The 54,880-nt window shown below is 50.2% G+C and carries 50 protein-coding genes; 23 read left to right on the plus strand and 27 right to left on the minus strand.

What is annotated here, in order from left to right; all coding sequences use genetic code 11:
- Positions 1-35: 35 nt before the first annotated feature.
- From HMPREF3052_RS05215 to HMPREF3052_RS05230, 4 genes are all read right to left on the minus strand, one after another.
- Positions 36-1,631 carry a peptide chain release factor 3 gene (locus tag HMPREF3052_RS05215; RefSeq protein ID WP_070748963.1) on the minus strand — a complete coding sequence of 532 codons (1,596 nt, stop codon included), beginning with the start codon at positions 1,629-1,631 and terminating at the stop codon, positions 36-38.
- A 213-nt stretch (positions 1,632-1,844) separates the two neighbouring features.
- Positions 1,845-2,987, minus strand: coding sequence for an NADH-dependent flavin oxidoreductase (locus HMPREF3052_RS05220; RefSeq protein WP_070748965.1), 1,143 nt, complete (start codon positions 2,985-2,987; stop codon positions 1,845-1,847).
- 118 nt (positions 2,988-3,105) lie between these two features.
- The gene (locus tag HMPREF3052_RS05225; RefSeq protein ID WP_070748967.1) at positions 3,106-4,170 is read right to left on the minus strand and encodes a 2,3-butanediol dehydrogenase; all 1,065 of its coding nucleotides are present in this window, start codon (positions 4,168-4,170) and stop codon (positions 3,106-3,108) included.
- A gap of 236 nt (positions 4,171-4,406) precedes the next feature.
- Positions 4,407-5,465, minus strand: a complete 1,059-nt coding sequence (locus HMPREF3052_RS05230) for a histone deacetylase family protein (protein ID WP_070748969.1) — start codon at positions 5,463-5,465, stop codon at positions 4,407-4,409.
- Positions 5,466-5,642: 177 nt separating this feature from the next.
- Between HMPREF3052_RS05230 and yajC the strand changes: the two genes are divergently transcribed.
- The 4 genes from yajC to HMPREF3052_RS05250 all read left to right on the plus strand — a co-directional run bounded on the left by yajC (position 5,643) and on the right by HMPREF3052_RS05250 (position 9,984).
- Positions 5,643-5,909: a preprotein translocase subunit YajC gene (gene yajC / locus HMPREF3052_RS05235; protein WP_003678762.1), complete on the plus strand. Its 267-nt coding sequence runs from the start codon at positions 5,643-5,645 to the stop codon at positions 5,907-5,909.
- A 75-nt stretch (positions 5,910-5,984) separates the two neighbouring features.
- The gene (secD, locus tag HMPREF3052_RS05240; RefSeq protein WP_070748971.1) at positions 5,985-7,838 is read left to right on the plus strand and encodes a protein translocase subunit SecD; all 1,854 of its coding nucleotides are present in this window, start codon (positions 5,985-5,987) and stop codon (positions 7,836-7,838) included.
- A 3-nt stretch (positions 7,839-7,841) separates the two neighbouring features.
- Positions 7,842-8,777 carry a protein translocase subunit SecF gene (gene secF, locus HMPREF3052_RS05245; protein ID WP_003686183.1) on the plus strand — a complete coding sequence of 312 codons (936 nt, stop codon included), beginning with the start codon at positions 7,842-7,844 and terminating at the stop codon, positions 8,775-8,777.
- 325 nt (positions 8,778-9,102) lie between these two features.
- Positions 9,103-9,984, plus strand: coding sequence for a carbohydrate kinase family protein (locus HMPREF3052_RS05250; RefSeq protein WP_070748973.1), 882 nt, complete (start codon positions 9,103-9,105; stop codon positions 9,982-9,984).
- 79 nt (positions 9,985-10,063) lie between these two features.
- On the opposite strand, the gene HMPREF3052_RS05255 is transcribed toward HMPREF3052_RS05250, so the two are convergent.
- The 5 genes from HMPREF3052_RS05255 to rimP all read right to left on the minus strand — a co-directional run bounded on the left by HMPREF3052_RS05255 (position 10,064) and on the right by rimP (position 16,291).
- Positions 10,064-10,621, minus strand: a complete 558-nt coding sequence (locus HMPREF3052_RS05255) for a nitroreductase family protein (protein ID WP_070748975.1) — start codon at positions 10,619-10,621, stop codon at positions 10,064-10,066.
- Between the two features lie 110 nt (positions 10,622-10,731).
- Positions 10,732-10,911, minus strand: a complete 180-nt coding sequence (locus tag HMPREF3052_RS05260) for a calcium-binding protein (RefSeq protein ID WP_070748977.1) — start codon at positions 10,909-10,911, stop codon at positions 10,732-10,734.
- Between the two features lie 521 nt (positions 10,912-11,432).
- On the minus strand, positions 11,433-14,315 hold the full coding sequence (gene infB / locus HMPREF3052_RS05265; protein ID WP_070748979.1) for a translation initiation factor IF-2: 2,883 nt from the start codon (positions 14,313-14,315) through the stop codon (positions 11,433-11,435).
- Between the two features lie 11 nt (positions 14,316-14,326).
- Positions 14,327-15,832: a transcription termination factor NusA gene (gene nusA, locus HMPREF3052_RS05270; protein WP_070748981.1), complete on the minus strand. Its 1,506-nt coding sequence runs from the start codon at positions 15,830-15,832 to the stop codon at positions 14,327-14,329.
- Between the two features lie 27 nt (positions 15,833-15,859).
- Positions 15,860-16,291: a ribosome maturation factor RimP gene (gene rimP / locus HMPREF3052_RS05275; RefSeq protein ID WP_003685973.1), complete on the minus strand. Its 432-nt coding sequence runs from the start codon at positions 16,289-16,291 to the stop codon at positions 15,860-15,862.
- Positions 16,292-16,634: 343 nt separating this feature from the next.
- On the opposite strand from rimP, the gene serC reads away from it, so the two are divergent.
- On the plus strand, positions 16,635-17,741 hold the full coding sequence (gene serC, locus HMPREF3052_RS05280; protein ID WP_070748983.1) for a phosphoserine transaminase: 1,107 nt from the start codon (positions 16,635-16,637) through the stop codon (positions 17,739-17,741).
- Positions 17,742-17,803: 62 nt separating this feature from the next.
- Here serC and HMPREF3052_RS05285 read toward each other — a convergent pair whose 3' ends face one another.
- From HMPREF3052_RS05285 to rnhA, 3 genes are all read right to left on the minus strand, one after another.
- A complete protein-coding gene (locus HMPREF3052_RS05285; protein ID WP_070748985.1) occupies positions 17,804-18,997 on the minus strand; it encodes an LD-carboxypeptidase in 1,194 nt (397 codons plus the stop codon).
- Between the two features lie 73 nt (positions 18,998-19,070).
- Positions 19,071-19,469 carry an HIT family protein gene (locus tag HMPREF3052_RS05290; RefSeq protein WP_070748987.1) on the minus strand — a complete coding sequence of 133 codons (399 nt, stop codon included), beginning with the start codon at positions 19,467-19,469 and terminating at the stop codon, positions 19,071-19,073.
- A gap of 321 nt (positions 19,470-19,790) precedes the next feature.
- Positions 19,791-20,228, minus strand: a complete 438-nt coding sequence (rnhA, locus tag HMPREF3052_RS05300; protein WP_036473212.1) for a ribonuclease HI — start codon at positions 20,226-20,228, stop codon at positions 19,791-19,793.
- A 119-nt stretch (positions 20,229-20,347) separates the two neighbouring features.
- Between rnhA and HMPREF3052_RS05305 the strand changes: the two genes are divergently transcribed.
- Positions 20,348-20,737, plus strand: a complete 390-nt coding sequence (locus tag HMPREF3052_RS05305) for a PH domain-containing protein (RefSeq protein WP_049329817.1) — start codon at positions 20,348-20,350, stop codon at positions 20,735-20,737.
- A gap of 12 nt (positions 20,738-20,749) precedes the next feature.
- Positions 20,750-21,619, plus strand: a complete 870-nt coding sequence (gene tehB / locus HMPREF3052_RS05310) for an SAM-dependent methyltransferase TehB (RefSeq protein ID WP_070608010.1) — start codon at positions 20,750-20,752, stop codon at positions 21,617-21,619.
- A gap of 56 nt (positions 21,620-21,675) precedes the next feature.
- Here the strand turns inward: tehB and HMPREF3052_RS05315 are convergent, their stop codons facing one another.
- Both HMPREF3052_RS05315 and HMPREF3052_RS05320 read right to left on the minus strand, forming a co-directional pair.
- Positions 21,676-22,176 (minus strand): GNAT family N-acetyltransferase, encoded by a 501-nt coding sequence (locus HMPREF3052_RS05315; RefSeq protein ID WP_070748991.1) that lies wholly within the window; start codon positions 22,174-22,176, stop codon positions 21,676-21,678.
- Between the two features lie 13 nt (positions 22,177-22,189).
- Complete coding sequence (locus HMPREF3052_RS05320) at positions 22,190-22,726, minus strand: isochorismatase family protein (RefSeq protein ID WP_070749084.1); 537 nt, start codon at positions 22,724-22,726, stop codon at positions 22,190-22,192.
- A gap of 153 nt (positions 22,727-22,879) precedes the next feature.
- Between HMPREF3052_RS05320 and argS the strand changes: the two genes are divergently transcribed.
- Complete coding sequence (gene argS, locus HMPREF3052_RS05325) at positions 22,880-24,598, plus strand: arginine--tRNA ligase (RefSeq protein WP_070748993.1); 1,719 nt, start codon at positions 22,880-22,882, stop codon at positions 24,596-24,598.
- 157 nt (positions 24,599-24,755) lie between these two features.
- Here argS and HMPREF3052_RS05330 read toward each other — a convergent pair whose 3' ends face one another.
- Both HMPREF3052_RS05330 and HMPREF3052_RS05335 read right to left on the minus strand, forming a co-directional pair.
- Positions 24,756-25,112, minus strand: a complete 357-nt coding sequence (locus HMPREF3052_RS05330; protein WP_070748995.1) for a SpoIIAA family protein — start codon at positions 25,110-25,112, stop codon at positions 24,756-24,758.
- A gap of 18 nt (positions 25,113-25,130) precedes the next feature.
- Positions 25,131-26,021 carry a DMT family transporter gene (locus HMPREF3052_RS05335; protein WP_070748996.1) on the minus strand — a complete coding sequence of 297 codons (891 nt, stop codon included), beginning with the start codon at positions 26,019-26,021 and terminating at the stop codon, positions 25,131-25,133.
- 174 nt (positions 26,022-26,195) lie between these two features.
- On the opposite strand from HMPREF3052_RS05335, the gene HMPREF3052_RS05340 reads away from it, so the two are divergent.
- Complete coding sequence (locus HMPREF3052_RS05340) at positions 26,196-26,543, plus strand: cupin domain-containing protein (RefSeq protein WP_003686176.1); 348 nt, start codon at positions 26,196-26,198, stop codon at positions 26,541-26,543.
- Between the two features lie 73 nt (positions 26,544-26,616).
- Here the strand turns inward: HMPREF3052_RS05340 and HMPREF3052_RS05345 are convergent, their stop codons facing one another.
- The gene (locus tag HMPREF3052_RS05345; protein ID WP_049329823.1) at positions 26,617-27,369 is read right to left on the minus strand and encodes a CPBP family glutamic-type intramembrane protease; all 753 of its coding nucleotides are present in this window, start codon (positions 27,367-27,369) and stop codon (positions 26,617-26,619) included.
- A 205-nt stretch (positions 27,370-27,574) separates the two neighbouring features.
- On the opposite strand from HMPREF3052_RS05345, the gene HMPREF3052_RS05350 reads away from it, so the two are divergent.
- From HMPREF3052_RS05350 to HMPREF3052_RS05375, 8 genes are all read left to right on the plus strand, one after another.
- Positions 27,575-27,973 carry a DUF350 domain-containing protein gene (locus tag HMPREF3052_RS05350; RefSeq protein ID WP_193699298.1) on the plus strand — a complete coding sequence of 133 codons (399 nt, stop codon included), beginning with the start codon at positions 27,575-27,577 and terminating at the stop codon, positions 27,971-27,973.
- Between the two features lie 50 nt (positions 27,974-28,023).
- On the plus strand, positions 28,024-29,037 hold the full coding sequence (locus tag HMPREF3052_RS05355) for an SPFH domain-containing protein (protein ID WP_070748998.1): 1,014 nt from the start codon (positions 28,024-28,026) through the stop codon (positions 29,035-29,037).
- Between the two features lie 203 nt (positions 29,038-29,240).
- Positions 29,241-30,761, plus strand: a complete 1,521-nt coding sequence (locus HMPREF3052_RS05360; protein ID WP_283126959.1) for a DUF4178 domain-containing protein — start codon at positions 29,241-29,243, stop codon at positions 30,759-30,761.
- Position 30,762: 1 nt separating this feature from the next.
- Positions 30,763-30,909, plus strand: coding sequence for a hypothetical protein (locus tag HMPREF3052_RS11775; RefSeq protein WP_162837292.1), 147 nt, complete (start codon positions 30,763-30,765; stop codon positions 30,907-30,909).
- Positions 30,906-31,289: an adenosylmethionine decarboxylase gene (speD, locus tag HMPREF3052_RS05365; protein ID WP_049329825.1), complete on the plus strand. Its 384-nt coding sequence runs from the start codon at positions 30,906-30,908 to the stop codon at positions 31,287-31,289. Before HMPREF3052_RS11775 ends, speD begins: the two co-directional genes overlap by 4 nt.
- A gap of 137 nt (positions 31,290-31,426) precedes the next feature.
- On the plus strand, positions 31,427-31,666 hold the full coding sequence (locus HMPREF3052_RS12055) for a hypothetical protein (RefSeq protein WP_283126960.1): 240 nt from the start codon (positions 31,427-31,429) through the stop codon (positions 31,664-31,666).
- Positions 31,667-31,672: 6 nt separating this feature from the next.
- The gene (locus HMPREF3052_RS05370) at positions 31,673-32,893 is read left to right on the plus strand and encodes a DUF4178 domain-containing protein (protein ID WP_283126961.1); all 1,221 of its coding nucleotides are present in this window, start codon (positions 31,673-31,675) and stop codon (positions 32,891-32,893) included.
- 241 nt (positions 32,894-33,134) lie between these two features.
- The gene (locus HMPREF3052_RS05375) at positions 33,135-34,739 is read left to right on the plus strand and encodes an NAD(P)-binding protein (RefSeq protein WP_070749000.1); all 1,605 of its coding nucleotides are present in this window, start codon (positions 33,135-33,137) and stop codon (positions 34,737-34,739) included.
- A gap of 69 nt (positions 34,740-34,808) precedes the next feature.
- Here HMPREF3052_RS05375 and HMPREF3052_RS05380 read toward each other — a convergent pair whose 3' ends face one another.
- Both HMPREF3052_RS05380 and edd read right to left on the minus strand, forming a co-directional pair.
- Positions 34,809-35,447: a bifunctional 4-hydroxy-2-oxoglutarate aldolase/2-dehydro-3-deoxy-phosphogluconate aldolase gene (locus HMPREF3052_RS05380; protein WP_070749002.1), complete on the minus strand. Its 639-nt coding sequence runs from the start codon at positions 35,445-35,447 to the stop codon at positions 34,809-34,811.
- A 220-nt stretch (positions 35,448-35,667) separates the two neighbouring features.
- Positions 35,668-37,503, minus strand: coding sequence for a phosphogluconate dehydratase (edd, locus tag HMPREF3052_RS05385; RefSeq protein ID WP_070749004.1), 1,836 nt, complete (start codon positions 37,501-37,503; stop codon positions 35,668-35,670).
- 483 nt (positions 37,504-37,986) lie between these two features.
- Between edd and zwf the strand changes: the two genes are divergently transcribed.
- From zwf to pgi, 5 genes are all read left to right on the plus strand, one after another.
- Complete coding sequence (gene zwf / locus HMPREF3052_RS05390) at positions 37,987-39,432, plus strand: glucose-6-phosphate dehydrogenase (protein ID WP_070749088.1); 1,446 nt, start codon at positions 37,987-37,989, stop codon at positions 39,430-39,432.
- 63 nt (positions 39,433-39,495) lie between these two features.
- Complete coding sequence (pgl, locus tag HMPREF3052_RS05395; RefSeq protein ID WP_070749006.1) at positions 39,496-40,191, plus strand: 6-phosphogluconolactonase; 696 nt, start codon at positions 39,496-39,498, stop codon at positions 40,189-40,191.
- Entirely contained in the window at positions 40,172-41,152 is a 981-nt protein-coding gene (locus tag HMPREF3052_RS05400) for a glucokinase (protein ID WP_070749007.1), read from the plus strand. The genes pgl and HMPREF3052_RS05400 overlap by 20 nt, the downstream gene beginning before the upstream one ends.
- 77 nt (positions 41,153-41,229) lie before the next feature.
- Complete coding sequence (gene hexR, locus HMPREF3052_RS05405) at positions 41,230-42,078, plus strand: DNA-binding transcriptional regulator HexR (RefSeq protein WP_070749009.1); 849 nt, start codon at positions 41,230-41,232, stop codon at positions 42,076-42,078.
- 143 nt (positions 42,079-42,221) lie between these two features.
- A complete protein-coding gene (pgi, locus tag HMPREF3052_RS05410) occupies positions 42,222-43,865 on the plus strand; it encodes a glucose-6-phosphate isomerase (protein ID WP_070749011.1) in 1,644 nt (547 codons plus the stop codon).
- A gap of 51 nt (positions 43,866-43,916) precedes the next feature.
- Here pgi and HMPREF3052_RS05415 read toward each other — a convergent pair whose 3' ends face one another.
- The 7 genes from HMPREF3052_RS05415 to HMPREF3052_RS05445 form a co-directional block, all read right to left on the minus strand.
- A complete protein-coding gene (locus HMPREF3052_RS05415) occupies positions 43,917-45,014 on the minus strand; it encodes an NnrS family protein (RefSeq protein WP_070749014.1) in 1,098 nt (365 codons plus the stop codon).
- 294 nt (positions 45,015-45,308) lie between these two features.
- On the minus strand, positions 45,309-45,923 hold the full coding sequence (locus tag HMPREF3052_RS05420) for a CadD family cadmium resistance transporter (protein WP_070749090.1): 615 nt from the start codon (positions 45,921-45,923) through the stop codon (positions 45,309-45,311).
- 311 nt (positions 45,924-46,234) lie between these two features.
- Positions 46,235-46,927 (minus strand): ATP-binding cassette domain-containing protein, encoded by a 693-nt coding sequence (locus HMPREF3052_RS05425; protein WP_210399507.1) that lies wholly within the window; start codon positions 46,925-46,927, stop codon positions 46,235-46,237.
- Positions 46,927-47,724 (minus strand): ABC transporter permease, encoded by a 798-nt coding sequence (locus HMPREF3052_RS05430; protein WP_070749017.1) that lies wholly within the window; start codon positions 47,722-47,724, stop codon positions 46,927-46,929. Before HMPREF3052_RS05430 ends, HMPREF3052_RS05425 begins: the two co-directional genes overlap by 1 nt.
- A gap of 187 nt (positions 47,725-47,911) precedes the next feature.
- Positions 47,912-49,072 (minus strand): ComEC/Rec2 family competence protein, encoded by a 1,161-nt coding sequence (locus tag HMPREF3052_RS05435; protein WP_070749019.1) that lies wholly within the window; start codon positions 49,070-49,072, stop codon positions 47,912-47,914.
- Between the two features lie 424 nt (positions 49,073-49,496).
- The gene (locus HMPREF3052_RS05440) at positions 49,497-50,474 is read right to left on the minus strand and encodes an ABC transporter substrate-binding protein (RefSeq protein ID WP_070749021.1); all 978 of its coding nucleotides are present in this window, start codon (positions 50,472-50,474) and stop codon (positions 49,497-49,499) included.
- Positions 50,475-50,532: 58 nt separating this feature from the next.
- A complete protein-coding gene (locus HMPREF3052_RS05445; RefSeq protein ID WP_070749023.1) occupies positions 50,533-52,449 on the minus strand; it encodes a TonB-dependent receptor in 1,917 nt (638 codons plus the stop codon).
- Between the two features lie 323 nt (positions 52,450-52,772).
- On the opposite strand from HMPREF3052_RS05445, the gene fumC reads away from it, so the two are divergent.
- The gene (fumC, locus tag HMPREF3052_RS05450; protein ID WP_070749025.1) at positions 52,773-54,161 is read left to right on the plus strand and encodes a class II fumarate hydratase; all 1,389 of its coding nucleotides are present in this window, start codon (positions 52,773-52,775) and stop codon (positions 54,159-54,161) included.
- A gap of 50 nt (positions 54,162-54,211) precedes the next feature.
- Here the strand turns inward: fumC and HMPREF3052_RS05455 are convergent, their stop codons facing one another.
- Positions 54,212-54,736, minus strand: coding sequence for a hypothetical protein (locus HMPREF3052_RS05455; RefSeq protein WP_049329837.1), 525 nt, complete (start codon positions 54,734-54,736; stop codon positions 54,212-54,214).
- Between the last annotated feature and the right edge of the window lie 144 nt (positions 54,737-54,880).

The following is a 54,880-nucleotide window of genomic DNA, read 5'->3' on the forward strand; positions in this document are numbered from 1 at the left end:
AAGGCCGTCTGAAAGTTTCAGACGGCCTTTGCGTTTTACAGTTTAACCGAATGTTCGCGCGTTTCGTGGAACACAATATCCGGCCAGCGTTCTTGTGTCAGATTCAGGTTGACGCGGTTAGGCGCGAGGTAGGCGAGGTTGCCGCCTGCGTCGATGGCGAGATTGCCTGCATTGGCTTTTTCAAATTCCGCCAGTTTTTTCTTGTCTTCGCACGATACCCAGCGTGCCGACCAGATGGATGCGCTGTCGAACACGGCTTCTACGCCGTATTCGTTGGCCAGCCGCGAGGTAACGACTTCAAACTGCAACACGCCGACCGCACCCAAAATCAAATCCGCGCCGCTCATGGGTTTGAACACCTGCACCGCGCCTTCCTCGCCGAGCTGTTGCAAACCTTTTTGCAGTTGCTTGATTTTCAGCGGGTTTTTGATGCGGACGCTGCGGAACAGTTCGGGCGCGAAGAAGGGGATGCCGGTGAACGCCAGTTGTTCGCCTTCAGAAAAGCTGTCGCCGATTTGGATGTTGCCGTGGTTCGGGATGCCGATGATGTCGCCCGCGTAGGCTTCTTCCACCAGCTCGCGGTCGTGCGACATGAACGTGACCACGCTGGAGGCGGCGATTTCGCGGTTGATGCGCAGGTGTTTCATCTTCATGCCGCGCTCGAATTTGCCGGAACAGACGCGCAAGAAGGCGATACGGTCGCGGTGTTTCGGGTCCATATTGGCTTGGATTTTAAAGATAAATCCGGAAAATTTCGGCTCATCCGGCTCGACCATGCGTACGGTCGCGTCGCGCGGTTTCGGCGCGGGAGCCCAGTCGATCAATGAATTGAGGATTTCCTGAATACCGAAGTTGTTAATCGCCGAGCCGAAGAATACGGGCGTGAGCTCGCCGGCGAGAAATTCGTCGAGATTGAACTCGTTGGAAGCCGCCTGCACCAATTCGATTTCGTCACGCAGCTGCTGGATTTCCAACGGAAAGCGTTGTTCTAATTCAGGATTGTCGATGCCTTTGATGATGTCGAATTCGTGCGGCAGTCGTTCGCCGCCGGCTTCAAAGAGATAGATTTCGTCGTTCAGGATGTGGTACACGCCCTTGAAGTTTTTGCCCATGCCGATCGGCCAAGTAACGGGCGCGCAGCGGATTTTTAAAATATTTTCCACTTCGTCCAGCAATTCCAAAGAATCGCGTACTTCGCGGTCGTATTTGTTCATGAAGGTAACAATCGGCGTATTGCGCAGGCGGCAGACGTTCAAGAGTTTGATGGTTTGCGCTTCCACGCCTTTTGCCGCGTCGATGACCATCAACGCGCTGTCAACGGCAGTTAAAACGCGGTAGGTGTCTTCGGAGAAGTCTTGGTGTCCCGGCGTGTCCAAGAGGTTGACGGTGTGGTCTTTGTAGTCGAACTGCATTACGGACGAGGCCACGGAAATGCCGCGCTGCTTCTCGATGTCCATCCAGTCGGAGGTGGCGAATTTACCGGTTTTCTTGCCTTTTACCGTACCCGCGCTCTGAATCGCGCCTGAAAACAGCAGCAGTTTTTCGGTCAGCGTGGTTTTACCCGCGTCAGGGTGGGAGATGATGGCAAACGTGCGGCGGCGGCGCACTTGGTCGAGGATTTCTTGGGACATGGTTTTCTTTGCAAAAAGTTTCAGGCCGCTTTTTCAGACGGCCTGAAGGATATGGGTGTTGGAAAACAGGCTAAAATAAGGGCGTGTGCAACACGCCCTGCAATAGATTGAAAGATGCGGAATTGTACAAAAAAATGCTTGATAATTCAATGTTTGCGCCAAAACAAAGGCCGTCTGAAAAGTTTCAGACGGCCTTTGGTTATGAATCGATGATTAAATATCCATCGGTTTCCATTCTGCGCCTTTTACCGGCGGCAGCCATGATTGCGTACCGCTGGAGGCAAATCCCCACAAGGTGTCGGGTAAGCCGTAATGGTCGGCACGCGTCGGGTCGAGTTGCGTTTCGATTTCATCTTCGCGGCCTTCACGGATTTGCGTGGCAATGTGCGGATTAATCATCACGGTTTTGCCCAATGCGATAAATTCTGCCCAGCCGGTTTCATAGGCGGCCAAAATTTGGTCGGCGGTAAACAGGTTGCCCACGCCGATAAGCGGCAGTTTGCCGTTGATGCGTTCGTGGATGAACTGCATACGGGTTTGGGCAGTATCGCCGCCGCGACGGATTTTTTTATCAAATTCCCACAAGGAAACGTGCAGATATTGCAGCGGTTTTTGTACCAATGCGTCAATCAGTGCGCCGGTTTCGGTCATGGTCAAGCCGTCATCGCCCGGCTCTTCGGGGGAGAAGCGGTAGCCGATAATGAAGTCGTCGCGCTGGTGTTTTTCACGGACGGCAATCACGGCATCGATAACGGCCAGAGGGAAGCGCATTCTGTTTTCCAAGCTGCCGCCCCATTGGTCGTTGCGGCGGTTGCTTTGGGCAGAGTAAAACTGTTGGATCAGATAGGTGTTGGCACCATGGATTTCCACGCCGTCAAAACCGGCACGAAGCGCCAAATCGGCGGCTTGCGCATAAGAGGCGATGAGTGCTTCGACTTCTTTTGCGGTCGCTTCGCGTGCGTGTTCGGCTTCGCTGGCGGAAGCGCTGATTTTATCGAGACCGTCCAAAAGGTCATCCATGGCTTTGGAACCGCCGTGATGAATTTGTAAAATTGCTTTTGCGCCTTGCTGTTGCAGGATTTGTGCGGTTTCTTTCAGGCTGTCGAGGCAGTGTTCGCCTGTGGCTTCAGGTTGGCCGTGAAAGGCTTTGCCGTCTTTTTGAACCAAAGTGGCGGCAGTGATAAACATGCCCATATCGCCTGCGCGGTTGCTGAGGAAGGTACGCTCTTGGTTGCTGATTAAACCGTCGGCTTGTGAGCCGAAATGGGTCATGGGGGCGACGACAAGGCGGTTTTTGATGGTTACGCCGCTATTGAGGGTGTATGTTTGAAAGAGTGGGGCGTATTTTGGATTCATGAGATTTTGCTCTTGATAAGTGAATGGTTGGCATAGAATTGGGCCATTCGGGAATTTATCAAGTAAACAGGCCGTCTGAAAAGTTTCAGACGGCCTGTTTATTCTTTAAACCTTAGGATTAAAGATTAGGGTTAACAATGATTTTTACTGCGGATTCATTGTTGTGGATCAAGCGCTCGAAGCCTTCGGAAATCAATTCGTCCAGTTTGATGCGCTGGGTGATGAAAGGCTCAAGGTTGATTTTGCCTTCTTCAACCAATTTGATGGTTTCGGCGTGGTCGTTGCAGTAGGCAATGGTGCCGCGCACGTCCAGCTCTTTCATCACGACGCTGTGAACGTTGATGGTGGCGGGGTGGCTCCAAATGGAAACGATAACCAAATTGGCCGTGGGCTTGCACGCTTCAACCAAAGTATCCAGAACTTTGTTCACGCTGGTACATTCGAATGCGACGTCTACGCCTTCGCCGTTGGTCAGTTTTTTCACTTCTTCGACGACATCGACTTCGGACGGGTCGAGGATGTAGTCGGCAACGCCGGATTCGCGGGCTTTGTCTTTGCGCGCTTTGCTCAATTCGGTGATGATGACTTTGATGCCTTTGGCTTTCAACACGGCGGCAAGCAGCAAACCGATCGGGCCTGCGCCGCCGACCAATGCGACGTCGCCTGCTTTCGCGCCGCTGCGGACATAAGCGTGGTGGCCGACGGACAGAGGCTCAATCAAAGCGGCTTGGTCCAATGGGATTTTGTCGGAAATAGGGTGTACCCAACGGCGTTTGACGGCGATTTTTTCAGACAAGCCGCCACCGCAGCCGCCCAAGCCGATGAAGTTCATGTCTTTGGAGAGGTGGTAGTTGCTGCCTTCGCCGGTCGGTACGTCGTCGCGGATGATGTAGGGTTCGACCACGACGTGTTGGCCGACTTTGATATCGTCCACGCCTTCGCCTACGGCATAAACCACGCCGGAGAACTCGTGACCCATGGTGACTGGCGCAGACTCGCCGGAGATTGGGTGTGGGTGGCCGCAAGGTGGAATGAAAATTGGGCCTTCCATAAATTCGTGCAGGTCGGTACCGCAGATGCCGCACCAGGCGACGTTGATGCCGACGGTGCCGGGGGCGACGGTCGGTTCGGGGATGTCTTCGATGCGGATGTCGCCTTTATCGTAAAAACGTGCTGCTTTCATTGTAACGCTCCTTTTTTTAAATGGAGGCCGTCTGAAAAGACGGTCAATTGGGGGAAAGGGTAGCAGTGAGGTGTGTGAACTATTTTTATTTGTCCGTTTTATTTTTGTTATTTTACTACTGATAATATGGAAATGGTTTGTCTTTGCTCAAATTAACGTGTGTAAATGAAAAAAAGGCCGGCCGTCTGAAACGGATGATGTGTTTTCAGACGGCCTGGGTCGATAGTTTAAATGCGTTATTGCGTAGGATTGTTACTTTTGCCGCGCTTCAAATGCTTTTGGTAGGCGATGACGTAATCTGCCTTGCTCAAGCCTGCCAATACGCGGATGTGGGCGGCGGCGGATTTGGACAGGGATTCCAAGGTATATCCGCCTTCCAGTATGGAAACGACACGTCCCTGACAGCTTGCCGTTGCTTGGACGATTTTGTGCGTCAGCCAGGCAAAATCGGCTTCATGCAGGTTCAGACGGCCTGTTTCGTCTTGTTTGTGTCCGTCAAAACCGGCTGAAAGCAATACCAACTCGGGACGGAAAGCCGTGAGCTTGGGCAGCCATTGTTCGCGGATGGTCGTGCGGAAGATACGGCTGCCTGTGCCCGGTTTGAGGGGTGTATGCAGCATATTTTTACTGCCGGCGTATTGTTCCGCCTCTGGGAAGGGGAAGATGTCGGTTTCAAACAGGTTGAAAAACATCACGCGCGGATCGTCTCGGAGAATCTCCGCCGTACCGTCGCCGAAATGGGCGTCGAAATCAATGACGGCGATGCGTTGCAGGCGGTATTGGGCAATGGCGTGCATCACGCCTGCGGCGGTGTTGTTGACGAGGCAGAATCCGTTGGCGCTGTTGCTGTGGGCATGGTGGCCGGGTGGGCGGATGGCGCAAAAAGCATGCCATGCCTTTTTGTTCATCACCATATCGACTGCCTTGACAACGGCTCCGGCCGCAAAACGGGCGGCTTTGAGGGAGTCGTGGCAGATGACCGTATCGTCATCGATGCGGTGGATTTTGCCGGGAAGCGGCTGTGCGGCCTCCAATTCGTGTAGATAATTGCGCGAGTGGACCAATGCCAGTTGCGCATCTTTGATTTCGGGTGCTTCAGCGGTTTGCAGATGACGCCAAATGCCTTCCTTTTTTAAGGCGGCTTGAATGGCGCTGATGCGTTCGGGCTTGTCGGGGTGGTTGGTGCCCGGTTGGTGCTGCAGAAATATCGGATGGGAAATCCATACGGTGCGGGCATTTTTGCCGAGTAGTCGACGCAGCAGGGTACGCACGCGCCAAATGATTTTTTTAAGCATGGAAGGTGTGTCTAGAACGAGTCGCACGGACTGCTAAATATGGTTAATAAATACGGAAATGCTTGGAAATTTTTCAGACGGCCTTTAGAATAGCTCAATTTTACAGTCCGACCAACTGCGTTTTGGGCTGTATGCAGTTTTTTACTTTATCTTAAAACTCAAAAGAACGGATATATTATGAATCAAGCTGTGGCTCAATTTGCCCCCTTACTGCTGATTATGGTGGTGTTTTACTTCCTGATTATGCGTCCTCAACAAAAGAAATTCAAAGCACACCAAGCGATGCTGGCTGCTTTGAAAGTAGGCGATAAAGTCGTTTTGGCTGCAGGTTTCAAAGGCCGCGTGACTAAAGTCGGCGAGCAATTCTACACTGTCGACATCGGCCAAGGTGCGAGAATCGAAGTAGAAGTTGAACGCAACGCGATTGCCGCGAAAGCCGAATAATCCGTTTTTTTGCGAAAAGCCGCCTCATTTTCCGAGTGCGGCTGTTTGCCTTTATAAATAAAGCAAAGGTTTACCATGAACCGTTATCCTTTATGGAAATACCTGCTGATTGCGTTCACGATTGTGGTTGCGGCTGTTTACTCGCTGCCCAACCTTTTCGGTGAAACGCCTGCCGTACAGGTATCGACCAACCGACAAGCCATCGTTATCAATGATCAAACTCAGTCTAAAGTGTCTTCTGCGTTGCAAAGCGCAGGTATTCAGACGGACGGTATGTTCATTGTCGATAACTCGCTGAAAGTGCGTTTTAAAGATACTGAAACGCAACTGAAAGCGCGTGATGTCATCGAAAACACTTTGGGCGAAGGCTATATTACCGCGCTCAACCTTTTGGCGGACAGCCCTGAGTGGATGGCGAAAATTAAAGCCAATCCGATGTTCTTGGGTCTGGACTTGCGCGGTGGTGTGCATTTCACCATGCAGGTGGACATGAAAGCCGCGATGCAGAAAACGTTTGAACGTTACGCCGGCGACATCCGCCGCGAATTGCGCCGCGAAAAAATCCGTACCGGTACGGTACATCAGACTGAAAACGGTCTGACCGTGCCTCTGCAAGATGCCGCCGATGTACAAAAGGCTTTGCCTCAGTTGCAAAAAATGTTCCCTGAAGCCACTTTACTTGCAGACGGCAACAATATCCTGCTGACTCTGTCTGAAGAGGCGATCAATAAAGTACGCTCTGATGCGGTAAAACAAAACATCAACACTTTGCACAACCGTGTGAACGAATTGGGTGTGGCAGAACCGGTTATCCAGCAATCCGGTCTTGACCGCATTGTTGTACAGCTGCCGGGTGTACAAGATACTGCCAAAGCAAAAGACATTATCGGTCGTACCGCGACTTTGGAAGTGCGCATGGTGGAAGACGATCCGATTAAACTGCAAGAAGCCTTAAACGGTAATGTACCGACTGGTTATGAGTTACTGTCAAGCGGTGGCGATCATCCGGAAACTATTTTGGTCAACAAACAAGTTGAACTGACCGGCGACAACATCAACGACGCGCAACCTAGCTTTGACCAAATGGGCGCTCCTGCTGTGAGCCTGAGCTTGGACAGCGCAGGTGGCAGCATTTTTGGCGAATTGACTTCGGCCAATGTGGGTAAACGTATGGCTATGGTGTTGATCGACCAAGGTAAATCCGAAGTTGTGACTGCGCCTGTCATCCGCTCCGCCATTACCGGTGGCCGTGTGGAGATTTCCGGTAGCATGACAACTGCCGAAGCCAACGATACTTCATTGTTGCTGCGTGCCGGCTCGCTGGCTGCGCCTATGCAGATTGTCGAAGAACGTACCATCGGCCCGTCTTTGGGTAAAGAAAACATTGAAAAAGGCTTCAATTCCACCTTGTGGGGCTTTGCCGCCGTTGCTGCATTTATGGTGGTTTACTACCGCCTGATGGGTTTCTTCTCTACCATCGCTTTGAGTACCAATATCTTATTTTTGGTGGGCATTTTGTCTGCCATGCAGGCAACGCTGACCTTGCCGGGTATTGCCGCGTTGGCATTGACATTGGGTATGGCGATTGACTCCAACGTATTGATTAACGAGCGTATCCGTGAAGAATTGCGCGGAGGTATGCCACCTCAGCAGGCAATCAATCTGGGTTTCCAACATGCTTGGGCAACCATTGTCGACTCTAACTTGACCTCTCTGATTGCCGGTATTGCTTTGTTGGTGTTCGGTTCCGGTCCTGTACGCGGTTTTGCCGTTGTACACTGTATCGGTATTCTGACCTCGATGTATTCATCTGTGGTCGTGTTCCGTGCTTTGGTCAACCTGTGGTACGGCCGCCGTCGCAAATTGCGGAATATTTCCATTGGTGCGGTATGGAAGCCGAAAGCTGAAATGGCAGAAGGCAAGGAGTAAAACATGGAATTATTTAAAATCAAACGCGATATTCCGTTTATGAGCTATGGCAAACTGACGACCTTTATTTCGTTGGTTACGTTTATCGCCGCCGTGTTCTTTTTGGTAACCAAAGGCCTGAATTTCTCCGTCGAATTTACCGGCGGTACGGTGATGGAAGTTCAATATCAGCAGGGTGTGGATGTGAATAAAACGCGCGAACGCCTCGATACGCTGAAAATGGGTGATGTACAGGTTCAGGCATTGGGTACGAACAAACACATCATGATTCGCCTGCCGAACAAAGAAGGTGTAACGTCTGCCCAGCTGTCCAACCAAGTGATGGATTTGCTGAAAAAAGACAATCCTGACGTTACCTTGCGCCAAGTTGAATTTATCGGCCCTCAGGTTGGTGAAGAATTGGTTACCAATGGTTTGATGGCATTGGGCTTCGTAGTGGCAGGTATTATTATTTACTTGTCCATGCGTTTTGAGTGGCGTTTTGCAGTGTCCGCAATTATTGCGAATATGCATGATATCGTGATTATTCTCGGCTGTTTCGCCTTCTTCCAATGGGAGTTCTCTCTGACTGTTTTGGCAGGTATCTTGGCAGTTTTGGGTTATTCTGTGAACGAATCTGTGGTTGTGTTTGACCGTATTCGTGAAAACTTCCGTAAGCCGCATATGCGCGGCCACACTGTGCCGGAAGTTATCGACAACGCGATTACTGCAACCATGAGCCGTACCATCATTACCCACGGTTCGACCGAGGCAATGGTTGTTTCTATGCTGGTGTTCGGCGGTGCAGCCTTGCACGGTTTCTCTATGGCGCTGACCATCGGTATCGTGTTCGGTATTTACTCTTCCGTATTGGTTGCCAGCCCGCTCTTGCTGATGTTTGGCTTGAGCCGTGAGAACATTGCCAAAGAAGTGAAGAAAAAAGAAGAAGTTGTAGTCTAAACACTGCAATAATTCGATAAAGGCCGTCTGAAAATTGTTTGAATCAGTTTTCAGACGGCCTTTTGTATTTAAATTTCAGAATATTTTGTTTTAATGAAATAGAAAGGGATAAATGTGAAAGAAAAAGAAAAAAATAGGAACAATATAATTTTGTGATGAATCAAGTTTATTGTCTGATATGCCCTTAATTGCTTGTCAGTCCCAATATTTTAAAACATAATACTTTTGCCCCCGATGCTGGAGTTTTACTACAAGTACATGATTTGCAAAAAATCTGTTGGGCGTGCAGACCCTGCCAATCAACCTCAAAAAAGGAAGGCCAAGAATGAAAGTAACCAGTTTCGGCGAAGTGCTGTGGGACGATTTTCCAAACGGAAAGGTATTGGGTGGTGCACCCCTGAATGTTACCGTTCGTTTGCAGTCTTTGGGTATCGATACTGCCATCATCAGCCGTCGTGGCGATGATGCCGATGGCGAAGAATTGCTACGCCAGATTCAAAGCAAAAACGTCAACACTGATTATTTGCAGGTTTGTCATGAATGTGCGACCAGCTTGGTGAAAGTACATTTGGATAAGTGTGGCAGTGCGTCTTATGAGATTGTCTATCCTTGCGCGTGGGACAGGATTGCGGTTGATGATGCGGCAATCAAACGTGTGGCAGAATCCGATGCGTTCGTTTTTGGCAGCTTGGCAACCCGTGATGAAGTTTCGCGTAAAAGCTTGGCAGTTTTGCTGAAAGAAGCCAAATTCAAAATTTTTGACGTTAATCTGCGCAAGCCCCATTACGATATTGCCCGCTTGTTGGAGACCATTAAACAGTCCGATATGGTCAAACTCAATGATGATGAGTTGTATGAATTGGCTGCGGCTTACGGCTCTCCTTATCACAGTATCGAACAAAATATCAGCTACCTTGTTAAGCTGACAGGGGTCAAAATCTTGTGTGTGACTTTGGGTAGTCATGGCGCGGTTTTGTATAAGGACGGCGAGTTATACCGTCATTGCGGTTTCCGCGTCAAAGTGGTGGATACTGTCGGCTCCGGCGACAGCTTTCTTGGCGGTTTGACCTACAAACTGCTGAACAATGCGCCTCCTCAAGAAGCCATCGCTTTTGCTTGTGCGTTGGGTGCGTTGGTGGCTTCACGCCATGGCGCGACGGCGGATATTTCTTTGGAAGAAATTGAAGCGTTTATGTATCCGGCTTAATGCTTCGATAATAGATATAAAAAGGCCGTCTAAACAACCATTAGATTAGGTTTTCAGACGGCCTGAGTGTTTTCAGGCTTTACCAATAAGTTGTAAAACATTCCAAATTGGTATTTTTCGGACCGCCGCCTTCTTCGGTCGGCGAACCAATCATCATCAGGCCGATGATTTTGTCTTTGTCGGCACACTCAAATGCTTCGCGCAACAATGGGCTGTTGACCCACATGCCCGTAATCCAAACGTTGTCGAAGCCTTGAGCAGAAGCAGCCAGTTGTAAAGCATAGGCGGCGCAGCCGGCAGTCAGCATTTGCTCCCATTCGGGTTTGGGTTTTGCCACTTCACGGTTTGGCGTAAATGTAACGCCGATAATCATAGGCGCCATGTTGCCGACGCGTTCGGCTTTTTTCATGGCATCATCGCCGAAGTTGAGTTCGGTAACGGTATTGCTCAACAGCTCGCGGAAACGTTGTAAGCCGGCCTCGCTTTGAATCACAGTAAAGCGATAAGGGCGCATATTGCCGTGATCAGGAACTTGTGTTGCCGCTTGCAGCATTTGTTCCAGTTGCTCGGCATTGGGTGCAGGAGCAGTCAGTTTTTTGGAAGAGCGACGCGTGGTGAGGAGATTTAAGGCATCCATTTTTATTCTTTCTTGTGAATTCGAATGAGAATAATTATATAGCAGAACGATAAATAAATCAGCAAAGGACTAAGGCCGTCTGAATTAAGGTTTCAGACGGCCTTTGAGTTTTACAGGATACCGTTGTTTTGTGTATTTTCTGTAATCAGTGCTTTGCTGATTTCGTCGGCGGTGTAGCTCTTACCGTTTCCGAATACAAAGCTGTCGACATTATTGTTGATAATGTCATGGATGGTCAGGGTGTCGCCTGTATCTTTGATGGTTAAGACCCAATCATCGCCGGTTTTCAACTGTAAACCGTATCATCTCTGCCATTTGGGTTTTCAATGATTTTATCATCGCTGCAGGTTACATAATAAACGTCATCTCTCGACGTGCCTGTTGTTGCTTGTACAAGGGAGGATGGCTGTAATTGCTCTAAATGTCGTAATTCAAATTGCGCATTGCTTTTTTGATTGTCATGATATTTTCTTTAGATATTGATGAGAGTAACAAGGAAGTAAACGTATCCGGCATATGGCCGGTATTGCTTAATTTGTATTGTGTTTAGGCTGTATATACTAGTGCCGAAATTTGATAAAAACAACAGAAACGTTAAGATATGACAATATATAGAGAGCTTTATCAGACTTTGTCTGCCGTCTATTCCTTTGCCAAATGGCTTTGCCTTGTGCGGCTGTTTTGTTTCTTATATACCACACATCAATTTTCATAGTTTCAAACTATGAATGGTTGTAAAAAGGCCGTCTGAAAAAAGAAGCAGATTTCGCATTGCAAAACCTGCTTCTGATTTTTCAGACGGCCTGTCTGATTACAGAGTACGAGCAACTTCGACGATGTCGAAACATTCGAGTTGGTCGCCTTCCATAATCTCGTTGTAGCCTTTGAGCATCAGACCACATTCGAAGCCCATGCGGACTTCTTTGACGTCATCTTTGTAGCGTTTCAAAGAAGACAGCTCGCCGGTATGGATAACCACGTTGTTGCGGATGAGGCGGACATGGGAATCGCGTTTGACCACACCGTCGGTAACCATACAGCCTGCAATGTTGCCGACTTTGGAAATGGAGATAACCTGACGGATTTCGACCGTACCGGTGATTTGCTCTTTCTCTTCCGGAGAGAGCATACCGCTCATGGCGGCTTTCACGTCGTCGATGGCATCGTAAATGATGTTGTAGTAACGGATTTCCACGTTTTCATTCTCAGCCAGTTTGCGTGCGGAAGCATCTGCACGGACGTTAAAGCCGATGATGAATGCGCCGGAAGCGATGGCCAAGTTAACATCAGATTCGGTAATGCCGCCAACGCCGCTGTGCAACACGTTCACTTTCACTTCGTCGGTGGACAGTTTTTTCAGGCTGCCCGCCAAAGCTTCGTAAGAACCTTGTACGTCTGCTTTGATAATGACGGACAAGGATTGGGCTTGGTTTTCGCCCATATTGTTGAACATGTTTTCCAGTTTTGCGGCCTGTTGTTTGGCCAAGCGCACGTCGCGGTATTTGCCTTGACGGAAGAGGGCGATTTCGCGCGCTTTTTTCTCGTCGGCCAATACCATTGCATCTTCGCCTGCGTTCGGTACGTCGGACAAGCCGAGGATTTCGACAGGGATAGATGGGCCGGCTTCATTGATGGCTTTGCCGTTTTCGTCAACCATCGCACGGATTTTACCGAATGCAGTACCGGCCAGCAGCATATCGCCTTTTTTCAGCGTACCGCTTTGAACCAGCAATGTGGCAACTGCGCCGCGGCCTTTGTCCAAACGGGCTTCAACGATGATACCTTTGGCAGGTGCATCGACTGGGGCAGTCAGTTCCAAAACTTCGGCTTCGAGCAATACGGCTTCGAGCAATGCGTCGATATTGAGGCCTTTTTTGGCGGAAACGTCGATGAACTGTACATCGCCGCCCCATTCGTCAGGCACGACTTCATGCGCAGTCAGCTCTTGGCGGATACGCTCGGGATTGGCCGCCTCTTTATCGATTTTGTTTACCGCTACCACCATAGGCACGCCCGCGGCTTTAGCGTGGGCAATCGCCTCGATGGTTTGAGGCATTACGCCGTCGTCGGCTGCTACCACAAGAATCACGATATCGGTTGCTTTCGCACCGCGCGCACGCATGGCGGTAAATGCTTCGTGACCCGGAGTATCCAAGAAGGTAATCACGCCGCGTGGGGTTTCAACGTGGTATGCACCGATGTGTTGGGTAATGCCGCCCGCTTCGCCTTGTACCACTTTGGCACGGCGGATGTAGTCCAGCAGGGAGGTTTTACCGTGGTCAACGTGACCCATCACGGTAACAACCGGAGGACGCGGCAATGCTTCGGCTTCTACTGCTTCAACGCCTTCATCCAAGAATGCTTCAGGGTCGTCGGCGGCGGCAGGTTTACCGATGTGGCCGAGTTCTTCCACCACAATCAGGGCAGTGTCTTGGTCGATAGATTGGTTGATGGTTACCATCATGCCCATTTTCATCAGGGCTTTAACCACTTCGACGCCTTTAACGGCCATTTTGTGTGCCAAGTCGGCAACGGTAATGGTTTCAGGCACCAAAACTTCGTGTACGACAGGTTCGGTCGGCGCTTGGAAGGCGTGTTGGTTTGGCTCAAGTTTGAGTTTTTTGCCTTTTTTGCCGCCGCGTACGCGTTCGTCGTCGCCATTGCGTGCATTGTTGCGGTCACGGCCGCCTTTGCCGCCTTTGCCTTTGGCGTTGCGGCCTTGGTTTTCTTCGTCACGGTCACGACGGTCTTCTTTTTTACCGCGCGCGTTGTGTTCGGATTTGCCTTCGCCGGATGCTGCTTTGGCTTTCTCTGCAGATTTGCTGCGTTCGCCTGATTTGGCTTCTTTCGTAGGTTTTGAGTCTTTCTCGACCTGTTGTTTTATGGCTTCGCGGCGTGCTTGACGCTCTTGTTTTTCTTTCAACAAGGCTTCTTGATGCGCACGCAGGGCGGCGGCACGACGGGCCTCTTCATCGCGTTGAGCCTGTTCTTCCACGCTGACGACAGGTTGCGGTATGGCAGGAGCGGCAGGTTTGGCTGCCTTTTTCGCTTCTTTGCCTTTGCCGCCTTTGTCTTGTTTGGCTTTGGCAGGTTTCTTGGCTTCGACTGGTTTTTCAGCTTCAACGGATTTTTCAGACGGCTTGTTGTCTGCTTTAGCTTCGGCCTTAGCTTCTACGGTTTCAACCGGTTTGGCTTCTTCTTTTTTGGCTTCGGCAGGTTTACCTTCCGCTTTTGGTGCGGCTTTGGCTGCTTTCAGCCTGGCTGCTTCGGCCTCTGCTTTGGCACGGGCTTCGGCCTTTGCGGCAGCTTCTGCTTCAGCTTTGGCTTTTTCTTCGGTAGCTTGAGCGGCTGCTTTCTCTGCTTCGGCTTTTTGGTTTTTCGCTGCTACTTTGGCTTTGGCTTCCGCTGCCAATTCTTCGGAAGAAGGAATGGTAACGGCACGGCTGCGGCGGCGTGTTTCCACTTTTACGCCGTCAACTGTGCTGACTTCGGTTTTTTTACGGCGGATGCTGATGGTGCCGCTGTTGCTGCCGTTTTTCTTTTGCAGGTAAGCAGTCAACAGTTGTTTGTCGTCAGTGGTTATGCTGTCATTGCCGCTGTTTTTGTTGACCCCGGCTTCTTTCAATTGTTTAAGCAAATCATCGACGGGGCGGTTTAGTTCGGCGGCAAATTGCGCTACGGTTGTATTACTCATTCAGTACCCCCTTAGTTGTTTTCTTCAGTAAACCAGTGTTCGCGTGCAGCCAAAATTACTTTTTTGGCTTCTTCTTCGTCAACACCGGTAATTTCGACCAATTCGTCAACAGACAATTCGGCTAGATCATCGCGTTGGGTAACGCCGGCTTCGGCAAGTTTGCGCAACATATCGGAATCTACGCCGTCCAAATTGCGCATGTCTTCAGACACTTCACCCAGTTTTTCTTCTGCGGCGATGGTAATGGTCAGGATCGCATCGCGTGCGCGATTGCGCAGGGTTTCAACGATTTCTTCGTCAAAGCCGTCAATCGAGAGCAATTCTGCCGCTGGAACGTAAGCAACTTCTTCCAATGTGGCAAAGCCTTCTTCCACCAAGATATCGGCGGTTTCGTCGTCGATGTTCAAGTGGGTGGTGAAGAGGTTGCGGATAACCGCGTCTTCGGCAGCATTGCGCTCGTCGGCTTCTTCAATGGTCATGATGTTCAGCTGCCAGCCGGTCAGGATGGAAGCCAGGCGGACGTTTTGACCGCCGCGGCCGATGGCCAGCGCCAGTTGGTTTTCATCAACGATTACGTCAACAGCGTGTTTGTCTTCGTCAATTACGATGCGGCTTACTTCGGCAGGAGACAGCGCATTCATCACGAATTGGGCAGGCTCAGGAGACCACAATACGATGTCGATGCGTTCGCCGGACAATTCGTTGCTCACGGCGTTAACACGGGAACCGCGCACGCCGATACAAGTACCTTGCGGGTCGATGCGTTGGTCGTTGGCTTTAACGGCAACTTTGGCGCGTTGGCCGGGGTCGCGTGCTACTTCGCGGATTTCCAACAGGCCGTCTGCAATTTCAGGTACTTCGTTAGCGTAGAGTTTGGCCAAGAAGTCGCCGCTGGTACGGCTCAAAATGACTTGTTTGCGGCCGGTATTGCCGATTTCGTCCACACGCAGGAAGAGGGCGCGGATGCGGTCGCCGCTGCGGAAGTTTTCGCGCGGAATCATTTCTTCGCGCGGAATCAGGGCATCGAGTTTGCCCGCGACGACTTCAACGATGATGCCGTGGCGCTCGACACGTTTTACCGTACCGGAAACGATGTCTTCTTTAGAAGCGAGGAACTCGTTCAGGTTTTGCTCGCGCTCCGCATCGCGGATGCGTTGCAGGATAATTTGTTTGGCAGTTTGCGCGGCTTGGCGGCCGAAGCCTTCGTTTGGCAGCTGCTCTTCGTAGTATTCGCCGATTTGGATGGTGGTGCCGGGAATTTCTTCTTGGATTTCCTCGATGGTTTTTTCTACATCAGGGTAGGTGTAGTCTTCATCGGCAACAATCAGCCAACGGCGGAAGGTTTGGTATTCGCCGGTATCACGGTCGATTTCGACGCGCACGTCCATGTACTCGCGGTCGGCTTTTTTCTTGGCAGCAGTAGAGAGGGCGAATTCAAGGGCTTTGAATACGACTTCCGTTTCAACGTTTTTTTCACTTGCCAGCGCTTCGGCCAGCTGTAACATTTCGCGACTCATTTTCTAGAATCTCCAAGTAATCGGTTTTTAAAATTTAAATTCGGGGCGTAAACGGGCTTTGTCGATGTTGCTCAATTCGATTTGGGCAGTTTTGCCGTCGAAAGAGACGGTAACGATGTCGTTTTCGCAAGATTCAATACGGCCGATGAAGTTTTTCTGACCATCAATCGGCAGGCGTGTTTTGATTTTGGCGTTCTGGCCGGCAAAGCGCACGAAGTCGGCGGCTTTTTTCAACGGACGGTCAAGGCCCGGGCTGGAGATTTCCAAACGTTTGTAGTCGATGTCTTCAACCATAAACACGCGGCTCAGATGGTTGCTGACAGTGGCGCAGTCTTCGACGGTGATGCCGCCTTCTTTATCGATGAAAACGCGCAAATCGCCTTGTGCGGTCAGTTCGAAATCGACCAGCTCATAGCCCAAACCGGGCAGGGTTTTATCAAGAATGCTTTGAATATCCATGCTTCTCCAGAAGTACATAAACAAAAAAATGGCCGCGCGGCCATTTTTCGTGTGATTTGAAAAATTGGCCTATTATAACTGTTTTCAAGATAAAAGAAAAGTGTTGATTTGGCGTGGATTTTTTGAAGTGATTGCTTAAATGTAAAGGGTAGGGTCGAGGCCGTCTGAAAAGGAAATTGTTGACAAGTTTTGATATGATGGTTTTGAAATTATTTTGGAAAACAAAGAATTGGTATTGCTTTGTTTTCAGACGGTCTTGGATTTTCTGATTTTTCGTGCTTGCACAATGTGCAAGGCGGTTCTACAATTTCTTTATACCCACCGAATAAGAAAGAAGGCCGCCATGTCCGCACACCCGATTTACAATTTTTCCGCAGGTCCTGCCGTATTGCCGGAAGCGGTATTGCGTACCGCGCAACAGGAAATGCTCGACTACAACGGTACGGGTTTCCCCGTGATGGCGATGAGTCACCGTTCGGATATGTTTTTGAGTATTCTGCATCATGCCGAACAAGACTTGCGCCAGCTTTTGAATATTCCGTCCAACTATAAAATCCTGTTTTTACAGGGCGGTGCGACCACGCAATTTAATATGGTGGCCATGAATTTGGCGCACGGTTTTGCGACTGCCGACGCGGTGGTAACAGGCAACTGGAGCCGTATTGCCTATGAACAGATGAGCCGTTTGAGCAATGCCGAAATCTATTTGGCTGCGCATGGCGGCGAGCGATATGCCTATAAAAACCTGCCTGCGGTGGAGGATTGGGATGTCAACCCGAATTCTGCGTTTGTTCATTTTGCGATTAATGAAACCGTAAACGGCTTGCAGTATCAAAACGTCCCCAAACTTTCAGACGGCCTGCCGCCGCTGGTATGCGATATGTCGAGCGAGATTTTGTCGCGTGAGTTTGATGTATCCGATTACGGCTTGATTTATGCCGGCGCACAAAAAAATATCGGCCCTGCCGGTGCGACCGTGGTCATTATCCGCGAGGATTTGCTGGAGCGTTGTCCGAACGATATTCCCGATGTGTTCAACTACCGCTCTCACATCAACCGCGACGGTATGTACAACACGCCGTCCACCTATGCGATTTATATGTCGGGTTTGGTGTTCCGCTGGCTACAAACGCAGGGCGGTGTAAAAAAAATTGAAGCGGTCAACCGAATAAAGGCGCAAACCTTGTATGAGACGATAGATGGCAGCGGCGGTTTTTACATCAACGATATTCATCCTGATGCACGCTCCAAAATGAACGTGGTCTTCAAAACCGCAAGCGAAGACTTGGACCGCCGTTTTGTGTTGGAGGCCGAGTTGCAGGGCTTGTGCCTGCTCAAAGGCTATAAAACCGTAGGCGGTATGCGTGCCAGCATTTACAATGCGATGCTGCTTGAAGGTGTGAACGCGTTGGCCGACTTTATGAAAGATTTCCAACGACGTTACGGTTAAGATTTAAGATAAAAAGGCCGTCTGAAACTGGATTTCAGACGGCCTTTTGATTTGAATAAGCCTTATTCAGTGACTTCTTCAGTGATGCTGTCGCGGTAGATGGTGCTGTCGTAAGTCGGAACAGGAGGCGGCAGCAGGTTGTCGAGCGTCAGCGCGGACGGGTTCAGCGTCGGATAGCCACTGAAGGTGACGGAATAACCGCCGTTGCCGGTACTGCGGACTTTGGCATGCGCGCCCAACGGAAAAGTGGTTTTGTTGGTAATGTGGCCGAATGGGAAACCGGTCAACACAGGAATCTTTGCAGTGCGCGAAATGTGGTTGACGACGGCGGAGAAGTCGTAGCTGGAGTCGTACACGTCGCGGATGGTGCCCATGCGGAAATCGCCGAAGATGATGGCACGTTGTTTTTGCAAAACACCTGACAGATAAAGCGTGTTGAGCATGCGCTCGATGCGGTAGGGTTGCTCGCTGACGTCTTCGATAAAGAGGATGCCGCCTTGAATATCGGGCATGTAAGGCGTACCGGCGAGGGAGGCGAGAACGCTGAGGTTGCCGCCCCACAATGTGCCTTCGACGTTGACATCGGCGCGTTGGATGGTTGCGACATCGACGATGTTGACGTTGTTGGTCGTGCCGCGGATGAAAGAATCCATGGTAAAGACGCTGGGGGCAGCTTTGCCGAATTCGCTGTACACCATCGGGCCGGCAAAGCTCATCATATTGCCTTTGGCTAACAGGGCAAGTTGGACGGCGCATACGTCGCTGAAGCCGAAGAACAATGTGCCGCGTTCGCGCATTCTGGCGCCGAGTGAGGCAAAGTCGATTTGAGGCAGGATGCGTGCCGCGCCGTAGCCGCCGCGCAGGCCCATCAAGACTTTGGGCGTTTCGACACGGCTGCTGGCAACGTCTTGAAAGTCTGCGGCGCGTTGGGCGTCGCTGCCGGCAAAGCGTTGGTAACGGCGGCTGCCTGCCTGTTGGTTGGTCACGGTAAAGCCTGCGTTGTAGAGGCGAGTCAGGCCAGTGGTCACGCGGTTGGGGTCTTCGGCGAAGCCTGACGGCGCAACAACGCGCAGGAGGTTGTCGCCGGAACGTGGCGGATGGGGTTGCTTAGGTTGCACGGTTTTGGCTTTCGTGGTGGTAGATGTGGTTTTGGTTTGCGGCGTGGTGGTCGTGCCTGTGCCGCAGGCTTGCAACAACCCTGCACCTGCCGCGGCAGAACAGGTACGCAGGAAATGGCGGCGCGTGGTGGAGTTCATTGAGGTTTTCCTTTCGTTATATGTTCAGATGGCCTGAACTTGGCGTGTCGGACCTTACAGGCCGTCTGAAAGTTTAAGCGATTAAGTTTTTGATTTGTTCCGGCCAATTTTCGGGCAAGGTCATACCGTGTTCGCGGACGGGCGTAGCCCAAATCGGCGCGGGGAAGTTGGCGTCGTTTTCAAAACGGGCGATGACGTGCCAATGCAGGTGGGGCACAACATTGCCGAGGCTGGCCAGATTGATTTTGGCCGGGCGGAAGACTTGGCGCATTGCGGCTTCAACCTGATACACCATTTCCATGATTTCGTTGCGTTCGGCAGGGGAAAGGTCGGTCATCTCGGAAACATGGTTATTCCAAATCACGCGGCAGAATGCCGGTGCGCCGGCTTCGTTGTGGACGGCGATAACGCGCAGGTTTGGCGTTTGCAGCAAAATATCTTCGTTGTCGGCAGTACAGATGGGGCAGGTCATGGGTTTTTCTTTCTCAGTCTGAATAGGAATCGGATGATTTCAATCAGGATTTTTAGAACGAGGTAAATAGCAGTCAGCGTGATGAATGTAAAAAACCACGGTTTGGGTATAAACCACCAAAATAAATAGGCGGGCGTGATTAAGTCGGCACATTCTTCGGCGGTCTTAACGTGGTCACACAAGCCAAAGTTAAAAAAATCATTGACATCATGAAAGGGCGAATAGGCGAACATAAGTGCTATTGGCGTCACACAAATCGATGTAATGATAGCAATCCAAAAGAATGGTTTGAGATATTTGAGTACAGTCATGGGTGAAGTGTTATGCAAATTTTGCCGCCCCTTGATTGGCGAGCTCGTCGGCTTTTTCGTTTTCAGGGTGTCCGGCATGGCCTTTTACCCAAGTCCAGCGGACATCGTGCTGTTGAACCAGACTATCCAGCTCTTTCCATAAATCGTCGTTTTTGACCGGTTTTTTGGCGGCGGTTTTCCAGCCGTTTTTTTTCCAGCCGTGTATCCAGCTTTCCATGCCGTTTTTGACGTATTGCGAGTCGGTGCAGATGACGACTTGGCAGCGGCGTTTTAAGGATTTCAGGCCTTCGATGACGGCGGTCAGCTCCATGCGGTTGTTGGTGGTTTCGGCTTCGCCGCCGAACAGTTCTTTTTCATGTGTGCCGTAGCGCATAAATACCCCCCAGCCGCCTGCGCCGGGGTTGCCTTTGCATGCGCCGTCTGTGTAGAGGTAAACGGGTTTATCCATGGGCATGTCTTTGTCGAATAAGGCGGTATCATAACATAAGGCCGTCTGAAATATCGGCAAATACGGTTTGCGCGTGTAAAATACCCTGCACTTATCACTCGTATAGAAAGCAGGTAGATATGGGATTGTTCAGCGGCCTTTTGGGCAATGCTTCGCAAAAAGACGCCGATGCGGTGGAACGCGATTTGGCGAATATCCTGATTGATGGCGAACAGGTAAAAATGGCATTCAGCCTGGTGCGCGATTTGATTGTGTTTACCGAATATCGGCTGGTGTTGGTGGACAAGCAGGGGTTGACCGGCAAGAAAGTGTCTTACCGTTCGATTCCGTACCGTTCCGTGTCGCGCTTTTCGGTGGAAACCTCGGGTCATTTCGATTTGGATGCCGAGCTGAAGATTTGGGTTTCTTCCAGCGAAGCACCGACCGAAACCTTGCAGTTTAAAAGCGACAAGAGCGTGATTGCCATTCAGAAAGCCTTGGCAGAAGCTGTGTTGAAACCGTCAAAATAGAAAGGAAACATGATGAGCGAACAGCAAGAATTGTTTTGTTACAAACAGATGCCGGTGTGGACGGCGGACGAGATTCCCGAAGCCTTGTTGTCCAAACACAATACCGCCGCCGGTACTTGGGGCTGCCTCAATGTCCTCCAAGGCCGTCTGAACTTCAATGAAGTGGACGAGGCGGGCAATATTACGGCCACGCACGAGCTGACGCCTGAAAGCGATGATTGGATTATTCATCCGCAAGCATGGCACTTTATCGCGCCGCAAACGCAAGACACGGAAATTCAACTGTCGTTTTACTGCGAGGCGGCGGACTATTTCAATAAGAAATACGGCATGAGCGCGACACATTCGGCCGTCCGCGCTGCCGAAGGCATCGTGCCCGTCGGCAAGGTTTTGGATATGGGCTGCGGTCAGGGTCGAAACGCGCTGTATCTGGGTTTGAAAGGTTTTGACGTTACCGCTGTCGATAATAATCCGAACGCGGTTCAAAACGTGGAAGAGCTGGCGCGTATCGAAGAACTGAATGTCCGCGCGTTTGAATACGACCTCAATGCCGCCAATATTCAGGAAAACTTCGATTATATGGTGGCGACCGTGGTATTTATGTTCCTGATGCCGCGTTACGTTCCTGACGTAATTGCCAATATGAAGGAACACACCAACCCCGGCGGCTACAACCTGATTGTTTCTGCGATGGATACGGAAGATTTCCCTTGCCCGATGCCGTTCCCGTTCAAATTCAGCGAAGGCGAGCTGCGCGAATACTATAAGGATTGGGAATTGGTGGAATACAAGGAAGAGCTGGGTTCGATGCACGCGAAAGACGAATTCGGCAATCCGATTCAGTTTAAATTCGTCACCATGCTGGCGAAGAAACCGGAATAAAGGTTTTACCGTAAAAAGGCCGTCTGAATTCAGTTTTCAGACGGCCTTTGTCGTAATCAATCCACAATCCTTTTGCCCAAAATCACGACGTCTGCCAACATGGTGTCCAAATCGCAGACTTGCGGCAGCCGCCCCCATTCTTCAAAACCGGAACGGTGAAACAGGTTCAGGCTTGGATAGTTGTGGCCGAACACAAGCGCGATGATGTTGTGGATGTCTAAGGACGGCGCGCGTTCGAGCATGTGCCGCAACAGGATTTTGCCCACGCCTGCGCCGCGCATATCGTGGCGGACATAAATGCTGACTTCTGCGCTGATGTGGTAGGCGTAGCGCGGATGGTAGTCGCTGAAACTGCCCCAGGCCAATACGGTGCCGTCGGTATCGTAAAGGGCGTAGATCGGGCGTTTGTCCGTGTGCGCGGCAAACCACATTTCGCGTTCGGCAACCGTGGTCGGCGACAAATCGGCCGTGGATTGGCGTGTGGCCACGGTGCTGTTGTAAATATCGACGATGGCGGGCAAGTCTTGGCGCAGGGCAGGGCGGATGGTGTATTGCATTTCAGACGGCCTGTTATTGAATCAGTTTGGAGATAGTCTTAAAGGCCGGATGTTTGGCATCGCCGAGCAGTTGGAACAAAATACTTTCGACATTGGAAATGATAATGCCCTGACGGCTCATTTGCGCCAAACCGTTGTCGCGGGTGGCCGTTGTGCGCGAGGCGGTGCATTCGAAAGGCAGGGATACGGCGTAACCTTGTGCTTTCAAATCCAAGGCCGTCTGAAGCATACAGATATGCGTTTCTGCGCCCACCAAAATAATGTTTTTGATGTCGTTTTTGCGTAATATTTCATGAATTTCGGGTAAAAACGCCGAAAATTGGGTTTTCTCGACAACAGGCGTGCCTTCGGGCAACAGCAGCGATACGGCGGATACAGTGTTGCCCAAACCTTTCGGATATTGTTCGGTTACGGCAAAGGGTACGTCCAAAGCCGTCAAGCCTTGAATCAGCAGGCGGCAGCGTTCCAACATTTCGTCTGCGCCGGAAAGGGCGGGCAGCAGGCGTTCTTGAATATCGACAATCAGACAAAGCGTATTTTTGGGTTTTATGGCTTTTCCTTTCAGACGGCCTCTATGGCAAAATCGTTTAATCAGAATGCAATCATATAACAAGCCGCTGGAAAAGTATTGCAGCTTGCCCTGTTTTAAAGCCCGAAATTCTTTTAAAATACCGCCTGATTTGAATTGATAGAGACCGACAACATGAATTTATACCAAACCGTCGAACGTGAAGCCCAAGCAGCCTTTGCCGCTGCCGGTTTGTCCGACAGCCCCGTCGTATTGCAGGTGGTAAAAAATCCCGACTTTGGCGATTTCCAAATCAACGGCGTGATGGGTGCGGCGAAAAAAGCCAAACAAAATCCGCGCGAGTTGGCGCAAAAAGTGGCCGAAGCATTGGCCGACAACGCCGTGATTGAAAGCGCAGAAGTAGCCGGCCCGGGCTTTATCAACCTGCGCCTGCGTCCTGATTTCCTCGCCCAAAACATTCAGACGGCCTTGAACGACGCGCATTTCGGCGTAGCAAAAACCGCCCAACCGCAAACCGTCGTTATCGACTATTCTTCGCCTAATCTGGCCAAAGAAATGCACGTCGGCCACCTGCGTTCCAGCATCATCGGCGACAGCATTTCGCGCGTATTGGAATTTATGGGCAACACCGTTATCCGTCAAAACCACGTCGGCGACTGGGGGACGCAGTTCGGCATGTTGGTCGCTTATTTGGTCGAGCAGCAAAAAGACAACGCCGCGTTCGAGCTGGCGGACTTGGAACAGTTTTACCGCGCCGCCAAAGTGCGCTTTGACGAAGACCCCGCCTTTGCCGACACCGCGCGCGAATATGTTGTGAAGCTGCAAGGCGGCGATGAAACCGTGTTGGCGTTGTGGAAACAGTTTGTCGATATTTCGCTCTCGCACGCCCAGGCCGTTTACGACACGCTGGGCTTGAAGCTGCGCCCTGAAGACGTGGCCGGCGAATCTAAATACAACGACGATTTGCAGCCCGTGGTCGATGATTTGGTTCAAAAAGGCCTGGCTGTCGAAGACGACGGCGCGAAAGTCGTGTTCTTGGACGAATTTAAAAACAAAGAAGGCGAACCCGCCGCATTTATCGTGCAAAAACAAGGCGGCGGCTTCCTCTACGCCTCCACCGATTTGGCTTGCCTGCGCTACCGCATAGATCGTCTGAAAGCCGACCGCCTGCTGTACGTCGTCGACCACCGCCAAGCCCTGCACTTCGAACAACTTTTCACCACTTCCCGCAAAGCAGGCTATCTGCCGGAAGATGCAAAAGCCGAGTTTATCGGCTTCGGCACCATGATGGGCAAAGACGGCAAACCGTTCAAAACACGCAGCGGCGATACTGTAAAACTGGTTGACCTGCTGACCGAAGCCGTCGAGCGCGCCACTGCTTTGGTGAAAGAAAAAAATCCCGAATTGGGCGCGGATGAAGCGGCGAAAATCGGCAAAACCGTCGGCATCGGCGCGGTCAAATACGCCGATTTGAGCAAAAACCGCACCAGCGATTATGTGTTCGACTGGGACGCCATGCTTTCGTTTGAAGGCAACACCGCCCCTTACCTGCAATATGCCTATACCCGCGTGCAAAGCGTGTTCCGTAAAGCAGGCGAATGGGACGCAAATGCACCAACCGTTTTGACCGAACCGCTGGAAAAACAGCTTGCCACTGAGCTTCTGAAATTCGAAGACGTGCTGCAAAGCGTGGCAGATACTGCGTATCCGCACTACCTTGCCGCCTACCTCTACCAAACCGCCACCCTGTTCAGCCGCTTCTACGAAGCCTGCCCAATCCTGAAATCAGAAGGTGCAACCCGCAACAGCCGCCTGCAACTGGCGAAGCTCACCGGCGACACGCTGAAACAAGGCTTGGAATTGTTGGGCATTGATGTATTGGATGTGATGTAAGTTTTTGAATAAAAATGATGAAAGGCCGTCTGAAACTTTGCGGGTCGCAAGGTTTCAGACGGCCTTTTTGATGCTTTGAAAAATATTGTGATACCGTTGATTTTGAGCCTAAGCGGTTTTGAATTTGCTCAGGTAATGCGTTCAGACGGCCTTATCTTTATTTCAAATTGCTTGCCAACAACCAAGCCTGTGCTTCGGTGGCATCGCTGAAATATTTGGGATGTTGGTTGGTCAAGAGGCTGGAAAGGCGCGCGCCGAGTTTGATCCAAATGTCGTCGGTAATGACGGCAACGCGGCCGAAGTCGGTTTCGTGTTGGTTGAGAAATTTGATTTGCTCGACCGCCATATCGATGGTGAAGTCTTTCAGCATGGACAAGTCCAACAGGATGTCGGGCAGATGGACTTTTTGTTTTTCGGCCAACAAGGCTTCTTCCAATTGGCGGAAATCGTCCAAAGTGAACTCGTTGTACAGCGCTACGTTTAAGCCGTAAGATTGTTCGCGGATGGAAATCATGGTGTTCTCCTTGTTAAATTATTGCTTCATCAGAAATTTTTTGATTGAGGCCGGAGTAAAACTGCTGAACACGCCGCCTGCAACAATAATAACCATGCCGGCGGCTTCCTGCCAAGTGATTTTATCGCCGAAAAGCAGTACGCCGGACAGGGCGGAGAAAACGACGGTCAGGTAGGAAAGCGAGGCAACGGTAAATTTCTTGCCGACCTTATAGGCGCGGGTCATGGCCAGTTGGGCAATCATGGCGGAGATGCCGATGCCGGCCAGATAGGGTAGGGAAGATACGGTCAGCGGATGCCAGCCGGTAAAGCAGCTCCAAATGGCGGACATAATCAGGCCGGTAAGCGACAGATAAAACACCACGCGCCAGCCCGGTTCGCCCAAAAGCGAGAGTTCGCGCACTTGCAAATACGCCCAGCCTGACATGGCGCCGCCTGCCAAACTGACCAGTGCGGCAAATTCCTGTCCGCCTTGAAAAGATGGATTGAGCAACAGGATAACGCCGATAAAGCCCATAATCAAAATGGCTTGGGTGTAAAGCGTAATTCGTTCTTTTAAAATGAAAAATGAAAAGATGGCAAGCCAGATGGAGGAGGTGTAGTTGAGCGTGACGCCTGTTGCCAGCGGCAGATGTATGACGGAATAAAGCGTGCACATCATGGCAAGCGTGCCGATGACGCTGCGGTTGAGATGGGTTTTCCAATGCGGCGTGGAAAATGTGTTGCCTTGCACTTTGGCCATGATGCCTAAGAACAGGGTGGAGACCAGCATGCGCCAAAAGACCAGCTCGCCGCTGGAAAAGCCGAAATATGTAGAGGCGGCTTTGACGGAGAGGTTCATGACGGTAAAGCTGAGCGCGGCAATAACCACCCATGCCGAGCCAAGCGGATCTTTTCTGACGGTTTCCATTTGATGGGTATGTAAAGCGATTTTATTAGTAAGAAAATATTATACAGGTCAATCAGGCCGTCTGAAAAATATCGTTGGGTTTCAGACGGCCTTTTTATTAGAAAATAAGAATTATTATTGAGTAATGAGGTGGGTTTTTATAGAATGGAAGCCCTATTTTAAGAAAGGCTTGCCATGAAAGTATCTAATATTTCTGCTGTATTGCTGTCTGCTTTGTTTTCCGTTGCCGTTTCTGCCGCGCCTTTGGGAGAGGTTTCTTCCGAAAACGGTAAAATTTTCAGCGGCGAAAATTACATGGTTGTTAAGAAAGACATGAAGAAAGGGGAGCAGATTAAACCGCACGATCATCCGGGCTTTAAAACGCTGATTTTTGCCGTTGGAAAAGGAAGCTTTGACGTGACGTTGAATCAGACTGAAAAGCATACGGTCGGCGCAGGCTCGGTGTTGAGGTTTGGCGGCGATGCAGTGATTGAGGCTGTTGCAACCGAAGATGCGGATGTGGCAATTACTTTGATTAAGTAAACCGATAGATGATAAAAGGCCGTCTGAACAATAATGTTTCAGACGGCCTTGTTTATTCATCCAACCGTTGCTATTAAGCGCAAATCAAATAGATGAAGCCGGAGCCGAAGATATCTGCCAAGGCGTGAATCAGGAAAAACGGCAGCAGGTTTTTGACTTTGTATTTGTAGAAGAAGTAGTACATCAAGCCGAAAACAACGCCGATAACGGTCGCCCAAAGCATGCCTTGGTAAGTATGGAAGGAGACGCGCACCAAGATCGAATAGGCCAATGCCTGCCATTTGTATTTGTCTTCCACGCAGGTCAAAAGACCGAGGAAACAGAATTCTTCATAAAAGCCGTTTAAAAGGCCGTAGAGGATGGCCATCGGCGCAAGGGCGGCGAATTTGTCGAAGATAGATAATGGCTTGATGTATTGGAAAATTTCAGTGGTGAAGTAATTGTAGCCGCCGCTTAACGAAGTCACCGCATCGGCGGTCAGACCCATCAGGATAAAAATTACAGGCGTCCAAAACAATACGCCTAAATTAAAGCGAATCGGCAACTGTTTGAAGTCGAAACGGCGGATAACGAGGTAAACCAGAGCAATAGCAAGCAGCGTCAGCTGCAGGCTCATGTTTTCCGAATAAGCCACGCCGGTTACCGCAGTATCGCGCACTTCTTCGGTAGCAGCGGCTGTTTCCACTTGCGGCATCAGGCTGGCGATATAAAGTTGGGTAGAACGGTAGGCAAATTGACCGAACAGGATGGCGGTTACAATCAGCATGTCAAACCAGCGCAGATGGCGCAAAGGCTCTTTAGGGCGGATGGCGGCGAGTATGCTCATATTCTCCTCGTTACTCTAATAAATAGCGGTGCGCAATAGTTACATAAATATACAAAAATTGTCAACAATTATCACAATAAAACATGAATTAAAAAATCTGACCGTTTCAGACGGCCTGAAGCGCTTCTAAAAATGCCATATTTTCGAAGGGTTTATCTTCAAAAATATGGCATAATCACTTTATTACAAAACAAGGAATCTTATCGTGAGTATTTCTCTGTCCCAATATCTGCTTTACCTGCAATATATGTTGGCAGGGGTTGCCATGACTGTAGTTTTCGGTGCCGTATATCTGCGGATTACCCCTGCCGAAGAATTGCGCCTGATTAAAAACGGCAACCTTGCCTGCGCCTTGGCGTTTGGCGGCGCGTTGGTCGGTTTCTGTCTGACGCTTGCCTCAAGCATTGCCCACAGTGTCAGCTTCATCGATTTTATCCTGTGGGGACTTGCCGCAGCAGTGATTCAGATTTTTGTCTATTTCGCTGCAACAATGATGATTAAAGGCGCTACCGCAGAACTCATTGGCAATAATGTCGCCGTCGGTGCGTTGTTTGGCGCAGTGTCTATCTCGATTGGTATTTTGAACGCTGCTTGCTTGACTTGAATACCCATACCTTGAATTTTGTATCCCGATTTATTTTATAAGGAGTTGAAATGTTCAACTTTATCAAAAAACAGTTTATCGACGTCATTCAATGGCCGAATCCCGATGACAGCCTGTTGATGTGGCGTTTTCCGATTGCCGATGAGGAGATCCAAAACGGTGCGAGCCTGACTGTGCGTGAGGCGCAGATGGCGATGTTTGTCGATGAAGGCGTAACCGCCGACGTGTTCGGTCCGGGGCGTTACACACTCAATACGCAAACGTTGCCTGTGCTGACCAACTTGAAAAACTGGGACAAGCTTTTTGAATCCCCTTTTAAATCGGATGTTTACTTTTTTAATACCAAACAACAGCTCGCACGAAAATGGGGTACATTCCAACCTGTTACCGTACGTGATGCCGAGTTTGGCGCGGTGCAACTGCGTTCGTTCGGTATGTATTCTTACCGCATCAGCGATCCGGCAAAATTCTTCAAAGAAGTCAGCGGCGTGGCGGCGCAATACAGCGGTGTAGACTTGGAAAACCAGCTGCGCAATATTGCAGTCACCCAATTGGCGGCCGCGTTTGGCAGCTCCGGTATTCCATTCTTGGATATGGCGGCGAACCAAGTTTTGCTGTCGCAAAAAATCGGCGAATTGCTCGGTGCGGAATTTGCCAAGCTGGGTTTGGCGCTGGAAAACTTCACTGTTGAAAGCATTACCTTGCCCGCGTCTATTCAGGCTGCGTTGGATAAGAAAATTTCGATGGGCATTATCGGCGATTTGGGACGCTACACCCAATATCAAACTGCCGAATCCATCCCGCTTGCGGCTCAAAATGAAGGCGGACTTGCCGGAATCGGTGCAGGTTTGGGCGTAGGTGCCGGTATTGGTCAGGCGATGGCGGGAGCCATGTCTGGCATGATGCAGCCGAATGTGCAACAGGCTCAGCAAAATGCTCAGCCGGCTGCCGAAGATCCGCAGGCGAAATTGGTGAAACTCAAGTCTTTGCTGGATGGCGGTTTGATTTCGCAAGAAGATTTCGATAAAGCCAAGGCTGAAGTGTTGAAACAGTTGATTGGTTAATCAATTGAAGGCCGTCTGAAAAATATCATTCAAAGAAGCGTTGAGCTGCTTCTGTGAAAAGGTTTCAGACGGCCTTTTGAATCATTTGATTGAGTCTATTCGGCGATTTGGTTTGTTTCTAATCTGAAATCATTGATAAAACCAGTTGATATAAACGTTAAGGCCGTCTGAAACATTCCAACCCATTCTGAAAAAGCAAATCCATGTCTCAAACTCCTTTCTTCAAAACCGACTGCCCAAGCTGCGGCGCACCTGTCGAAGCGCATTCTGCTTCTGCTGTGACGCTGGTGTGCGGCTATTGCAACAGCATGCTGGTGCGGCAAGATAACGGCGTTGTCGATTCCGGCCGCGATTCCGCATTGCTGGAAGATTTTAGTCCGTTGCAAATCGGAACCAGCGGCACATTTGTCGCTCAACGCTTTACCTTGGTCGGGCGGCTTCAGGTGCAATACGACGATGGCGCGTGGAATGAATGGTATGCGCTATTTGACGACGGCAGGGCAGGTTGGCTTTCTGAGGCGGGCGATTTATATGTGATGACCATGCCGGTCGAAATCGATAATCCGCCGAAATTTGAAGACACACGAGCCGGATTTAGCGAGCTGACTTTTCAAGATAAGCGCTATATTGCCTCCGATGTCCGCAAAATCAGCTTGAAACGCGCGGCTGCGCAGGGCGAATTGCCGTTTGTTTTGAAAGAGGATACAGAAAATCGGGTTTCCGACTGGCGTTGCGAAAACCTTTTCATCACGCTCGATTACAACAATAAAACACCCGAAGCCTTCTTTGGCCGCATGGTAAACCTAGATGATTTGAAGCTGGAAAACACGCGCCACGAAGATGAAATTAAAGAAAGTGCAGGCCGTCTGAAAGGCAGTATTACTTCAGAAAACTGTCCTAACTGCGGCTCATCCATTCATTGGGTGAACGGTCTGACTTCCCATCTGAACTGTCAAAGTTGCGGCAGCGAATTGGCAGTCGGCAAAGATAAAGCGGAGCTTATTACCGCCAATAATCTGCGTTTGTCGCAAAATACGATGTTTACTTTGCCTGTCGGCTCGACAGGCCGTCTGAAAAAACGCGAATTTTACGTTATGGGAGCGATCAGATACGCCGAAACTGACGCACAGGAAACGTTCGACAACCTGTTCAACGGAGCCAACCGCGTGCTCATACCCGAAGGCCAATGGTCGGAATATCTGCTTTACAACCCAACTCAGGGTTTCTTATGGCTGGTTGAAGCTGATGAAGGTTGGAATATTTCTGAAACCTTGAACGATTGGCCGCGCCTCGACCGAAACCGCCAACCGCAAGGCTATGGCAAACTTTATGACTATGGAGGCAGGGTAGAAGTCGCTGCCGGCGCCTTCTATTGGCGTGTCCGAAGCAGTGATTTGAACTATTACAGCGATTACCGAGACGGACAAAGCCGTAAGCTTGGTTCCGAACTAAACAGTCACGAAATGGCATGGAATAGAAGTACACCCATTGCTTATCGGGAAATTGCGGATGCGTTTAATTTGACCAGCCGCGCACCGCATTACACTGCAAACATGGCGGCAGACGGTATTGATAAATCATTAAGAATCATAATGACCGCCATCTTGGTTGTCGTCAATTTCCCTGCGCTTTTGACTGGTGACAGCTCTGCTGCACTTACCGTCATCTTTATAGGATGCTGGTTGTTGTGGACCATGGGCAAAAAAGACGAGGACGAGGATTAACATGTCGAGAATCACTTATATTATTTTCAGCACCATCATCATCGTCATCTCCATGATTATCAGCTACGGCTCTTCCGACTCCGACGGCTCACGTATGCACTCCGGCGGTTATTATGGCGGCAGTGGCTATTCTGGAGGCCATAAATGACCCACATGCCCGGTAATCATGGCCTATTAGACTTATACGGCTGCGATGAAGCCATCTTAAAAGATGAAGGCCGTCTGAAAACCGCTTTAGCAGCTGCCGCACAGGCCGCAGAAGCCACCATATTAACCGAACACTTCCACACATTCGGCGGCGCAGGCGGCGTAACCGGCGTTTTACTGCTCGCCGAGTCCCATATCAGTATCCACACTTGGCCGGAACACCATTTCGCCGCCATTGACGCATTTATCTGCGGCGGCATGAAATTGGAAAAAGTGAAGGAAATCTTGTGCAGGGAGTTGGCGGCTGAAAGGGCTGTTTGGACGGTTGTGCAACGTGGCGAAGGTATACTGGACGATATACAATCATTAGTTGAACAATAAAATCTATAAGGCCGTCTGAAAGCATATTCAATCCGTTTTCAGACGGCCTTAAACCTTGTACTGATTAAACTGAAATATTGACGCTATGTGGAAAAACGCCTTTTTTTAAAACCGATTGCCCAAGCTGTGGTGCGTCTGTGGAGGCGTACTCCGCTACTGCCGTGACGCTGGTGTGTGGCCATTGCCGCAGTATGCTGGTTGCTAGAAGCGGTAAGGGGAGGAGCGGATATTTTGTTGCCAATGCAGGGCGTGATTCTGCGTTGCTGGAAGATTTCAGTCCGTTACAGATTGGAACGAGAGGCGTTTTTGATGATCGGAAATTTACGCTGATTGGGCGATTGCAGGTGCATTATGATGTCGGCGCATGGAATGAATAGTATGTCTTGTTTGATGACGGGCAGACCGGCTGGCTTTCCGAGGTTGGCGATTTATATGCGATGACTTGTTTGCTGGCTCAGAAGAGGAGACGGGGGCCGAAAAATTTTAAGTCGGTGAAAGCCGGTTCCAGTTCGTTGATCTTTAATGGCCAAACCTTTATTGCGTCGGACGTTCGCACCATACATTATCGTAATACCGATGCGCAAGGCGAGTTGCCGTTCAATTTATCTGGGAATCAAGCGACAGGCAAGGTTTGCGACTGGCGACGGGGCAATTTGTTTTTGACCTTGGATTATTCGACTTTTCCAATGGACTCCTACTTCGGACGCATAGTCAGTTTGGACAGTTTGAAGCTGGAAAATAAGCGCAGTGATGATGAAATCCGTGAAAGTGCAGGCCGTCTGAAAGGAGAGATTCTTTCTGAAAACTGCCCTCATTGCGGCGCTCCTGTTCATTGGCCAGGTGGTGTTACTTCTTTCCTTTTATGTCAGTCTTGCGGCAGTAGTTTGAACACGACAAAAGATACTGTTGCGTTGATGGAGGCAAATGCCCAAAGGAAAGAACAAGAAAACCTGTTCACACTTTCCATAGGTACGAAAGGCCGTCTGAACGATACAGAATATCTGATTATCGGGGCTGTAAGATTTGCTGAGATACCGTCCTATAACCAAAATCAGTCTGAATACTGGACGGAATATCTGCTTTATAACACGCAGCAAGGGTTTGCCTGGCTGATTGAGTCTGGAAAACGCTGGCGGCTGTCAGAAACCTTACACACATGGCCGGACTTTGATTCAAGTGGCAATCCTGCCGGTGAAATGTTGATTGATCATTACCGCGGGCAGGTCGAGGCAGCGGCTGGTGCTTTTTATTGGAAAGTCAAACAAGGCGATTTGTTTCATTACAAGGAATATAGCGGCAAGAAAAGTTATGGCCGGAATGTCATTCTGTGTTCCGAGCAGAGCAAGGATGAAATAGTCTGGAGTAAAAGCAGCCCTGTGTCTTACCGCCAAATGAGAAAGGCATTCGGCTTGTCTTTTGATACTAAGGAGATGCTCTCTTACTGGCTGAAGGGCGACAATAGAAATGTTGGGAGTCGAGATAATGTAGCCCGTATCATTGCTATGCTGATTCTTATCATCGTTAACCTTCCGGCCTGGCTGTCACCGCACCTACGTAGCCCAGTTGGTATAGCGGTCAGTCTGTGTGCGTTGGTATGGATATGAGTTTCTGACAGATATAAAAACGATCGTGATTACGAAGAAGAACGGGTAGGGACGATTATTTTCTTTGCTTTCATCATTTTTCTTACCGTCTTGTTCAACTATGTCCAAGCGGAAGATAGCGACTCATCGCATTCCGGCAGCTCCTATCATGGTTATTCGGCAGGGCATAAATAACGCGAGACCTGCTTAACCTCGTTGTACCGTTTTATTTTTATTTTTTCAGACAACCTTTTTATAAAACATGCTAACTCGCCGTCAATTTCTCAGCTATACCGCCGCGTTTGGCGCTGCCTCTGCTTTCTCTTGGCAGACTTATAAATACCTCAATCGCAAACCGCCGGTTTCTATTAACCGTGTCGGCTTGCCGTTGGGGCATTTGTTGCGCGACGAAGAGTTGTTGCAAGCGCCGGCTCGTCGTTATGAATGCAATACGCTGATACTCGGCGGCGGTGCGTCTGGTTTGGGGGCGTTGTGGTATTTGGCGAAGCATAATCACTGCGATGTATTATTGGCAGAAGGGTTTGAACGCAATGGCAACAATGCCGCCTATACGTCTTCAGCCGGCCTGAAAGCGCCGAGCGGTGCGCATTATTTGGCTTTGCCGTCGAAAGAAAGCGTGTATGTGCGCGAGATGCTGGCAGATTTCGGTATTTTGCAGTCGGACGGCAGCTTTAGGGAAACCGATTTGGTTTATGCGCCCGAATCGCGCCTTTTATATCAGGATAAATGGGTGGAACATTTATTGCCGAAAGAAGATGCGGATTCCAAACGGTTTTTTGATTTGATAGGCCGTCTGAAACAGGCTTACGGCAATGACGGTAAGAAAATTTTTGCCATTCCGATTGCGCTGTCATCGGCAGATGAGACATGGCGCAAACTTGATCATCTGACGTTCAAACAATGGCTTGAGCAAGAGGGCTACACCTCGCCCGAACTTTTATGGTATCTCGATTATTGTTGCCGCGACGATTACGGACAAGGTATTGGGCAAGTGTCTGCCTTTGCCGGACTGCATTATTTTGCCGCCCGCAACAGTGCAGAAACCGTCCTCACTTGGCCCGAAGGTTTGGCGCATCTTTCTGAAAACCTGCGCCGTCATGCTGGTTTGCAGGAAGGCTGGCAATGGCCGTCTGAAAACAGTATCCATTTGGAGAAGCCTGCTTCGGTTAATGCTTCCGCCGTCAAAATCAAACCGCTTTCAGACGGCCGGATTGAAGTGTGGCTGCGTGATAATGCAAAAGGGGAAACCGTTGCCGTCACCGCGCAACATGTTATCTCCGCCATGCCGTTGATGGTTGCCGCCCGCATTATTGAATCTCCCGAACAATTTGGTCTGGACATCCCAGAATATGCGCCATGGCTGGTTTCCAATTTTGAACTGCACAGTTTCCCGAAAGAAAAAAACAACAGCGAACTTGCGTGGGACAACGTGGTTTACGGCAGCCAAGGGCTGGGCTATGTTGTTGCGACCAACCAGCTTATCCGGGTTGCCCGTCCTGAACGCACAATTTTTACCGCCTATGCCGCGCTCAACCACGATACGCCACAAGTCGTCCGCCGCCAGCTGCTTAAAGCAAGCGACGAAGAGCTGCTCCAGCTTGCCGCCCAAGATCTGCTTACCGCTTACGGCGAAGGCTTTTGGCGGCACGTTTCCCATGTTGACATTACCGTTCGCGGGCATGGCATGAGCGTGCCGAAACCCGGCTATTTAAGCGATGAGGCTTTATTAAAAATCAGAAGTCGAAATTCTGGATTATTGTTTGCACACAGTGATTTAAGCAGCTATTCGGTATTTGAAGAGGCTTTGTATTGGGGTGTGGAAGCGGCACGGAAAGTGTTGGCTTAATTGATATAAAAAGGCCGTCTGAAATCATATTCAGACGGCCTTTTCTCTTTTAACTTAATAACAACCTGATTAGGCTTTTGGTTTTAAAGCGGCAGCTTCGCGAGCCAGACGGGTGATGGTGTCCCAGTCTTTGTTTTTGATGGCTTCTTTCGGAGTCAGCCATGAGCCGCCGACGCACAAGACATTAGGCAGTGCCAAATACTCGGGTGCAGTTGCCAGGCTGATGCCGCCGGTCGGGCAGAAGCGAACATCGGCATAAGGGCCGTACAGGGCTTTGAGCATGGCTTTGCCGCCAACGACTTCGGCAGGGAAGAGTTTGAGGGTGTCGATACCGTGTTCCAAAGCCAGTTGGACTTCGCCTGGAGTGGCAACGCCGGGAATCAGGGGGATGCCGCTGTTGTGGCTGGCTTTGGCGAGGGATTCGTGCAAACCCGGGCTGATGGCGAAAACTGCGCCTGCGTCTTCGACGGCTTTGAGCTGTTCGGGGTTGGTAACCGTACCCGCGCCGATGATGGCGTTAGGCACTTCTTTGGCAATCAGGCGGATGGCGTCGAGGCCGACGGGGGTGCGCAGGGTGATTTCAAGGGTGGGGATGCCGCCTTCGACAAGAGCGTGGGACAAATCGACGGCGGTGCTTAAATCGTCAATCGCCATGACGGGCACAACTGCGCCGGCAGTCAGGATTTCGCGTGGGGTCAGTTTGGACATTTCGGTTCTCCAAGTGGATTTGGGGTGTCGTTTTTTGTTGAGGTTAAACGGGATGGGGGTTTTCAGTTTTCAGACGACCTTTGGGGGCTGTAGGTCGGATACTCGTATCCGACATCTTGGACGGCTGTGTCGGATTCAAGAATCCGACCTACGTCTATTTAAACCGCTTCAATAATTTTTCAGACGACCTTCCGTTTGAAAAGGTCGTCTGAAACGTGCATCAGGCAAATTCGCCGCCGAAGCTCATGGCGCCGGTTTCTGCGCTGCTGGTCATGCTGCGGAAGTTGGCGAAGAGTTCGCGGCCGCAGCCTTGTTGGTTCGCGCTCAAGTCGATGCGTTCGACTTCGCGGGCGTTCCATTCGGCTTCGTTAATCAGGACGTTGAGTTCGCCGGTAACGGAGTCGAAGCGGATCAGGTCGCCGGTACGGATTTTGGCGATGTTGCCGCCCATCAGGGCTTCGGGTGTCATGTGGATGGACGCGGGTACTTTGCCGGACGCTCCGGACATACGGCCGTCGGTCAGCAGCGCCACTTTGAAGCCGCGGTCTTGCAGGATGCCCAAAGGCGGGGTCAGTTTGTGCAACTCGGGCATACCGTTGGCGCGCGGGCCTTGGTAGCGGACGACGCAGACGAAATCGCGTTCCAGCTCGCCGCGTTCAAACGCAGCCAACACTTCGCGTTGGTCGTTGAACACGATGGCAGGCGCTTCGATAATGCGGCAGCCTTCGCGCACGGCGGACACTTTAATCACGCCGCGACCGATGTTGCCTTTCATCAGGCGCAGACCGCCGTCCGGGGAGAACGGGTTGTCGGCTTTGCGCAGGATATCTTCATTGCCGCTGGTTTCAGGGGCTTCGCGCCATTCGAGTTTGCCGTCGATGAGGAAAGGCTCTTTGGTGTAGTGGCGCATACCGTGTCCGACGACGGTATCGACATCGTCGTGCAACAGACCTGCGTCCAGCAATTCGCGGATGACGAAAGGCAGGCCGCCGGCTGCGGTAAAGTGGTTCACGTCGGCTTTGCCGTTGGGATACACACGGATCAGCAATGGGATGATGGAGGAAATTTCGTCGAAGTCGTCCCAGTTCAAAATTACGCCTGCGGCACGCGCCATGGCAACGAGGTGCATGGTGTGGTTGGTCGAACCGCCGGTCGCCATCAGGCCGATCAGGGCGTTGATGAAGGATTTTTCGGTCAACATTTCACCCAATGGTTTGATGGTGCCGTTTTTGATGCCGCGTGCGAGGTGTCCGGCTGCGTAGCGGGTCAGGGCTTCGCGCAGGTCGGTGTATGGGTGGACAAAGGCGGCAGCAGGTAGGTGCACGCCCATCATTTCCATCATCATTTGGTTGGAGTTGGCAGTGCCGTAGAAGGTACAAGTACCCGGGCTGTGGTAAGAACCCATTTCGCTTTCAAGCAAGGCATCGCGGCCGACTTTGCCTTCGGCGAAAAGTTGGCGGGTACGGGCCTTTTCTTTATTGCCGATACCGCTGGACATCGGACCTGCGGGGACAAAGATGCCGGGAATATGACCGAACGAAAGCGCGCCTATCATCAAACCCGGAACGATTTTGTCGCACACGCCCATAAACAGGCTGCCGTCAAACATTTGGTGCGACAGGCCGACAGCGGTACTCATGGCAATCACGTCACGGGAGAACAGCGACAATTCCATCCCGGCGTAGCCCTGCGTGATGCCGTCGCACATGGCGGGCGTACCGCCGGCAACTTGCGCGGTTGCGCCGTTTTTCTGCGCTTCGTCTTTAATTTGGTCGGGGAAGTCTTTAAACGGCTGGTGTGCGGAAACCATGTCGTTGTAGGCGGTGATGATGCCTAAATTGGGAACGGTGTCCTGAAGCATTTCGATTTTGATGCTTTTTGGCATGGAGGCATAGCCGTGCGCCAAGTTGCTGCAACCGAGCTGGTTGCGCTCCAGCCTTCCCATTTGTTTGGCGCTGCGGATTTTCGCCAGATATTTTTCGCGGGTCGGACGGCTGTGCTCGATGATGCGCTCGGTGATTTCGGCGAGCTTGGGGTGGATAGGAGTGGGATTCATGTTCGGTCTCCTGTCGGAAGGGGTGGTATGGGATTTTTGTTTGCGCGTTTCTGATTTTTTGTATTGGGTGTTTTTCAGACGGCCTGGAGCTGTGGGAATAAATAATGAGTGCCGTCTGAAATGTTGAAGATTTCTCTTCGAAGTGTCTGCGTATTATAGTACAAATTCTGTAATTTTGTTACAGAATAATTCGCTAAGTGGAAGAAATTTGATTTAAATCGAGGTATAGTCAATTTGTAAAATGGCAGGCTGCAAAAGTCATCAAACTTTTATGTTAAATCAAACAATTTGTAAAAATGAGAATGGACAAAATCTGTAGCCATGTGTAGTATTACTACTCACTAGCCCGCTTGTTTGAAATTTTGGTGCGGGCGATTGGTTTTTTACTGCTTATTGCTTAAAGGCTTTTGATTTTAATTGATTTTTATGGATGACGACAGTCCAAAAGTTTTGAAGCAAGCTTCCTCAACGAGAGATGAAACGATGAGTACACAGACAAATTTTGATTTGGTGTTGTTTGGCGCGACCGGCGATTTGGCAATGCGTAAACTTTTGCCTTGCCTGTATCAGGCGCATGTAGCCGGTTTGCTTCATCCCGAAGGTCGTATTTTGGGTGTAAGCCGCAGCGAATTGGATACCGCCGGCTTTTTGTCTAAAGTGGAAACGAATTCTAAAATCCATATCAAACAAAACTTCTCAGATGAAGCGTGGACGTCGTTTATCCAACGTATCGAGTATTTAAAAGTCGATGTTACAGAGAAAGGCGATTTCATTGCCTTGGGCGACTTGGTAAAAGCACGCAAGAATACTGAAAATGTCGTGATCTACCTCTCAACTGCGCCGAAATTCTTTGCGCAAGCCTGTGAAAACCTTGCCGAAATCGGTTTGAATGCCGATAACGTGCGCGTGGTTTTGGAAAAACCGTTGGGTACGGACTTGGCCTCTTCTCAGCAAATCAATACAGATGTGGCCCGTTATTTCAAAGAAGAGCAAATCTACCGTATCGACCATTATTTAGGTAAAGAAAGCCTGCAAAACCTGTTGGCCTTGCGTTTTGCCAATGTGATATTTGAGCCTTTGTGGAACAACAAATATATTGAAAGCGTACAGCTGACCATCGCCGAGCAGTTGGGCGTGGAAGAGCGCGGCGAGTTTTACGACATTACCGGTGCGTTGCGCGATATGGTGCAAAACCACTTGATGCAAATGCTTTGTATGACTGCGATGGAAGCGCCGGCGAGCTTGGATGCCGATGCCGTACGCGACGAGAAAGTGAAAGTCATCAAATCGCTGAAACCGCTGACCATCGAATCCGTTAACGAAAATGTTATTCGCGGCCAATATGTTGCAGCAAACGGCATGAACGGCTATCTGGAAGAAGTCAACGTTCCGCAAGACAGCTTCACTGAAACCTATGTCGCCATCAAAGCCGAAATCGAAAACGAGCGTTGGAAAGGCGTACCTTTCTACCTGCGTACCGGCAAACGCATGGCAGGCAAAGTGGCGGAAATCGTGTTGAATTTCCGTCCGCTGCAAAACCATATTTTTGACAACAGCCAACCTGCGCCGAATCGTTTGGTTATTGAACTACAACCGACCGAATCCATCCGCCTTTACACTCAAGTGAAAACCCCGGGTGCAGGCAACAAAGTCGAAGTTACGCCGATTGGCGTGGACTTGGGCACAGCCGTAGAGGGCCGCCGCGCCGAGGCTTATGAGCGTCTGCTGCTGGATGTGATTAACGGCAAACTCGCTTTGTTCAACCGTCGTGACGAACTCGAAGCCGCTTGGGAATATGTGATGCCGATTTTGGAAAACTGGGCGAACAATACAACGCCTCCACATGCTTACGAAGCCCATTCTTGGGGTCCTGAAGCTGCACGCGCGCTGTTGGCCCGTGACGGCAACAAGTGGCACGAAGAGCAATAATATTTCTTTCAGACGGCCTTGTTTTCCAACAAAAGGCCGTCTGAAACCATGAAAGGACGAAACATGTTTGTTTGGCTCGAACAAGAAAACGCTGCAACTGCCGCGCAAGCTCTCGCCGATGCCGTTGCCGTCGCATTGCAAGCCGCGTTGAATGAGAAAGGCCATGCGGTTTTGGCCGTTTCCGGCGGTCGTTCGCCGATTGCGTTTTTCGAGGCTTTGTCGAAAAAAGATTTAAATTGGCAAAATGTCGGCATTACTTTGGTGGATGAGCGTATTGTTCCGACCACGCATGCCGACAGCAATACAGGCTTGGTACGCGAATATCTGCTCAAAAATAACGCGGCTGTTGCCACATGGATTCCTGTTGTTGAAGACGGAAAGTCTGAAACTGAATTACAACCTGAAGTTGTCGTTGCTTACGCATTGAAACATTATAAGCAACCTGACGTGCTGGTGTTGGGCATGGGCGGAGACGGGCATACGGCGTCGTTGTTCCCTCAAGCGCCTCAATTACAGGCAGCAATCAATGAAGCCAATGACCCGACATTGGTTCATACCACGCCGGTTACCGCGCCGCATGAGCGAGTGAGCATGACTTTGGGTGCGATTGCCAAAACGCCGAATGTATTTTTGGCCATTCAAGGCGCAGAGAAAAAAGCGGTATTCGATAAGGCTGCTGCAAGGGCTGACACCGAATATCCGACCAGTCTGATTCTCAATCACCAAGGAATTAACTGCCATGTCTACTATGCACACTGAGGCTTATCCTCGTTTGATCGCCGATATCGGCGGTACGAATGCCCGTTTTGCACTTGAAACTGCACCACAGGTCATTGAAAAGGCTGAAGTCTTGCCTTGCAAGGATTACGACACCATTGTCGATGCCGCCAAAACTTATTTGGAACGCGCAGGCCGTCCGAAAGTTTTGCACGCAGCCTTTGCGATTGCCAATCCGATTTTGGGCGACTGGGTGCAGATGACCAACCACCACTGGGCATTCTCCATCGAAACCACCCGTCAGGCTTTGGGTTTTGAAACGTTGATTCTGTTGAACGACTTTACCGCCCAAGCTTTGGCGGTAACACAAACCGATAAGAAAGACTTGATACAAATCGGCGGTCAAAAACCAATCGAATTTGCGCCTAAAGCCGTTATCGGTCCGGGTACCGGTTTGGGTGTCAGCGGTTTGGTACACAGCGCTGCCGGCTGGGTGGCGTTGGCAGGCGAGGGCGGCCACACCAGCTTCCCGCCGTTTGACGATATGGAAGTGTTGATTTGGCAATACGCTAAAAACAAATACGGTCATGTTTCTGCCGAGCGTTTTTTGAGCGGCGCAGGTTTGAGCCTGATTTACGAGGCATTGGCCAAACGCGACAACATCAAACAATGCCGTCTGAAACCCTCTGAAATCACCGATAAGGCATTGAGCGGAACATCGCCTATTTGCCGTCAGACTTTGGATATTTTCTGCGCCATGTTGGGCACGGTCGCTTCCAATTTGGCTTTGACTTTGGGTGCGCGCGGCGGCATGTATTTGTGCGGCGGGATTATCCCTCGCGTGTTGGATTACTTTAAAACTTCTCCATTCCGCAGCCGCTTTGAAAACAAAGGCCGCTTTGAAGCATATCTTGCCGCCATTCCCGTGTATGTCGTATTGAGCGAATTTCCGGGCATCGTCGGCGCGGCGGCCGCATTAGACAATCATTTAAATAACGTTTAAACACACAAACGGCGGTGCAGGGCAGGGTACGAAAATGTACCTTGTCCTGAACGTCAAAGAATCAAAGGGTAGAGTATATGTTAAGCAAAATCAGCGAATCATTGTCCAATCTCTCCGGCGCAGAACGCAAAGTTGCCGAATCTGCGTTGGCCGAGCCGAAATGGTTCGTTCATGCCGCAGTGGCCGAAATCGCCGAGCGTGCCTCCGTCAGTCAGCCGACTGTAATCCGTTTCTGCCGTAGCTTGGGTTACAAAGGCTTGCCTGAGTTCAAACTCGCTTTGTCTGCCAGCATCGGTCATGAAGGTATGCCATACGTTCATGAAGAATTGAACGCCGATGACAACATGAGCAGCGTGGTTGAAAAAGTCTTGGGCAATGCCGCAGCCTCCCTTTTGGGTGAGCGCCGCTTCCTGAAAGAATCCGAGCTGGAAAACGCGATTGCCATTCTGATGCACGCACGACGCGTTGAGTTTTATGGTGTCGGCAATTCCGGCATCGTTGCCCAAGACGCGCAACACAAATTCTTCCGCTTCGGTATGTCCACCGTCGCCTATGTCGATACGCATACCCAGTTGATGGCGGCTTCCGTATTGACCGAGCAGGATGTATTGGTGGCGATTTCCAATACCGGCTCATCTATCGAATTGTTGGATGCGGCCAGTATCGCTAAAGAAAACGGCGCAGCCGTTATCGCGCTGACCCGCAATGATTCGCCGTTGGCCCAAATGGCCGACTGCGTATTGAGCATTGCCACTCAGGAAAATGCCGAGCTTTATACGCCTATGGTGTCCCGTCTTCTGCAGCTGGCCGTTATCGACATTCTTGCCATCGGCTTGGCTTTACGCTTGGGCGACACGGCCAGCATTCAACTGCAAAAAAGTAAAAAAAGCATATATAACAAACACATCGAATACGATAAAGATTGATTCTTCACTGATATATTCAGACGGCCTTAACCCACATCAAGGCTGTCTGAAACCTCAAAAAACGGAAACCACCCCGTTCCCGTTTCAGACGACCTCACGGCCGTTTTCTCAACAAAACTGTCCATTATCCAGGAGAGCATCCGATGAAACAGCTTTACGATTTACCAGCTTGGTCAAAATTATGGATACATTTTGATGAAACCAAAGAACAACATATGCGTGAAATGTTCGAGCAAGATCCCGAACGTGCCGAGCGCTACTGGCTGCAGGTTGGCGGCCTGACTTTGGATTATTCTAAAAACCGTATCAACGACGAAACCATGTCGCTTTTGTTCGAGTTGGCGCGTGAAGCAGGCGTGCCTGAACGGATGCAGCAAATGTTCCGCGGCGAAAAAATCAATACGACAGAAAACCGCGCCGTACTCCACGTTGCCCTGCGCAACCGCACCAATGCCCCCATTGTCGTGGATGGCGAGGATGTCATGCCTAAGGTCAACCATGTCCTGCAACGCATGGGCGAGTTCGCGCATGAAGTCCGCAGCGGCAGCTGGTTAGGCTATACCAATCAAGTGATTACCGACGTCGTCAACATCGGTATCGGTGGCTCCGACCTCGGCCCTCTGATGATGTGTACCGCGCTCAAGCCTTTCGGTCATCCGCGCCTGAATATGCACTTCGTCTCCAACGTGGACGGCTCCCAACTGCGCGACGTATTGTCTAAAGTCCACCCTGAAACCACGCTGTTCATCATTGCTTCCAAAACCTTTACCACCCAAGAAACCCTGACCAACGCCCTGACCGCGCGTAAATGGTTCTTGGATCATGCAGGCGATGAAAGTGCCGTAGCCAAACATTTCGTTGCCGTATCGACCAACCAAAAAGCCGTCGCCGAATTCGGTATCGATACCGCCAATATGTTTGAATTCTGGGACTGGGTCGGCGGACGATACAGCCTCTGGTCGGCAATCGGCCTGCCCATCATGCTCTACTTGGGCGAAGAAAACTTCATCGAAATGCTTAACGGCGCGCACTTGATGGACCAACACTTCATCAACACGCCGCTGGAGCGCAACCTGCCGGTTATCCTTGCCCTTATCGGCGTTTGGTACATCAACTACTACGGCGGCGGCAGCCACGTTATCGCGCCTTACGACCAGCATCTGCACCGCCTGCCCAAATTCATCCAGCAACTCGATATGGAGAGCAACGGCAAACAAGTTACCCTTGACGGCAAAGCTGTCGGTTACGAAACTTCGCCGATTATTTGGGGCGAAACCGGTATCAACGGCCAGCACGCGTTCTTCCAACTGCTGCACCAAGGTACGCACATCACGCCGATTGACCTGATTGCCTCCCTTGAAAAACGCAGCAACCTGCGCGGCCACCACGAAATCCTGCTGGCGAACGTTTTTGCCCAAGCCGAAGCCTTTATGCGCGGCAAAACGCCGGATGAAGTGCGCGCCGAGCTTCAAGCTCAAGGCATGGACGAAGCGCGTATCGAAGAGCTGGTTCCGCACAAAACTTTCTCCGGCAACCGTCCGACCAACCTCATCCTCATGGACAAAATCAACCCGCGTAATATGGGCAGCCTGATTGCCATGTACGAACACAAAACTTTCGTCCAAGGCATTATTTGGGGCATCAACAGCTTTGACCAATGGGGCGTAGAGCTCGGCAAACAACTGGCTAAAACCATTCTTGCCGAATTGACCGGCGAGACCGAAGTACAAAAACACGACAGCTCGACTACACGCCTGATTAATCTTTATTTGAATGCCAACAAATAAAGCGTTTATTTAAAGCCAAGGCCGTCTGAAAGTTTCAGACGGCCTTTTGTTTTATTCCGGATCATCCGTAAACGCATTTTCCCGAAATATCGGTACAAATGTGAAAAGATACAGTACGAACACGGCGATAGTCAGAAGCGCAGGAACGGTAATGAAAAATATCGGGTTCACGTTCATCAAGAAAGCACGCGAGACGGCAGCTATAAAGAGCAGGGGGACGGCAATGCGGCAGAGTTTGGGATAATCGAGTTTGGTAAAGCCGCTGTGCCACAGTCCGGCAGTCAGCCACACCATCATCACGCCACCCATCATGCCGCCGAGGGTAATCAGGTGCAGGGGCGCGGAGGCGGGCAGGTTTTGCAGTTTCGCCGCGCCTGCCCACAAATAACCTGCGGCGGCAAAGAGTTGGAGCAGGTAATAGGTGCGGACGTAGTGTTTACGCAGGAGTTCGTGATGGTGAAGCTCACGCAGTTTGGCGAGCAGGATGAAGCCGACGGCAAGCGCGGTAAAGCCGGCGGTTTGCGCAGGCAGCCAAAGTTCGGCGGCGGCGTGCAGCAGCAGGAAGGTGATGGCGATGTTTTTATAGACGACGTTGGGGATGAATACGGGGTCTTTCAGACGGCATTCTTTGAGGGCTTCCGCGCCCAAAAGGACGCTGACGTGGACGGATACGAACATGACCGCCGCCATGTTCAGATGCACTTGCGCGCGCAACAGGTTCAAATCGCCGCTAACGGCATAGGCTGTCTGAAAAACGGTGAACGCGGCAAGCAGCATCAGCAGGGCGAAGTTGTCAGTATTGCGGTCGAGCCAAATCAGCCAAGCGCAGAACAGCAGCAACACCAGCCAATAGGCGGCAACGAAAAACGAAGCGGTTTGCGGCGCAAACGGCAGCAGGACGGATGCAGCGAGCAACAGCGCCGCCAAGACGGTGGCAACGGGTTTCAGACGACCTTTATAGCCCGTCCATTCGAGCATGGCGGCAGTCAGAAAACCGCCGTATGCCGCAGGCAGCATGAGTTCCAAGAAGATTTGGCGGTGCAGGACGATGGCGCCGGGGCTGATGAAAAACACCAACGCGCCGAGTATGGCAAGCACCGCCGCGCCGACGAAAAACGGCCGCATGGGGTGGGTGAAAAATTTATTCATGGCTTGGCTTGATTCTGCATGAAGATACTTTCGGATATAAATTTATTGGGCGGACAGAGCCGTATCTTTTGCCAAAGAGGCAAGCCTGCGGCTTGCTTACCCTCTCCCTAGCCCTCTCCCACTGGGAGAGGGAATCGGGCTGTCGAACCCGAGCATTTTCAGGTTTACCTGCCATCTGATTCCCAATTCTACGGCTCTCTGATTTTCAGCAACCTTATCCCTCTCCCGCGGGAGAGGGTTAGGGAGAGGGCAACGAACCACAAGGTTCGTCAGATACTCAAATGCCTGTATCATTCATATTATTGATATTATTGTTCGAATTGTATTATTTTCAATAATAATAAATAACCCTAAACCAATATAAATAGCAGCCATTATCCAACGACTAAACTTCTCTACAATTTCACCAACACCTGAAATATTAGCCAATCTTTGTGCTGTATATACTAAAACAAAAATCAATATTAAAAATACAAGAAGAGTAACTAATAAGTCGATAAGATCTAAAGTCACAAAGTAAGGAACAAAAAGTCCAATATTATCTGCACCACAACTAGCAACTGTAACCAAAGCAACAATACCGACTAATTTTGACAACCCTTTTTCATCCAATTCTTTTTTAGCTCTTTTTTCGCCCTCACAATCGTCGTAAATAGCAACTTTAATACCTAAGTAAATCGGTATTAAACCTAATAAACCCAACACCCATTTTTCCGGAACATAATGCAAAACAAAAGCTAGAAATAAACTAACTAATATTAAAATTACAGAACCTAAATATTGTCCGATATAAATATCTCGATATTCTTTTCTAGTATTTGCTCTAGCAAAAAATATTAATAGTATTACCAACAAATCTACTGCTGTAGCAATATATAAAACAGCAGCAGTAATCACAGTCGAAAACATAAAGCACCTCATAATGAATCCCCTGCCCCCTCGGCACCACGGCTTTTTCAAAAACCGAATCGCGTTCGGATAACAGATTCGTATCTTTCGCTAAAGAGGCAAGCCTGCGGCTTGCTTACCCTCTCCCTAGCCATCTCCCACGGGGAGAGGGAATTGGGCTGTCGAGCCTGAACATTTTCAGGTTTACCTGACATCTGATTCCCAATTCTACGGCTCTCTGATTTTGAGAAACCTGATCCCCTTTCCCCGTGGGAGAGGGTTAGTGAGAGGGCAACGAACCGCAAGGTTCGTCAGATAATCAAATCCCCTCATCACTCATAATAATGAATCCCCTGAAACTCCCTTGCCACCACAGCCTCCTCAAAAGCCGAATCGCGTTCGGACAGCGGCGTGGGCAGGGTCATCACGTTTTGTACGTTCATGCCCTTAGTGGAAAGCAGCATGATTTCATGGCTCAGGCGCGCGGCTTCGAAGCGGTCGTGCGTTACCAGCATACACGCCATGCCCTGCTGCTCGATTTTTTCCACCAGCATGGCGGCCAAAATATCGCGCAAATCGCGGTCCAAACCGACAAACGGCTCGTCCAGCAAGGCAAGGTCGCAGCCGCACAGCAGCAGGCGCAAAAACGCCACCCGTTTCGCCATGCCGCCGGACAATTCGGTTGGATATTTGTTCAAATCGCCCGCAGTCAGCCCGACTTTCGCCGCCAGCGCGACGATTTCGCCTTCATCGGATTTGTCCATAAAAATCGCGATATTCTGCATCGCGGTCAGGTTTTCCGGCAGGCGGTTTTCCTGAAACAGAAAACCCGTTTTACGGAAAGTATTGCGTATTGTACCCGATTTTGGCGTTTCCAAGCCCGCAATCAACCGCAAAACCGTCGTCTTACCGCAGCCGCTCGGTCCGAACAAGGCTTTCACTTCGCCGTGTTGCAGGTTCAAACTGAAATCGCGCACAATGGGATCGCGGAGAATTTCAAAACGCACGTTTTCAAGACAGAGCATCATCTCCTCCACGGCATAAACAAAATTTCCAAAGGCTTGGTGATCAGGTATTCAAACAGCGACACAAACACGATAACCAGAACCACATAAGCCATCACCGTCGAAGTCTCCAGCATCGCCCTCGCGTCCGCAATCCGCGCACCCACGCCTTCGCTCGCGCCCAAGAGTTCCGCCATAATCACCACCTTCACCCCCATCGCCACTGCCACGCTGATGCTGGAAATCACATAGCCCGTCAGATGCGGGATATACAGATAACGGATTTTTTTCAGACGGCCTAATTTATAAGCGTCAAACAACTCCTCATGTTGCTTGTTCACACTCGCCATCCCGACCGCCGCACTCGCAAACGTCAGCGGCGCAACCAATACAATGATGGTAAACAACACGCTCGGATTGCCGAAACCGAACCAAAACAGAGCCATCACCACCCAAATAATCGGCGGCATCGCCAACAAAACCGTAATCACAGGCTTAAGCAACGCCATCGCCGTCTTAAAACTGCCCGCCACCAGCCCTGCCGCCAATCCCGCCACCAGCGCAACCGAAATCCCCACCACCGACCGCCACAGCGAAATCCCGATTTCGTTTTCCTGAAAATGTTTCAATAAATCCAATGACTTTTGAAACACCCCCACCGGCGCAGGCAACATAAACTCGCCGAACACGGCGCTGCCCCACGCCCACAACGCCACCACCACCATCGCCACGCTCAGACCGGCAAAGCCGCTCCAAAGGTAGTCGATGATGTAAAACACCGCAGGCTGCGGTTTGCGGATTTTGTCAGTTTTAATCATGGTTTGAGTGTTGGTTGATGGGAATGGTTTGGGGACGGTAGGTCGTCTGAAAAATGGTAATTGGGTTAGATGGAACATCGTAACCCAACAAAACGGTTTGGTTTTCCCAAATAGTGTTTTTCAGACGACCTTGGGTTGGGATTTCGGGGTTTCGTCGGGTTACGACTGCTGCTAAGCCAGCCTACGGTTAAACCAAAAATTTAAAAACTTGAGTAAACAAATCTCTCTTATCATTCGTAACATAAACAGGTAAATGGTGCTCCAAGGTTAACTGTTTAATAACCATACTTGATGGATGCCCATAGGGATTCGATAAACCAAATGATATTGGAGAGATTATTCCAAGCCGTCCTTCACTAAAGTCGTTGAAGAAGTCAATATCAAATCCATTTTTGCTACCATGATGTGGAACTTGTATTGTATTAACTGGCAAATAATGTTTACATCCTTTTATCTTATTTTTAAAGTCATTAACGATTGTTTTTAAATGAACATCTCCAGTATAAATACATCCAATATTAAACTGAGTATAAAAAAAATCAAAATAATCACGCCCAAATGAATAAAATTCCAAATCTTTTCTTATGTAAATATAATCTATATATGCTGTGCTATATTTATATTCAATGAAATTGGAATAAAGAACTAGGGAGTTCTGATTAATATCCCCGTCTACTTCTTTATAACATTTTCTAATTTCTTTTGTGTGATTAGCTACATAACCAACATCTTTCAAATCCCTAATTGAGATATTATTTTCTCTAAATTTCTTTATTAATTCCTTACATCTTATTTTATTTTTATAGTTGTATGGTTTATAAATCCAAAATTTCTGCCCCCTAAGAGAAAAGCTAATATTTTCCCCACTCTCTATTTCAGCTCCATCTTCAATTTCAGCTACATCCCTTATTTCCTGATTCGACTCTTCATCCCTACTTTCAACAACCTCCCTAACCCAAATAATTTTCGTTTCACTTCCAAAAAATTCTTTTGGATTATTTAGAATATCTAAAGAATTTTTATATCCAATACCTAACCCTTTATAAACAAAAAGTAAAAAATCCTTATCTTCCTCAAAAAGTAAAGGCATGATTACTGTTTTAATTTTACCCACACTATTTTTTAAGATATTAATTTTATTGACATGATCACTATCAAAGTGAGAAATAAATAAAATGTCTATATCTTCATTTTTATCAAAACTATTTGAAATTACTTTATCAACACCTCTTGATAATGAACCGCAATCATATACAACATTAAAGTTATTATTTTCTGTCTTAAATGATTCGCTATAAAATCCCCCTTGCCCTACAGGGTAAAAAGTTCTTTGCATTTTTATCTTCATAAAATCACCTATAAAATATTTCTAATTAACCGGTAGATTAGCTCATGAACCAACATTTCAAGCAATCTGACGGTTTTGTTGGGTTTGACAATCTACCCCATGGTTACCATCCGCCGTCATTCCCGCGCAGGCGGGAATCCAGAGGTTTGATGTTGCTGCAATTTTAAAACATTCCTGCAATATCAGAGACTGGATTCCCGCCTGCGCGGGAATGACGGCTCTTTGTGTACTGTTCGAACTATTATCTGATAGGCCGTCTGAAAAGAGTAGGTCGGATACTTGTATCCGACAGCCTCCATTTAGCCGAAATGTCGGATTCAAGAATCCGACCTACGCTGCTGGTAATGTCCTTATAGGCCGTCTGAAAATGACAAGTCAGATTTCATGGCTACTCCACTATTTTCAGACGGCCTCTATCCTCCCTTTAAGCCAAGAAGAACCCATTATCCGGCAGCTTGCCTCCCAAGAGTTTCGGGTTGAACTGCATCAGGATTTCGTAAAACTTCAAAATCTCGTTCTTCACTTCGCTGCCTTTGGTTACCGTCAGTCGTGCGCCGTCCAAGCCCATGACTAGGGCGGGTTCGGGGGCGGGTAGGTAGTTTTTGCCGATTTTCGCGGCGCTTTGGCGGTTGGCAAGTATCCAGTTGAGCGCGTTTTTCAAATCCTGATGGAAGATGTCGAACTGCGCCTTGTGCGCGTGGAAATATTCTTCGTTGGCGATGATGCCCGCCATCGGAATCAGCGGTTTGGTGTCAAACGCCTGCCCCCATGCTTTCACTAAGTCAAAGCCGCGCACGACATTTACGCCCATGGTTTTGCCTTTGAGCATACCCGCGCTCGCCATCGGTTCGGGCAGGATGGCGGCGTGGTAGTCTTTGCTTAAAAACAGTCCGATTGCTTCGGGCGGCGTGGCGGTGTAAGTGATGCCGACTTTGTGCGCGTCGATTTTCAGTTTTTTCAACAAGGCTTGCAGCACGATGTCGGGCATATCGTTTTTAAACGGCACGAGGATTTTTTTGCCGACCAAATCCTGCGGCGAGGCAATCGTGCTGCCTTTGCACATCAGCTGCGTGATGCCGTTGGTCAAAATATTCACCATGCCGACTTTCTGCCCTTGGTTGCGCAGGTTCACGCCGACATTGCTCGGACTCATCATCACTTTAAATTGCCCGCTCGCCACGCCCGCGCGAAGCTGGTCGGGCGAACGCCAAATTTTCAGCGACACATCCGCCTGCTTCGCCAGCTTGCCTTGCAACGCCGCTACGGCAATGGTTACGCTGGGCATTGCCGGTGCACCGTACACGGTAAACTGCTCTTTCCCCGCCGCCAACAGCGAAGGCGAAACGCCTGCGGCTGCCAGCGCGGCGGTCATTTTTAAGAAATCACGTCTTTTCATATCCATTTTTTTATCTCCTAATTCTTAATAAGCCAGTATAGGCATTTTTCAGACGGCCTGATACTCAAAACGCCGCGTACAAACTCAGCCAATACGTCCTGCCCGGTGCATACACCACGCCGGGGGACAGGGCGAGGACATGGTCGCCGCTGATGTGTTCGGCGTATTTTTTGTTGAACACGTTGTTCACGCCCAAACGCAAGCCGTATTTGTCTTTGATGTTTACGCCTGCGTACACGTCGGCAACGGTAAAGCCTTTGGCGGCTTCGCGTTTGTCTATGCCCAGACCGCTTGCCGCGTCAAAATCGCCGCGCGTTTGTTTGGCGACAAAGCGTGCCGCCGCGCCGATGTTGTAGCTGCCGTGGGCAAAGTAGTTTTTGTAGTCGGCTTGGACGGCGGCTTCAAACGGACGGATTTGATAGAGCGGCCTGCCGTCGGTTTCGTTGTGTCCGTAGTTGTAGGCGGCTTTGATGCCTGCCGCCCAATGCGGATTGAAGTTGTAACGCGCATAGGCCTGCGCGGTGAACAGGCGTGCGTCCACGTTGCGTGTGATGATGCCGCCGCCTTTGGAAGCTGTGCCGCTTTGTCCGCGTGCGCGGTCAAAAATAATCAGGTCTTTGACTTTGTCCGCCACAAGCGTGCCGCCCACGTTCCAGCCCGCACCTGCCAACGAGTTCATGTAGCCGTTGTAGTAGTCGTTGCGGCTGTCGGCGGTGAGCTTGATGCGGTTGTGTTTTTCGGTTTTCAGCAGCGGATTGCCTGCGATGGCGGCGGCTGGATTTTGGTTCATCAACGCGCCGTTTATGCGGTTTTGCACGATGGCGGCAAGCGAGTTGAAGCGTTCGGTGTTGTCGCCGATGCGTTCCAAATGCGCGAGGGAAACGCTGTATTTTTGCGTTTCAGACGGCGTGAAATCGTATTTGAGTTCGCCCGACAAAGCATGACGGCGCACTTTGCCGTTGAAGTCGTAGCCGTAATGGGTTTTCCAGATTTGTTGTGCCGAGGCAAAGGCGAGATTGCGGTTCATCGGATGGGCGGGTTGCGCCGTATTTTTGTGAACGTCCGCTTCGTTGAGCTCGTAGCTCAAACCCAAGCCCAGTTTGTGTCGGTCGTCAAACTTGTAAGACAGGGTATCGGCAATGCGCCAGCGGTCGAGGTGTACATCGGCGAAACGGTAGCCGTTGAGGAAGTCGCGCATGGGAGTGTGGGCGTTGCGCTCGCCGTTTTGGCTGTCGTTGCGGTAGCCGATGGCGGCCGTGTTGTGGAACTTGCCGAAATCCGCGTCGTGTTTGAGCGAGAAATCATACACCTTGCGGTCAAGTTCTACGAAAAACTGCGGCGTGTTGTTTGGGCGCAGGGAGTAATTGTCGGCATGGCGTTTGAGTTTGATGACGCCTGCTTCCGCGCTGACCGTATTGCTCAAATCGGCATTGCCCCAACGCGCGTTGAGTTTGGCGATGTGGCGTTCGGTGTCCAATGCGTCGTTGACGAACTGCGGCTGGCGGTCGTTGTTGATGTCGTCGTGCAGATAAGTGAGGCGGTATTCCTGATTTTCAGACGGCACGAAACCGAGCACCAAAGCCTGATTGAAGCGGCTGTATTTCCAATCGGTATCGCGCCCGCCGCCGTCTTTGTAGCCGTTTGCCTTGGTGTGATTGAGGTTGGCTACGCCGTATACCTTCGCCCCGCGTGCTTGCGCGGTAACGGAGTTGTAAAAGCTTTTGCCGTAAAAACCGCTGTTTGCCTTCAACGGGCGGAAGGCTTGGTCTATGTTTTCGGTAACAAAGTAATGATTGCTACGGTCGGTGCGGTCGAATTGGTTTTCGGGGAAGTAGCCCTGAGCCGCGGTTGGTGCAATCGGTTTGGGAGGGGAGAAGGTTTTGACAGGCTGGATTTCATCAGGGTCTGCCAAGGTTTCGGCAAAGCCGTTTGCGGCGGCAAAACTACTCATTAACAAGCAAATCAAATGGTTTTGTTTCATGATTTATATTCCGATAATCATTTTTATTTATTATGCTCTTAGAGAGAAGCAAAGTAAAGAAACGATAAAGTGTCTGAAGCCGACAAAACTTTATTGTCGACAAGGAAAGCTTTAGCCTTGAACACAAGCCGATACGGGCTAAAAACTTTTAGAAGAGAGGAGTGTTAGCGAGGTTTGTATTTGGATTCCATCTTGCGTTTGTGTTTTCCGTTTATAAAGCAGATAGGCCGTCTGAAAAAATATCTCTCTTTTCAGACGGCCTATTGCTGGTTATAATAATTTTACGAATCATTATTATTTCTATTTAAATATAGGAGAAACGCATGAGTACCCGTACCGAACACGACACCATGGGCAATGTCGAAGTCCCGTCCGAAGCCTATTGGGGCGCGCAGACCCAGCGCAGCCGCAACAATTTCAAAATCGGCGGCGAAACCCTGCCGCAGCCGTTGATTTACGCTTTGGCGCTGGTGAAAAAAGCCGCTGCCGCGACCAATGTTTCCCTCGGTAGGATTAAGCCTGAGCAGGCGGATTTGATTACGCAGGCGGCGGACGACGTGTTGAGCGGCAAGCTCGACGGGCAGTTTCCCTTAGTAGTATGGCAGACCGGTTCCGGCACGCAGTCCAATATGAACATGAACGAAGTGCTGGCAAATCGCGCCAACGAAATCGCCGGTACGGGTTTGGCGGCGTACCAGCCCGTCCATCCCAACGACCATGTGAACCACGCGCAATCGACCAACGACGCGTTCCCAACCGCCATCCACGTCGCCGCCGCGATTGAAATCAACCGCCACCTTATTCCGGCGGTAAAAGCCCTGCGCAACACATTGGACAAAAAAGCCCAAGCCTTCGCACCCATCGTCAAAATCGGCCGCACCCATTTGCAGGACGCGACGCCGCTGACTTTGGGACAAGAGTTTTCCGGCTACGTTTCCCAGCTCGACCACGGCTTAGGTCGTCTGAACGACGCGCTCAAAGGTTTGTACGAACTCGCTTTAGGCGGCACGGCGGTCGGTACGGGTTTGAACAGCCATCCCGAATACGCCGAAAAAGCCGCCGCCAAACTCGCCGAACTGTCCGGCCTGCCGTTTGTCAGCGCACTGAACAAATTTGAAGCCTTGGGCGGACGCGATGCCGCGGTTGCCGCTTCGGGCGCATTGAAAACACTGGCGGCAAGCCTGAACAAAATCGCCAACGACATCCGCTGGCTGGCAAGCGGCCCGCGCTGCGGTTTGGGTGAAATCAAAATTCCCGAAAACGAGCCGGGTTCGTCCATCATGCCGGGCAAAGTCAACCCGACCCAATGCGAAGCGATGACCATGGTGTGCTGCCAAGTGTTCGGCAACGACGTTACCATCGGCATGGCGGGCGCGTCGGGCAATTTCGAGCTGAACGTCTATATGCCCGTTATCGCCTACAATCTCTTGCAATCCATCCGCCTCTTGGGCGACGCGTGCAACAGCTTCAATGAACACTGCGCCGTCGGCATCGAACCCGTGCCGGAAAAAATCGACTATTTCCTGCACCATTCCCTGATGCTGGTTACTGCGTTAAACCGTAAAATCGGCTATGAAAATGCCGCCAAAGTCGCCAAAACCGCCTATAAAAACGACAAATCGCTGCGCGAAACCGCCGTTGAGTTGGGCTTGCTGACAGGCGAAGAGTTTGACGAACTGGTCGTCCCTGCCGATATGGTCCATCCGCGTTAAGCTTTAATAATAAAACATGCCGTCTAAAAATGTTTTCAGACGGCATGTTTTTATGCTGCGGTTGTCTTTTTTTCAAATAGGGCAGAAATCATTGACAGTAAATTGAAGAACAGTAGGAAAGTCACTGACCTTAGAAATGTACGCCAGGCATAATGCCACGCCTCCGTTCTGTCTGCTTGGGGTAGGAGCGATGCAGTATAGCGGTTGTGTAGGGTTTTTGCGGTGTCATTGTTTTCCAAATAGTCCAACGAAAGTACCAATAATTTGCCCGTGTCTTTGTGTTGTAAGAATTTGGCATGTTCAACCCAGATGCCCGGCTTGGCTTGTTCGCATAAGGATTCAATGCCGACGCAAGAGGCCAAGCTGTTTTGGTTGTTTTGCAAAATCGACAGCTCGTTTTTTTCAGCCTGCATGGCTATGGGGGAGGTTTGATGAAGGTATGCGCTCATGCCGTTGCTCTCTATTGCTTGAAAATCATGGAGCTGGCTGAATCCGCCATTTTCCCAGGCGACGAATACGGCATAGCATCCGCTGAATAGGCAGATCATAGCCAATTTAAAGACAAAGTTTTTCATCCTTGCTCCTTTTGTTTGGAGACGGCGGCAAAGTCAGGAGGCGTGTTTTCTCGTTTGAAGGTAAGTTTAGGCTTATCTTTTTTTATTGTGAGGTTGAGTGTAACACAGGTAATCAAAAGGCCGTCTGAAAATTTTCAGACGGCC

This window comes from Neisseria sp. HMSC056A03 (assembly GCF_001815685.1).
Classification (GTDB): Bacteria; Pseudomonadota; Gammaproteobacteria; order Burkholderiales; family Neisseriaceae; genus Neisseria; species Neisseria subflava.

What these genes read in the sequence shown, in the direction of transcription:
- HMPREF3052_RS05215 (WP_070748963.1), bottom strand. Translation starts at nt 1,631, where the DNA reads ATGTCCCAAGAAATCCTCGACCAAGTGCGCCGCCGCCGCACGTTTGCC.
- HMPREF3052_RS05220 (WP_070748965.1), bottom strand. Translation starts at nt 2,987, where the DNA reads ATGAATCCAAAATACGCCCCACTCTTTCAAACATACACCCTCAATAGC.
- HMPREF3052_RS05225 (WP_070748967.1), bottom strand. Translation starts at nt 4,170, where the DNA reads ATGAAAGCAGCACGTTTTTACGATAAAGGCGACATCCGCATCGAAGAC.
- HMPREF3052_RS05230 (WP_070748969.1), bottom strand. Translation starts at nt 5,465, where the DNA reads ATGCTTAAAAAAATCATTTGGCGCGTGCGTACCCTGCTGCGTCGACTA.
- yajC (WP_003678762.1), top strand. Translation starts at nt 5,643, where the DNA reads ATGAATCAAGCTGTGGCTCAATTTGCCCCCTTACTGCTGATTATGGTG.
- secD (WP_070748971.1), top strand. Translation starts at nt 5,985, where the DNA reads ATGAACCGTTATCCTTTATGGAAATACCTGCTGATTGCGTTCACGATT.
- secF (WP_003686183.1), top strand. Translation starts at nt 7,842, where the DNA reads ATGGAATTATTTAAAATCAAACGCGATATTCCGTTTATGAGCTATGGC.
- HMPREF3052_RS05250 (WP_070748973.1), top strand. Translation starts at nt 9,103, where the DNA reads ATGAAAGTAACCAGTTTCGGCGAAGTGCTGTGGGACGATTTTCCAAAC.
- HMPREF3052_RS05255 (WP_070748975.1), bottom strand. Translation starts at nt 10,621, where the DNA reads ATGGATGCCTTAAATCTCCTCACCACGCGTCGCTCTTCCAAAAAACTG.
- infB (WP_070748979.1), bottom strand. Translation starts at nt 14,315, where the DNA reads ATGAGTAATACAACCGTAGCGCAATTTGCCGCCGAACTAAACCGCCCC.
- nusA (WP_070748981.1), bottom strand. Translation starts at nt 15,832, where the DNA reads ATGAGTCGCGAAATGTTACAGCTGGCCGAAGCGCTGGCAAGTGAAAAA.
- rimP (WP_003685973.1), bottom strand. Translation starts at nt 16,291, where the DNA reads ATGGATATTCAAAGCATTCTTGATAAAACCCTGCCCGGTTTGGGCTAT.
- serC (WP_070748983.1), top strand. Translation starts at nt 16,635, where the DNA reads ATGTCCGCACACCCGATTTACAATTTTTCCGCAGGTCCTGCCGTATTG.
- HMPREF3052_RS05285 (WP_070748985.1), bottom strand. Translation starts at nt 18,997, where the DNA reads ATGAACTCCACCACGCGCCGCCATTTCCTGCGTACCTGTTCTGCCGCG.
- HMPREF3052_RS05290 (WP_070748987.1), bottom strand. Translation starts at nt 19,469, where the DNA reads ATGACCTGCCCCATCTGTACTGCCGACAACGAAGATATTTTGCTGCAA.
- rnhA (WP_036473212.1), bottom strand. Translation starts at nt 20,228, where the DNA reads ATGGATAAACCCGTTTACCTCTACACAGACGGCGCATGCAAAGGCAAC.
- HMPREF3052_RS05305 (WP_049329817.1), top strand. Translation starts at nt 20,348, where the DNA reads ATGGGATTGTTCAGCGGCCTTTTGGGCAATGCTTCGCAAAAAGACGCC.
- tehB (WP_070608010.1), top strand. Translation starts at nt 20,750, where the DNA reads ATGAGCGAACAGCAAGAATTGTTTTGTTACAAACAGATGCCGGTGTGG.
- HMPREF3052_RS05315 (WP_070748991.1), bottom strand. Translation starts at nt 22,176, where the DNA reads ATGCAATACACCATCCGCCCTGCCCTGCGCCAAGACTTGCCCGCCATC.
- argS (WP_070748993.1), top strand. Translation starts at nt 22,880, where the DNA reads ATGAATTTATACCAAACCGTCGAACGTGAAGCCCAAGCAGCCTTTGCC.
- HMPREF3052_RS05330 (WP_070748995.1), bottom strand. Translation starts at nt 25,112, where the DNA reads ATGATTTCCATCCGCGAACAATCTTACGGCTTAAACGTAGCGCTGTAC.
- HMPREF3052_RS05335 (WP_070748996.1), bottom strand. Translation starts at nt 26,021, where the DNA reads ATGGAAACCGTCAGAAAAGATCCGCTTGGCTCGGCATGGGTGGTTATT.
- HMPREF3052_RS05340 (WP_003686176.1), top strand. Translation starts at nt 26,196, where the DNA reads ATGAAAGTATCTAATATTTCTGCTGTATTGCTGTCTGCTTTGTTTTCC.
- HMPREF3052_RS05345 (WP_049329823.1), bottom strand. Translation starts at nt 27,369, where the DNA reads ATGAGCATACTCGCCGCCATCCGCCCTAAAGAGCCTTTGCGCCATCTG.
- HMPREF3052_RS05355 (WP_070748998.1), top strand. Translation starts at nt 28,024, where the DNA reads ATGTTCAACTTTATCAAAAAACAGTTTATCGACGTCATTCAATGGCCG.
- HMPREF3052_RS05360 (WP_283126959.1), top strand. Translation starts at nt 29,241, where the DNA reads ATGTCTCAAACTCCTTTCTTCAAAACCGACTGCCCAAGCTGCGGCGCA.
- HMPREF3052_RS11775 (WP_162837292.1), top strand. Translation starts at nt 30,763, where the DNA reads ATGTCGAGAATCACTTATATTATTTTCAGCACCATCATCATCGTCATC.
- speD (WP_049329825.1), top strand. Translation starts at nt 30,906, where the DNA reads ATGACCCACATGCCCGGTAATCATGGCCTATTAGACTTATACGGCTGC.
- HMPREF3052_RS05375 (WP_070749000.1), top strand. Translation starts at nt 33,135, where the DNA reads ATGCTAACTCGCCGTCAATTTCTCAGCTATACCGCCGCGTTTGGCGCT.
- HMPREF3052_RS05380 (WP_070749002.1), bottom strand. Translation starts at nt 35,447, where the DNA reads ATGTCCAAACTGACCCCACGCGAAATCCTGACTGCCGGCGCAGTTGTG.
- edd (WP_070749004.1), bottom strand. Translation starts at nt 37,503, where the DNA reads ATGAATCCCACTCCTATCCACCCCAAGCTCGCCGAAATCACCGAGCGC.
- zwf (WP_070749088.1), top strand. Translation starts at nt 37,987, where the DNA reads ATGAGTACACAGACAAATTTTGATTTGGTGTTGTTTGGCGCGACCGGC.
- pgl (WP_070749006.1), top strand. Translation starts at nt 39,496, where the DNA reads ATGTTTGTTTGGCTCGAACAAGAAAACGCTGCAACTGCCGCGCAAGCT.
- HMPREF3052_RS05400 (WP_070749007.1), top strand. Translation starts at nt 40,172, where the DNA reads ATGTCTACTATGCACACTGAGGCTTATCCTCGTTTGATCGCCGATATC.
- hexR (WP_070749009.1), top strand. Translation starts at nt 41,230, where the DNA reads ATGTTAAGCAAAATCAGCGAATCATTGTCCAATCTCTCCGGCGCAGAA.
- pgi (WP_070749011.1), top strand. Translation starts at nt 42,222, where the DNA reads ATGAAACAGCTTTACGATTTACCAGCTTGGTCAAAATTATGGATACAT.
- HMPREF3052_RS05415 (WP_070749014.1), bottom strand. Translation starts at nt 45,014, where the DNA reads ATGAATAAATTTTTCACCCACCCCATGCGGCCGTTTTTCGTCGGCGCG.
- HMPREF3052_RS05420 (WP_070749090.1), bottom strand. Translation starts at nt 45,923, where the DNA reads ATGTTTTCGACTGTGATTACTGCTGCTGTTTTATATATTGCTACAGCA.
- HMPREF3052_RS05425 (WP_210399507.1), bottom strand. Translation starts at nt 46,927, where the DNA reads ATGCTCTGTCTTGAAAACGTGCGTTTTGAAATTCTCCGCGATCCCATT.
- HMPREF3052_RS05430 (WP_070749017.1), bottom strand. Translation starts at nt 47,724, where the DNA reads ATGATTAAAACTGACAAAATCCGCAAACCGCAGCCTGCGGTGTTTTAC.
- HMPREF3052_RS05435 (WP_070749019.1), bottom strand. Translation starts at nt 49,072, where the DNA reads ATGAAGATAAAAATGCAAAGAACTTTTTACCCTGTAGGGCAAGGGGGA.
- HMPREF3052_RS05440 (WP_070749021.1), bottom strand. Translation starts at nt 50,474, where the DNA reads ATGGATATGAAAAGACGTGATTTCTTAAAAATGACCGCCGCGCTGGCA.
- HMPREF3052_RS05445 (WP_070749023.1), bottom strand. Translation starts at nt 52,449, where the DNA reads ATGAAACAAAACCATTTGATTTGCTTGTTAATGAGTAGTTTTGCCGCC.
- fumC (WP_070749025.1), top strand. Translation starts at nt 52,773, where the DNA reads ATGAGTACCCGTACCGAACACGACACCATGGGCAATGTCGAAGTCCCG.
- HMPREF3052_RS05455 (WP_049329837.1), bottom strand. Translation starts at nt 54,736, where the DNA reads ATGAAAAACTTTGTCTTTAAATTGGCTATGATCTGCCTATTCAGCGGA.